Origin of the sequence: Gemmobacter aquarius, from assembly GCF_003060865.1 — a bacterium.
Classification (GTDB): domain Bacteria; phylum Pseudomonadota; class Alphaproteobacteria; order Rhodobacterales; family Rhodobacteraceae; genus Paragemmobacter; species Paragemmobacter aquarius.
In genome coordinates, this window is sequence record NZ_CP028918.1 from 1,964,033 (window position 1) to 2,020,184 (window position 56,152).

Annotated in this window: 55 protein-coding genes and 1 pseudogene (2 of these 56 cut by a window edge); 36 read left to right on the forward strand and 20 right to left on the reverse strand. The window is 64.6% G+C overall.

Features of this window, described 5'->3' with window-relative positions:
• The 9 genes from HYN69_RS09430 to pyrH form a co-directional block, all read right to left on the reverse strand.
• Window positions 1-461, reverse strand: partial view of an OmpH family outer membrane protein gene (locus tag HYN69_RS09430; RefSeq protein ID WP_108435521.1) — the 5' portion only. It extends 136 nt beyond the left edge of the window; the window shows 461 of its 597 coding nt (coding positions 1-461); the start codon lies at window positions 459-461; the stop codon falls past the left edge of the window.
• A complete protein-coding gene (gene bamA / locus HYN69_RS09435; protein ID WP_108437128.1) occupies window positions 461-2,770 on the reverse strand; it encodes an outer membrane protein assembly factor BamA in 2,310 nt (769 codons plus the stop codon). Before bamA ends, HYN69_RS09430 begins: the two co-directional genes overlap by 1 nt.
• 156 nt (window positions 2,771-2,926) lie before the next feature.
• The gene (locus HYN69_RS20990) at window positions 2,927-3,070 is read right to left on the reverse strand and encodes a hypothetical protein (RefSeq protein ID WP_174213614.1); all 144 of its coding nucleotides are present in this window, start codon (window positions 3,068-3,070) and stop codon (window positions 2,927-2,929) included.
• Window positions 3,071-3,150: 80 nt separating this feature from the next.
• Entirely contained in the window at window positions 3,151-4,488 is a 1,338-nt protein-coding gene (rseP, locus tag HYN69_RS09440) for an RIP metalloprotease RseP (RefSeq protein WP_108435522.1), read from the reverse strand.
• A 5-nt stretch (window positions 4,489-4,493) separates the two neighbouring features.
• Entirely contained in the window at window positions 4,494-5,678 is a 1,185-nt protein-coding gene (dxr, locus tag HYN69_RS09445) for a 1-deoxy-D-xylulose-5-phosphate reductoisomerase (RefSeq protein ID WP_108435523.1), read from the reverse strand.
• Window positions 5,679-5,682: 4 nt separating this feature from the next.
• A complete protein-coding gene (locus HYN69_RS09450; protein ID WP_108435524.1) occupies window positions 5,683-6,489 on the reverse strand; it encodes a phosphatidate cytidylyltransferase in 807 nt (268 codons plus the stop codon).
• Entirely contained in the window at window positions 6,486-7,163 is a 678-nt protein-coding gene (gene uppS, locus HYN69_RS09455; RefSeq protein WP_108437129.1) for a polyprenyl diphosphate synthase, read from the reverse strand. The genes HYN69_RS09450 and uppS overlap by 4 nt, the downstream gene beginning before the upstream one ends.
• Window positions 7,164-7,320: 157 nt before the next feature.
• On the reverse strand, window positions 7,321-7,887 hold the full coding sequence (gene frr, locus HYN69_RS09460; RefSeq protein ID WP_108435525.1) for a ribosome recycling factor: 567 nt from the start codon (window positions 7,885-7,887) through the stop codon (window positions 7,321-7,323).
• A gap of 154 nt (window positions 7,888-8,041) precedes the next feature.
• Window positions 8,042-8,776 (reverse strand): UMP kinase, encoded by a 735-nt coding sequence (gene pyrH / locus HYN69_RS09465; RefSeq protein ID WP_108435526.1) that lies wholly within the window; start codon window positions 8,774-8,776, stop codon window positions 8,042-8,044.
• A 182-nt stretch (window positions 8,777-8,958) separates the two neighbouring features.
• On the opposite strand from pyrH, the gene miaA reads away from it, so the two are divergent.
• The 6 genes from miaA to HYN69_RS09495 all read left to right on the forward strand — a co-directional run bounded on the left by miaA (window position 8,959) and on the right by HYN69_RS09495 (window position 17,280).
• The gene (miaA, locus tag HYN69_RS09470; protein WP_230426362.1) at window positions 8,959-9,828 is read left to right on the forward strand and encodes a tRNA (adenosine(37)-N6)-dimethylallyltransferase MiaA; all 870 of its coding nucleotides are present in this window, start codon (window positions 8,959-8,961) and stop codon (window positions 9,826-9,828) included.
• 159 nt (window positions 9,829-9,987) lie between these two features.
• On the forward strand, window positions 9,988-10,806 hold the full coding sequence (locus HYN69_RS09475) for an AraC family transcriptional regulator (RefSeq protein ID WP_108437130.1): 819 nt from the start codon (window positions 9,988-9,990) through the stop codon (window positions 10,804-10,806).
• 231 nt (window positions 10,807-11,037) lie between these two features.
• Window positions 11,038-12,684 (forward strand): ABC transporter substrate-binding protein, encoded by a 1,647-nt coding sequence (locus HYN69_RS09480; RefSeq protein WP_230426363.1) that lies wholly within the window; start codon window positions 11,038-11,040, stop codon window positions 12,682-12,684.
• Window positions 12,685-12,834: 150 nt separating this feature from the next.
• A complete protein-coding gene (locus HYN69_RS09485; protein ID WP_108435528.1) occupies window positions 12,835-13,920 on the forward strand; it encodes an ABC transporter permease in 1,086 nt (361 codons plus the stop codon).
• 13 nt (window positions 13,921-13,933) lie between these two features.
• Complete coding sequence (locus tag HYN69_RS09490; protein WP_108435529.1) at window positions 13,934-15,091, forward strand: ABC transporter permease; 1,158 nt, start codon at window positions 13,934-13,936, stop codon at window positions 15,089-15,091.
• Window positions 15,092-15,192: 101 nt separating this feature from the next.
• A complete protein-coding gene (locus HYN69_RS09495) occupies window positions 15,193-17,280 on the forward strand; it encodes a dipeptide ABC transporter ATP-binding protein (protein ID WP_108435530.1) in 2,088 nt (695 codons plus the stop codon).
• A gap of 109 nt (window positions 17,281-17,389) precedes the next feature.
• On the opposite strand, the gene HYN69_RS09500 is transcribed toward HYN69_RS09495, so the two are convergent.
• Complete coding sequence (locus HYN69_RS09500; protein WP_108435531.1) at window positions 17,390-17,995, reverse strand: lytic transglycosylase domain-containing protein; 606 nt, start codon at window positions 17,993-17,995, stop codon at window positions 17,390-17,392.
• Window positions 17,996-18,183: 188 nt separating this feature from the next.
• On the opposite strand from HYN69_RS09500, the gene ssb reads away from it, so the two are divergent.
• The 10 genes from ssb (at window position 18,184) to HYN69_RS09550 (ending at window position 27,073) form a co-directional block, all read left to right on the forward strand.
• Window positions 18,184-18,732: a single-stranded DNA-binding protein gene (ssb, locus tag HYN69_RS09505; protein ID WP_108435532.1), complete on the forward strand. Its 549-nt coding sequence runs from the start codon at window positions 18,184-18,186 to the stop codon at window positions 18,730-18,732.
• A 98-nt stretch (window positions 18,733-18,830) separates the two neighbouring features.
• On the forward strand, window positions 18,831-20,144 hold the full coding sequence (locus HYN69_RS09510) for a vanadium-dependent haloperoxidase (protein WP_108435533.1): 1,314 nt from the start codon (window positions 18,831-18,833) through the stop codon (window positions 20,142-20,144).
• On the forward strand, window positions 20,141-21,718 hold the full coding sequence (locus HYN69_RS09515; RefSeq protein WP_108435534.1) for a CRTAC1 family protein: 1,578 nt from the start codon (window positions 20,141-20,143) through the stop codon (window positions 21,716-21,718). The genes HYN69_RS09510 and HYN69_RS09515 overlap by 4 nt, the downstream gene beginning before the upstream one ends.
• 72 nt (window positions 21,719-21,790) lie before the next feature.
• Window positions 21,791-22,150, forward strand: coding sequence for an SUF system Fe-S cluster assembly protein (locus HYN69_RS09520; protein ID WP_108435535.1), 360 nt, complete (start codon window positions 21,791-21,793; stop codon window positions 22,148-22,150).
• Between the two features lie 124 nt (window positions 22,151-22,274).
• Window positions 22,275-22,883, forward strand: a complete 609-nt coding sequence (locus HYN69_RS09525) for a hypothetical protein (protein WP_108435536.1) — start codon at window positions 22,275-22,277, stop codon at window positions 22,881-22,883.
• Window positions 22,844-23,596, forward strand: a complete 753-nt coding sequence (locus tag HYN69_RS09530; RefSeq protein ID WP_159082414.1) for a DUF3307 domain-containing protein — start codon at window positions 22,844-22,846, stop codon at window positions 23,594-23,596. The genes HYN69_RS09525 and HYN69_RS09530 overlap by 40 nt, the downstream gene beginning before the upstream one ends.
• A gap of 33 nt (window positions 23,597-23,629) precedes the next feature.
• Complete coding sequence (locus HYN69_RS09535) at window positions 23,630-23,989, forward strand: HesB/IscA family protein (protein ID WP_108435538.1); 360 nt, start codon at window positions 23,630-23,632, stop codon at window positions 23,987-23,989.
• Between the two features lie 157 nt (window positions 23,990-24,146).
• Window positions 24,147-24,890: a triose-phosphate isomerase gene (gene tpiA, locus HYN69_RS09540; protein WP_108435539.1), complete on the forward strand. Its 744-nt coding sequence runs from the start codon at window positions 24,147-24,149 to the stop codon at window positions 24,888-24,890.
• Window positions 24,891-24,971: 81 nt separating this feature from the next.
• Complete coding sequence (locus HYN69_RS09545; RefSeq protein ID WP_108435540.1) at window positions 24,972-25,892, forward strand: DMT family transporter; 921 nt, start codon at window positions 24,972-24,974, stop codon at window positions 25,890-25,892.
• Entirely contained in the window at window positions 25,892-27,073 is a 1,182-nt protein-coding gene (locus HYN69_RS09550; protein WP_108435541.1) for a cytochrome P450, read from the forward strand. Before HYN69_RS09545 ends, HYN69_RS09550 begins: the two co-directional genes overlap by 1 nt.
• A 76-nt stretch (window positions 27,074-27,149) precedes the next feature.
• On the opposite strand, the gene HYN69_RS09555 is transcribed toward HYN69_RS09550, so the two are convergent.
• A complete protein-coding gene (locus HYN69_RS09555; RefSeq protein ID WP_108435542.1) occupies window positions 27,150-27,611 on the reverse strand; it encodes an Lrp/AsnC family transcriptional regulator in 462 nt (153 codons plus the stop codon).
• Between the two features lie 138 nt (window positions 27,612-27,749).
• Here HYN69_RS09555 and cobA point away from each other — a divergent pair, with 138 nt between their 5' ends.
• From cobA to HYN69_RS09585, 6 genes are all read left to right on the forward strand, one after another.
• A complete protein-coding gene (gene cobA / locus HYN69_RS09560) occupies window positions 27,750-28,520 on the forward strand; it encodes a uroporphyrinogen-III C-methyltransferase (RefSeq protein ID WP_108435543.1) in 771 nt (256 codons plus the stop codon).
• The gene (locus HYN69_RS09565) at window positions 28,517-28,819 is read left to right on the forward strand and encodes a DUF2849 domain-containing protein (RefSeq protein ID WP_108435544.1); all 303 of its coding nucleotides are present in this window, start codon (window positions 28,517-28,519) and stop codon (window positions 28,817-28,819) included. Before cobA ends, HYN69_RS09565 begins: the two co-directional genes overlap by 4 nt.
• Before the next feature lie 27 nt (window positions 28,820-28,846).
• Window positions 28,847-30,517: a nitrite/sulfite reductase gene (locus HYN69_RS09570; RefSeq protein ID WP_108435545.1), complete on the forward strand. Its 1,671-nt coding sequence runs from the start codon at window positions 28,847-28,849 to the stop codon at window positions 30,515-30,517.
• Between the two features lies 1 nt (window position 30,518).
• The gene (locus HYN69_RS09575) at window positions 30,519-31,265 is read left to right on the forward strand and encodes a phosphoadenylyl-sulfate reductase (RefSeq protein ID WP_108435546.1); all 747 of its coding nucleotides are present in this window, start codon (window positions 30,519-30,521) and stop codon (window positions 31,263-31,265) included.
• The gene (locus HYN69_RS09580; protein ID WP_108435547.1) at window positions 31,262-31,669 is read left to right on the forward strand and encodes a DUF934 domain-containing protein; all 408 of its coding nucleotides are present in this window, start codon (window positions 31,262-31,264) and stop codon (window positions 31,667-31,669) included. Before HYN69_RS09575 ends, HYN69_RS09580 begins: the two co-directional genes overlap by 4 nt.
• Window positions 31,670-31,747: 78 nt before the next feature.
• The gene (locus HYN69_RS09585) at window positions 31,748-32,581 is read left to right on the forward strand and encodes a ferredoxin--NADP reductase (protein ID WP_108435548.1); all 834 of its coding nucleotides are present in this window, start codon (window positions 31,748-31,750) and stop codon (window positions 32,579-32,581) included.
• A gap of 112 nt (window positions 32,582-32,693) precedes the next feature.
• Here HYN69_RS09585 and HYN69_RS09590 read toward each other — a convergent pair whose 3' ends face one another.
• Window positions 32,694-33,122: a hypothetical protein gene (locus HYN69_RS09590; protein ID WP_108435549.1), complete on the reverse strand. Its 429-nt coding sequence runs from the start codon at window positions 33,120-33,122 to the stop codon at window positions 32,694-32,696.
• Window positions 33,123-33,407: 285 nt separating this feature from the next.
• Between HYN69_RS09590 and infC the strand changes: the two genes are divergently transcribed.
• Window positions 33,408-33,896: a translation initiation factor IF-3 gene (infC, locus tag HYN69_RS09595; protein ID WP_230426364.1), complete on the forward strand. Its 489-nt coding sequence runs from the start codon at window positions 33,408-33,410 to the stop codon at window positions 33,894-33,896.
• A gap of 231 nt (window positions 33,897-34,127) precedes the next feature.
• On the opposite strand, the gene HYN69_RS09600 is transcribed toward infC, so the two are convergent.
• The 6 genes and pseudogenes from HYN69_RS09600 to HYN69_RS09625 form a co-directional block, all read right to left on the reverse strand.
• A complete protein-coding gene (locus tag HYN69_RS09600) occupies window positions 34,128-35,129 on the reverse strand; it encodes a molybdopterin-binding protein (RefSeq protein ID WP_108435551.1) in 1,002 nt (333 codons plus the stop codon).
• A complete protein-coding gene (locus HYN69_RS09605; RefSeq protein WP_108435552.1) occupies window positions 35,129-36,109 on the reverse strand; it encodes an XdhC family protein in 981 nt (326 codons plus the stop codon). The genes HYN69_RS09600 and HYN69_RS09605 overlap by 1 nt, the downstream gene beginning before the upstream one ends.
• Before the next feature lie 128 nt (window positions 36,110-36,237).
• Window positions 36,238-38,487, reverse strand: coding sequence for an OmpA family protein (locus HYN69_RS09610; protein WP_108435553.1), 2,250 nt, complete (start codon window positions 38,485-38,487; stop codon window positions 36,238-36,240).
• Between the two features lie 156 nt (window positions 38,488-38,643).
• A pseudogene (locus tag HYN69_RS09615) lies at window positions 38,644-39,911 on the reverse strand (vWA domain-containing protein).
• Window positions 39,904-40,815 (reverse strand): MBL fold metallo-hydrolase, encoded by a 912-nt coding sequence (locus tag HYN69_RS09620; protein WP_108435554.1) that lies wholly within the window; start codon window positions 40,813-40,815, stop codon window positions 39,904-39,906. The pseudogene HYN69_RS09615 and the gene HYN69_RS09620 overlap by 8 nt, the downstream one beginning before the upstream one ends.
• Window positions 40,812-41,732: an AAA family ATPase gene (locus tag HYN69_RS09625; RefSeq protein ID WP_108435555.1), complete on the reverse strand. Its 921-nt coding sequence runs from the start codon at window positions 41,730-41,732 to the stop codon at window positions 40,812-40,814. Before HYN69_RS09625 ends, HYN69_RS09620 begins: the two co-directional genes overlap by 4 nt.
• A gap of 127 nt (window positions 41,733-41,859) precedes the next feature.
• Here HYN69_RS09625 and HYN69_RS09630 point away from each other — a divergent pair, with 127 nt between their 5' ends.
• Window positions 41,860-42,852 (forward strand): glycosyltransferase family 2 protein, encoded by a 993-nt coding sequence (locus tag HYN69_RS09630; protein WP_108435556.1) that lies wholly within the window; start codon window positions 41,860-41,862, stop codon window positions 42,850-42,852.
• Window positions 42,853-42,984: 132 nt separating this feature from the next.
• A complete protein-coding gene (locus HYN69_RS09635; protein ID WP_108435557.1) occupies window positions 42,985-43,950 on the forward strand; it encodes a phosphoadenosine phosphosulfate reductase in 966 nt (321 codons plus the stop codon).
• A 5-nt stretch (window positions 43,951-43,955) separates the two neighbouring features.
• On the opposite strand, the gene HYN69_RS09640 is transcribed toward HYN69_RS09635, so the two are convergent.
• Entirely contained in the window at window positions 43,956-44,321 is a 366-nt protein-coding gene (locus HYN69_RS09640; RefSeq protein ID WP_159082415.1) for a lysozyme inhibitor LprI family protein, read from the reverse strand.
• Window positions 44,322-44,416: 95 nt separating this feature from the next.
• Here HYN69_RS09640 and pyrC point away from each other — a divergent pair, with 95 nt between their 5' ends.
• From pyrC to HYN69_RS09690, 10 genes are all read left to right on the forward strand, one after another.
• On the forward strand, window positions 44,417-45,457 hold the full coding sequence (pyrC, locus tag HYN69_RS09645; RefSeq protein ID WP_108435559.1) for a dihydroorotase: 1,041 nt from the start codon (window positions 44,417-44,419) through the stop codon (window positions 45,455-45,457).
• A gap of 131 nt (window positions 45,458-45,588) precedes the next feature.
• Entirely contained in the window at window positions 45,589-46,266 is a 678-nt protein-coding gene (locus HYN69_RS09650) for an orotate phosphoribosyltransferase (protein WP_108435560.1), read from the forward strand.
• A 355-nt stretch (window positions 46,267-46,621) separates the two neighbouring features.
• A complete protein-coding gene (locus HYN69_RS09655; RefSeq protein WP_230426365.1) occupies window positions 46,622-48,121 on the forward strand; it encodes a replicative DNA helicase in 1,500 nt (499 codons plus the stop codon).
• 73 nt (window positions 48,122-48,194) lie between these two features.
• Window positions 48,195-48,983 carry an L-fucose dehydrogenase gene (locus HYN69_RS09660; protein ID WP_108435561.1) on the forward strand — a complete coding sequence of 263 codons (789 nt, stop codon included), beginning with the start codon at window positions 48,195-48,197 and terminating at the stop codon, window positions 48,981-48,983.
• 481 nt (window positions 48,984-49,464) lie between these two features.
• Complete coding sequence (alr, locus tag HYN69_RS09665; RefSeq protein ID WP_108435562.1) at window positions 49,465-50,511, forward strand: alanine racemase; 1,047 nt, start codon at window positions 49,465-49,467, stop codon at window positions 50,509-50,511.
• Entirely contained in the window at window positions 50,511-51,290 is a 780-nt protein-coding gene (locus HYN69_RS09670; RefSeq protein WP_407925224.1) for an MlaE family ABC transporter permease, read from the forward strand. Before alr ends, HYN69_RS09670 begins: the two co-directional genes overlap by 1 nt.
• On the forward strand, window positions 51,287-52,033 hold the full coding sequence (locus HYN69_RS09675; protein WP_108435564.1) for an ABC transporter ATP-binding protein: 747 nt from the start codon (window positions 51,287-51,289) through the stop codon (window positions 52,031-52,033). Before HYN69_RS09670 ends, HYN69_RS09675 begins: the two co-directional genes overlap by 4 nt.
• Window positions 52,034-52,405 carry a hypothetical protein gene (locus HYN69_RS09680; protein ID WP_108435565.1) on the forward strand — a complete coding sequence of 124 codons (372 nt, stop codon included), beginning with the start codon at window positions 52,034-52,036 and terminating at the stop codon, window positions 52,403-52,405.
• A 31-nt stretch (window positions 52,406-52,436) separates the two neighbouring features.
• Window positions 52,437-53,795 carry a DNA repair protein RadA gene (gene radA / locus HYN69_RS09685; RefSeq protein ID WP_108435566.1) on the forward strand — a complete coding sequence of 453 codons (1,359 nt, stop codon included), beginning with the start codon at window positions 52,437-52,439 and terminating at the stop codon, window positions 53,793-53,795.
• 19 nt (window positions 53,796-53,814) lie between these two features.
• Window positions 53,815-54,414 carry a CvpA family protein gene (locus HYN69_RS09690; RefSeq protein ID WP_108435567.1) on the forward strand — a complete coding sequence of 200 codons (600 nt, stop codon included), beginning with the start codon at window positions 53,815-53,817 and terminating at the stop codon, window positions 54,412-54,414.
• 4 nt (window positions 54,415-54,418) lie between these two features.
• Here the strand turns inward: HYN69_RS09690 and HYN69_RS20995 are convergent, their stop codons facing one another.
• Entirely contained in the window at window positions 54,419-54,841 is a 423-nt protein-coding gene (locus HYN69_RS20995; RefSeq protein WP_174213585.1) for a hypothetical protein, read from the reverse strand.
• A 199-nt stretch (window positions 54,842-55,040) separates the two neighbouring features.
• Between HYN69_RS20995 and purF the strand changes: the two genes are divergently transcribed.
• A protein-coding gene (gene purF, locus HYN69_RS09700; RefSeq protein ID WP_108437133.1) for an amidophosphoribosyltransferase crosses the window boundary here: on the forward strand, window positions 55,041-56,152 show its 5' portion. It continues 352 nt past the right edge of the window; the window shows 1,112 of its 1,464 coding nt (coding positions 1-1,112); the start codon lies at window positions 55,041-55,043; the stop codon falls past the right edge of the window.

Genomic DNA, 56,152 nt, shown 5'->3' on the forward strand with positions numbered 1-56,152 from the left:
TCGAAGATCGCGACCGCGCCGCTGTCGCGCATCAGATCGCCAAGCACCGGAATCGCGGCTTCGAGGAAGCGTTGCTGTTCGGCCTCGCGCTTGGCGGCGATGGTGCGGGATTTGGCTTCCTGGGCGGAACGGATCCCTTCTGCCTTGGTGTCGAAATCCCTGGCAAGGATCTGGAACCTGTCGGCGGGCAGCGTGGCGCGGCGGTCGGTCAGGTCGCGTTCTTCGGCTTCGAGCGCCTTTTCCAGCCGCAGGTTTTCGGCAATCAACGCGTCGCTATCGGCCTTGAAGCGCGCATCGACCGCCTTGCCGAACAGGGTTTCGGCAAACAGCCGGTCGCGGTCGAGGGTCAAAATCGGTGATGGAATTTTCGTCAAAGGAGCGGGGGGCGCATCCTGCGCCCCTGCCCCGAGTGTGGTTGCCGCGATAAGAAGCGCGGCCAGACGCAACGCCGCGCCGCGCATCAGAACTTGGTCGAAATGGTCAGGTCGAACGCCTGTTCCTTGTCGTAATCCTGCTTGACCAGCGCCTTGGAGAAGTTAAAGCGCAACGGCCCGAGCGGCGTGTCCCAGAACACCGAAAAGCCGAGCGACGAGCGCAGATGCAAGCCGTCATCCACAGCGCCCGGCCCATTTGCGGTGGTGCCACCATCGAGGTCATCGAGGCTCCAGACCGAACCGATGTCGAGAAACAGACCGCCGCCGATCCCGTATTCTTCGGGCAGGCCAAGCGGGAAGTCGGCTTCGAAACGGGCCACGGCAAAGAGGTTGCCACCGAGCGCATCCTGATTCTCGGCCACGAGGTCGCGCGGGCCGATACCGTTCGATTCGAAGCCGCGGATCTTGCCGTTGCCGAAGAAGCGGTCGGTCACACGGCTGGGATTGTCGCCCAGCATGGCGAGTGCACCGCCTTCGAAGATGGCACGGACGGTGACTTCTTCCTTGAATATCTTGTTTTCCGCCAGCGCCAGGCCGCTGGTCAGGATATAGCTTTCATCCCCGCCGAGGCCCGCGAAATCCTGACTGAAGCGCAGCAGTACGCCGCCCTTGGGGTTCACGCCGCTCACGCGGGTGTCGTAGCTGAAGGTGTAGCCGATCGAGCTGGTGGTGATACCCTCGCGGGCGGCATCGCGTTGCAGGATGAACGAGCTTGTGGGTTCAACACCGCTGAGCGTGGTCTGGCCGATGGTAAAGCGGGTTTCCAGACGGCCGAGTTCGCTGACCGGGAATTCGAGCGAGGGCGAGAGCGAGAATGACTGCGTGTCGTAGGCGGCGTTCTGGCTGCTCGTCTCGCGGTAGGCGGTCGAGAATTTCAGCGTGACGTCGCGGCCAAGGAACGCCGGCTCGGCGAACGAGAAGCTCGCGGCGTTCGAATCGGTGCCGCTGGTGACGTTGGCCGAAACTGCCTGCCCGCGTCCGAGGAAGTTCGGTTCGGAAAAGCCGATGTTCAGGCCGACACCGTCGGACACCGAATAGCTGGCACCGAGCGACAATGAGCCCGTCGGCTGTTCGACGACATCGACGTTGACCACGACCTGATCGGCGCTGCTGCCCGGTTCGGCATTGACCTGCGCGTCGCTGAAATATCCGAGCGCGCGGATGCGTTCGGCCGATTGGCGGATTTCGCGCGGGTTGAAGGGGTCGCCTTCGACGGTGCGGAACTGGCGGCGGATGACCTGATCGACGGTGGTGGTGTTGCCTTCGATGTCGATGCGTTCGACGAAGACCTTTTCCCCCCGCACGAGGGCGAATTGCACGTTCAGGATGCCGCCCCGTTCGTCACGGATGATGCGGGGTTCGACGCGCACGAAGTTCAGCCCCTTGCGAAGTGCAAGGTTTTCCATGCGGGTCACGTTGTTGTCGATCAGCGCAGGCGACCATGTTTCGCCGCTGCGGATGCGTTGAACGGCCTCGAATTCGGCGGTCTCGACGTTCGGGATTTCCGAAACGGTGCTGACGGTGCCGATGTTGAAGGACTGTCCTTCGCGGATGCTGAAGGTCACGAAATAGGCGTCACGTTCGCGGGCGATGTCGCTGGATGCGTCAAGCACCTGCACGTCGGCATAGCCGCGCGACAGGTAGAAATCGCGCAAAAGCTGCTTGTCGACATCGATGCGTTCGGCAACGAAAGTGTCGCGCTTGATGATGGCGCGCAACAGACCGGCCTGTTTGGTGGAAAGCACCTGACGCAGGCGGCGGTCGGAAAAGGCGCGGTTGCCGTTGAAGGAAAGGCGCTCGATCTCGACGACCTTGCCTTCGGTGATCTCGAACACCAGATCGACGCGGTTGCCATCGCGGCGGATGATGCGCGGATCGACCGTGGCCGCGATGCGCCCGCCCTGACGGTAGGCCTCGGCAATGGCGGCGGCGTCGGCTTCGGCCTGGCTGGGCGAATAGACGCGGCGTGATTGCGATTTGGCGATGGTGGCGAGTTCTTCGTCCTTGAGGCGTTTGTTGCCCTCGAAGTTGACGATGTTGATCTGCGGGTATTCGACGACTTTGATGACCAGCGTGTTGCCCGAAGGGACGAGTTCGACGGATTCGAACAGGCCCGAGTTGACGATGCGCTGATACGCGTCGTTCAGCGCCGCGCCCGAGATTTCCTGACCGCGCCCGATCTTGGCGTAGGACAGTACGGTGGCGGTTTCGATCGTCGCGTTGCCTTCGACCTGAACCGACGAGAAGCTGTAGCTTTGCGCGAAGGCGGGCGAGACGACCGGAGCGGTCAGCGCCGATGAGGCAAGCATCGCGGCGACGAGCGCCGGACGCAGCATGCCGCGTTTGGACGCTTTGCGAACCCCATTGATCGTCTGCATGTCCCGGCCCCGCATTTCATACAAGTTGTTGTGTCTCTCACTAGCGGGAAGCGCGAGAGATGTCAAAAGGGCCAAGCCGGCTTTATGCCGCAAACACCCTTTTGCTGGCCGGATTTATGGCGCGACGCCAAGGATCATCGTGCCGATGAACGCACCGGCCAGCAACCCCGCGACCATGACGGCGGCAGAAAACATGCGGTCGGAGTTCAGGCCGACCATGAGAGACAAGCCACGGTATCCGCGTGCCAAGGTTTGCATTTCAGAAAACCCCCGATCTGACTATTCGACAGATCGGGTATGGGCAAAGATTGTGGCTGTATTTTGACCGCAGCGCGCAATCAGGGGCAGAAGATGTCGTTGCCGAGGGCAAAGACCATCAAACCGAGAATCACCGCCAGCCCGACCGACATCATCACATGCAGCACGCGCTGGGTCGGGGGTTTGCCCGCAACCGCCTCGTAGGCGAAAAACACCAGATGGCCACCATCAAGCACGGGGACGGGAAACAGGTTCATCAGTCCCACAGCGGTAGAAAGCATCGCGACGAACCAGATGAAGCTGGAAAACCCCATGCTTGCAGCCTGACCCGAGGTTTCGGCGATACCGAGCGGACCTTGCAGGTTGCACGACGATATCGCGCCCGTGATCATGTGCCAAAGGCCCGAGACCGAGGTATAGGCGATGGTCCAGCTTTGCTGCGCGCCGAGTTTGACCGCCTCGAACGGGCCGGGGGTGCGGGTTTCGGGGTCGAAGAACAACCCGCCCGACACGCCGATCAGCCAGCGGGTTTCAAAGCCGCCCTCGGCCAGTGGCAGGTCCATCCGGCGCGGTTGCAGTTCGGCGTCAAAGGTTGTTCCGGCGCGCCAGACCTGCAGTTGCAGCGGCTTGCCGTCAGAGGCACCGACCATGTCGCGCAACTGCGAAAAGGCGGTGATCGGGGTGCCGTTGACAGAAAGCACCACATCGCCCCGCTCCAGACCCGCTTCCTGTGCTGCGGAATTTCCGGCAACCGCATCGGCGAGCGGCGGCAAGGGGAAGGGCCCCGTCACGGTCTGTTCGCTGCCGTCGCGGCGGATGGTGTAATCGACCGTGGCCGAAGGCGGCAGGCCGGCGATCTGGTCCATGAAGCCGGAAAAGCCGGTGACGGGCTGGCCATCGAGGCCGATGATCGCATCGCCCGGTTTGACGCTGCGGGTTTCGGAGGGCATGGGTTTGAGCGTGCCGATCACCGGCATGTCGGTGGCGACGCCCTTGACCATGAAGAGTGCCGCGAAAATAGTGATGGAGAGCACGAAGTTGAACAGCGGCCCTGCCGCGACGGTAGAGGCGCGCGCCCAGAGCGGTGCGCCATGCATGGTGGCGCGACGGTCCTGGGCGGACATGGCGCCCAGATCGTCGGCATGACCCGCCGAGGCGGCGTTCGTGTCGCCAAGGAATTTGACGTAGCCGCCAAAGGGCAGTGCGGCCAGTTGCCAGCGCGTGCCACGCTTGTCGGTGCGTGCCCAGATCACCGGGCCGAAGCCGAGCGAGAACACCTCGGCATGGATGCCCGACCAGCGGCCGACGATGTAATGGCCGTATTCATGCACGAAAACGATGATCAAAAGCGCCAGAACGAAAGCCGCCACCGTGAAACCGAGGCCGCCGAAGCTGGGAATAAGGGTCGAAATATCCAAAAGCTCTACCTGTCCGTTTGCAATGTCTTGGCCAGTTCGTTGGCCCGCACCCTTGCCAGATGGTCCATGCCTAACACGTCCTCAAGGGTGGTGGCGGCATTTCCAAGGCCTGTCTCGGACGAAAGACGGGCAAGCGTGGCCTCGACAAGGCCGGCCATGTCGAGAAAACCCAGACGCCCCTCCATGAAATGGTCGAGAGCGATCTCCTTGGCAGCGTTGAAGGCCGCCCCCGACAGGCCGCGGATACGCATCACTTCGCGCGACAGGCGCAGCGCAGGAAAGCGTTCCGGATCAGGTGCTTGGAAGGTCAGGCTGCCAAGTTTGGCAAGATCGAGCCGCGCGACCGGCAGCGCCGCGCGGTCGGGAAAGTTCAGCGCGAAGCCGATGGCGTGGCGCATGTCGGGCGGGCCGAGATGCGCCATCACGGCCCCGTCGCGGAAACCGACAAGTGCGTGAACGATGCTTTGCGGATGGACCACGGCCTCGATCATGTCGGGGTCGAAGCCGAAATACTCGCGCGTTTCGATCAGTTCGAGCGCCTTGTTGAACATCGAAGCCGAATCGATGCTGATGCGGTTGCCCATCGACCAGTTCGGGTGCGCCTTGGCTTCGGCCACGGTCGCAGCTTTCAGCCGTTCCAGCGGCCAGTCGCGGAACGGCCCGCCCGAGGCGGTGATTATGACACGCTCGACCGCGGCGGTATCTTCGCCGGTCAGGGCCTGGAAGACGGCGGAATGTTCGCTGTCGACCGGCAGGATCGTTGCGCCGTGCTGACGGGCGGTGCCCAGAAGCAGCGCCCCTGCGGTGACAAGGCTTTCCTTGTTGGCCAGCGCCAATGTGCGCCCGTGGCGCAGCGCACGAAGACCCGGCACAAGGCCCGCCGCCCCCACGATGGCCGACATGGTCCAATCGGCGGGGCGGTCGGCGGCATCGGCGATGGCGTCGGGTCCGGCGGCGGCCTGAACACCGCTGCCCGCCAGCGCCTCGCGCAGCTCGGAGAGGCGCGCGGGGTCGGCGGTCACGGCGATTTCGGCGCGCAGGGTGCGGGCCATTTCGGCAAGGCGGGCGATATTGGCCGATCCGGTCAGCGCCACGGTGCGGAAGGCATCGGCCCCCCCTGCCCTGACGATCAGATCGAAGGTGCTTTCGCCGATGGAGCCTGTGGCCCCGAAGATGGAAATTGAACGCATGATGTCAGTGTATCGGCAAGGGCAGGATCAGCCCGATGAGCATAAGCGCGACGGTGGCCCCGATCAGCGCATCGAACCGGTCGAGCAGCCCGCCATGGCCGGGGATCAGGGCGGACGAGTCCTTGATGCCCGCACGGCGTTTCAGCCAGCTTTCGACGATGTCGCCAAGCTGGCCGGAAAAGGCGATGACAGGCGACAGCAGCAACACACCCGCGTTGCCATAGCCGCCAAGGTAGAACAAAAACCCCACCACCACCGACCCGATCCAGCCCGCAATGGTGCCCGACCATGTTTTCTTGGGGCTTACGGCGGGCCAGAATTTCGGACCGCCAAGGATGCGACCGGCGAAATAGCCCGCCACATCCGACACGACCACGACCGAGATCAGCCACAGGATCGCGCTTTGCCCGTTGGAAAAGCGCAACTCGACCAGCCCGTAGCCCGCGATCATGATGGCGGCGGCATAGGTGGCGGCAATGCGGCGGTCGCGGCGCGGCGTCAGCGCCAGCGCGAGGGACGGGATCAGCAAGGCGGCGGTGGCCAGATCACCGCGCAGCAGGATCGCCCCCAGAAGGGCAAAGCCGCCCACCAGCGCCATCGCAAGCGGCGTTTTGCGGCGGGCGGGCGAGGTGATACGGGCAAGTTCCCAGATCATCCCGCCGGTCAGAAGGATCGCAAGCGCCGCGAACGAGCGGCCACCAAGCCAGATTTCGGCAGCACCAACCGCCACCATGACTATGGCAGACAGCACGCGGGGGCGCAGGTCGGCCCATCTGTTCGGATCGGGCGGGGCTTGTGTCGGGGGGATCATGCCTGCTTCACGCCTCCGAAACGGCGGTCGCGCGCGCCGAAGCGGGCGACGATCTCGGCCAGTTCATGCGCGGTGAAATCGGGCCAGAGCGTGGGGGTGAATTCGTATTCGGCGTAAGCCGTCTGCCAAGGCAGGAAGTTCGAGGTCCGCGTCTCGCCGCTGGTGCGGATCACCAGATCGGGATCGGGCAGGCCCGCGGTGTCGAGGCGCGCGGTGATCGCGGCATCGGTCACTTCGGCAGCGGTAAGGCGGCCTTGGGCGACATCGAGCGCAAGGGCACGCATGGCGCGGGTGATCTCGTCGCGGCCGCCGTAGTTGATCGCCACGGTAAAGGTCAGGCGGGTGCCGTTTGCGGTGCGCTCTTCGATCCCTGCCATCATGCGCTGCAATTTGGGGTCAAGCCGCGAGCGGTCGCCGATGAAGCGCAGGCGCACGCCTTCGGCCAGCAGACGGTCGGCCTCGCGGTCGATGTAGCGGGCAAAGATCGCCATGAGGCCAAGAACTTCTTCGGTCGAGCGTTTCCAGTTCTCGGTCGAAAAAGCGTAGACGGTCAGATAGCGGATGCCGAGGTTCGGGCAGGCGCGGACGATCTCGCGCACGCGCTCGGCCCCGCGACGGTGGCCGACAAGGCGCGGCCAGCCGCGCGAGGTGGCCCAGCGGCCATTGCCGTCCATGATGATCGCCACATGCGCCGCGGGGCGAGGCTGGTGGTCCGGTTCTGTGCTTTTGGCCTTTGCCAAACCTGCTCTCCCGCCGCGCTTTACCTTGGGGCGACGAATTTTCTGCGAAAATTCCCGCCCTGCCCTAACGTCGCCCTGCTGCGCCGGGGCGTCAGACCTGCATGATCTCGGCCTGCTTCTGCTCCAGCTGTTTGTCGACGGCGGCGATGGCCTTGTCGGTCAGCTCCTGCACCTCGTCGGCGTACATCTTCTGGTCATCCTCGCCCAGGCCGGCGGTCTTGGCCTTCTTGATCTGGTCCATTCCGTCGCGGCGCACGTTGCGGATCGCGACCTTGGCGCTTTCGGCGTATTGCGCCGCGACCTTGGTCAACTCTTTGCGGCGCTGCTCGTTCAATTCGGGGATCGGCAGGCGGATCAGCGGGCCGTCGGTGACGGGGTTGATGCCCAGACCCGACTCGCGGATCGCCTTTTCGACCTTGGAGATCATGCCCTTGTCCCAGACGTTGATCACCACCATGCGGGGTTCGGGGACGTTCACGGTGCCCATCTGGTTGATCGGCGTCATCTGGCCGTAGGCATCGACCTGGATGTTGTCGAGCATCTGTGCCGAGGCGCGCCCCGTGCGGAGCGAGGCGAATTCAACCTTGAGCGCCGTCATCGCGCCATCCATGCGGCGCTGGATCGCGTCGAGGTCAATTTCGAGATCGTCTTGCGACATGTCGGTCTTCCTTCATCCGGTCCGCGGCGCGACAAAGACGTCGGGCCGCAGTAGTTTCCTTGCTCTATAGCAGAGCGAAGCCCGCGCGGAACAGGTTTCCTGACGCTTGGCGCAACTTGCCCGTAGGGTGGGTCATTGACCCACCCACCCCGCTTTAGCCCTGCACACGGGTATAGGTGCCCTCGCCGCGCAGGATGCCGCGAAAACCGCCGGGTTCGTCGAGCGAGAAGACGATGATGGGCAGGCTGTTGTCACGCGCCAGCGCGATGGCCGAGGCATCCATGACGCCGAGGTGCTTGGCAAGGCATTCGTCGTAGCTGACGGTGTCGTAGCGCTTGGCGTCGGTGAATTTCTTGGGGTCTTTATCATAGACACCGTCGACCTTGGTGCCCTTGAAGATCGCCTGACAGGCCATTTCGTTGGCGCGCAGGGTGGCAGCGGTGTCGGTGGTGAAATAGGGGTTGCCGGTGCCTGCGGCAAAGATCACCACGCGCTTCTTTTCCAGGTGGCGCACGGCGCGGCGGCGGATGTAGGGCTCGCAGACCTGATCCATCGGGATGGCGCTGATGACACGGGTAAAGACGCCAAGGCCTTCGAGTGCGGATTGCATGGCCAGAGCGTTCATTACGGTGGCGAGCATGCCCATGTAATCGGCGGTGGTCCGCTCCATCCCCTGCGCCGAGCCTGCGAGACCGCGGAAGATGTTGCCGCCGCCGATCACCATGCAGATCTCGACGCCCATTTCCTGCACCGATTTCACTTCGGAGGCGATGCGCTGCACGGTCGGGGGGTGCAGGCCGAAACCTTGGTCACCCATAAGCGCCTCGCCCGATATCTTGAGCATGACGCGGCTGTATTTGGCCGATGGCTCAAGGACCGGTTTCGACATGGGAGACCCCGCTTTATGCAATATGGTTTGACTGGGCCGCAAAATGTATGAAAACGCGGGCGGGTTCAACCTGTGAACGGCGGTTCGGTGGCAAAGACCGGGGAGGCCGCGTGCCCTCCCCGGACCCCACCCTTGGACAAGCACCTGCTGAATTCGGGGCAAGACGAAAGGGGCGCGAGGGTTTGATACCGATCGAGAGCATATCGCGGGAAGCCCCCGTGCTGGTCGCGGGGCCGACGGCGAGCGGCAAGTCGGCGCTGGCGCTGGAGCTTGCGGCGCGGGACGGGCGGGTCGTGGTCAATGCCGATGCCTTGCAGGTCTATGGCTGTTGGCGGGTGCTGACGGCGCGGCCGCCGGTCGAAGACGAGACGGCGGTGCCGCATGCGCTTTACGGCCATGTGGGGCGGGCCCAGCCTTATTCCGTGGGACATTGGCTGCGCGAGGTGGCGGGGCTGCTTGATCGGCCCGTCGTGATCGTGGGCGGGACGGGACTTTATTTTTCGGCCCTTACAGAAGGTCTGGCCGACATTCCGCCAGTGCCTGCGACAGTTCGGGCCGAGGCTGACGAAAGGCGCAAGGCCGAGGGGTTCGCTGCCCTGCGCGACGAGCTCGATGCTGCGACGGCGGGGCGGATCGACCTGTTGAACCCTGCGCGGGTGCAGCGGGCCTGGGAGGTGTTGCGCGCCACGGGGCGCGGGCTTGCCGCCTGGCAGGAGGGTACCGCGCCGCCGCTGATGCCGCTGTCGCGTGTCGAGGCGCTGGTGCTGCGGCCCGAAGTCGATTGGCTGAACGCGCGCATCGACCGCCGGTTCGATGCGATGATCGCGACGGGCGCTTTGGACGAGGTTGCGGCAGAGCGGATGTTCTGGAAACCCTCGGAGCCCTATGCCCGCGCCATCGGGGCGCCGGAAATGATGGCCTTTCTGCAAGGAAATATGGCGTTGGAAGACGCCGTGGCTGCGGCCAAGATCGCCTCGCGGCAATATGCCAAGCGGCAGCGCACCTGGTTCCGGTCGCGGATGGGGTCTTGGCGGACTGTTGATTTGCCATGACTGCACATCTGGCCTGACCTCGCATCTTGCACGATTTTCCGCCGTGCCGCTTTGGCCAGTTCCGACGATCCCGCGTGCATTGCTGCGCTGCATTTTCCGCTTGGGTTGTGTCGCGCCACGTGATTAAAATTCGCTAACATGACGGGGCAGCCTTTTGCGATGACGCGCAGTATCGACACCGAAATTCCCGCCTCCCTCCCGTCGGAGCCGAGGCTGGTGGCCATTCCCCGGCTGGCGGCCGGCGGGCGCTGGCGGGTCGAGGCGATGCGATCGGTATCGGAACCGCTGTTGCTGTGGTTCACCAAGGGTCAGGGCCGGATCACAATTGCCGGATCGACGCGCGGCTATACTGCGAACAACGCGATCTTCATTCCGGCAGGGGTCATGCACGGCTTCGAGGTCGGCCCGCAAGTCTTTGGCACAGCCGTGTTTTTCGGGCGCGGGGGTGGCATTCCCCTGCCCGCCACCCCGCACTTGCTGCGGATCAGGGAAGTTCACGCCCAGCAAGAGTTGAACGTGTTGATCGACACCGTCCTGCGCGAGATCAATTCCGGCCAGCCGGCCCATGAACGGGCGGCAAAGCTGCATCTGGGGTTGCTCGGCGTCTGGCTGGAACGGCAGGTGGCAAAGGCCGCACCCGAACAGACCAAGCCCGACGCCGCCAAGCGGCTGGTGTCGCGCTACACCGCCCTTCTCGAGCGCGAATTCCGTAGCGGATCGGGCGTGGGCGACATGGCGGCGGCACTGGGTGTTACGGCCACGCATCTGACGCGCTGCTGCCGGATCGCCTGCGGACGCTCTGCCATCGATCTGTTGCAGGATCGCCGAATCTTCGAGGCGCGACGTCTGCTTGCCGAGACGAAGATGCCCGTCGGCGCGATCGGCGAAAGTCTCGGCTTTACATCGGCGGCCTATTTCACCCGCGCCTTCCAGCATCTGACCGGAAAATCCCCAAGCGCCTTTCGCCGCGCAGGGTGATCAGCGCTGTCAATGTGATATTCGCGCCCGAACCTGTCGCTAACGTGACATGAAGGGGCGAAACCAAGCGTTGACGGACGCGGGAAAAAGATGCGCTATGGGGGCTGCGAGGTTCGTTCCTGACTGGCACACGCCCGCCTTTGGCCTACCATTCCGGCCGACGGCGCGCGTTCAACCGCAGGGCGAAACCGCCACAACAAAAATAAGCCATTGCCTGACAGGGAGATCCAGATGCTAGACAATACCACCGGGGCCAAGGTCCATCCGGCGGCACGGATGTATGCCGAAGAAACCCGCGCCGGACAGATGTCGCGCCGCGAATTCCTCGCCCGCAGCACCGCGCTGGGCGTTTCTGCCGCTGCGGCCTATGGCCTTTTGGGCCTGCCCGCTCCGGTCATGGCGCAAGACACGCCTGCCATGGGCGGCACGCTGCGCATGTCGATGGAGATCAAGGCGCTGAAAGACCCGCGCACCGCCGACTGGTCGCAGCTTGGCAACATCACCCGCGGCTGGCTGGAATATCTGACCGAATACAACAACGACGGCTCGATCCGCGGCATGCTGCTCGACTCGTGGGAAGCCAATGCCGACGCCACCGAATACACGCTGAAAGTGCGTCCGGGCGTCAAGTGGAGCAATGGCGACGACTTCACCGCCGATGACGTGGCCAACAACCTGACCCGCTGGTGCGATGGCAACGTCGAAGGCAACTCGATGGCCGGTCGCTGCACCGCGCTGATGAATGCCGAAGCCAAGACCGCCGCCGAAGGCGCGATCACAGTTGTCGATCCGCTGACCGTCAAGCTGAAGCTGAACGGGCCGGACATCACCCTGATCGCCGGCTTTGCCGATTATCCGGCTGGCGTGGTCCACAAATCCTATGACAATGGCGATCCGACCACCTCGCCCGGCACCGGCCCGTACAAGCCCGAAGTCGTCGAAGTGGGCGTCAAGGCTACTCTGGTCAAATCCGATCAGCCGTGGTGGGGCACCGCAGTCTATGGCGGCCCCTACCTCGACCGGATCGAGTATATCGACCTCGGCACCGATCCGTCGGCGGAAGTCAACGCCGCAGCTTCGGGCGAACTCGATGCGACCTATCAGTCGACCGGCGAGTTCATCGAGCAGTTCGATGCGTTGGGCTGGACCAAGTCGGAAGCCGTGACGGCTGCGACGCTGGCCGTGCGCTTCAACCAGATGGCCGAAGAGTACAAGGACGTGAACGTCCGCACCGGTCTGGTGCAGTGCGTCGACAACAAGGTCGTGCTGGAACTCGGCTACTCGAACCTCGGCACCGTGGCCGAAAACCACCACGTCTGCCCGATCCATCCGGAATATTTCGCCCTGCCCCCGCTGACCGTCGATCCGGCGGCTGGCGCGCAGAAGGTGAAAGACGCCGGCAAGGGCGACTTCGAGTTCGAGCTGATCTCGCTCGACGACAGCTGGCAGGCTGCGACCTGTGATGCCGTCGCCGCCCAGATCCGCGATGCGGGCCTGAAGATCAAGCGCACGGTCCTGCCGGGATCGACCTTCTGGAACGACTGGCTGAAATACCCGTTCTCGGCAACCGAATGGAACATGCGTCCGCTCGGCGTGCAGATCCTCGCGCTGGCCTACCGTTCGGGCGAAGCATGGAACGAAGCGGCCTTCTCGAACGCCGAATTCGACGAGAATCTGGCCAAGGCGCTGTCGATCTCGGACGCCAAGGAGCGTTCCGCGGTCATGAAGCGTCTGGAAGAGATCATGCAAGAGCAGGGCGTCATGGTTCAGCCCTACTGGCGCTCGATCTACCGCCACTTCGACCCGCGGGTGAAGGGTGCCGACATGCACGCCACCTTCGAGCATCACCACTACAAGTGGTCGATCGCTGCGGCCTAAGCCTGTGATGCGGCGCCGGGGGGATCCCCTGCGCCGCACCTTCTCTGGCCGGTGGTGCGCCCGTATGGCGCGGACCGGTCGGATCCCATTTGAAATACCGCACCAAAGTGCCTGACACCCAGTGCCTGTCCCCTCGGGAAAGGATGAGCCATGCTCTTCTTCGTCCTGCGCCGCCTTGGCGTGATGCTGCTGACTGCCTTTGCCCTGACGTTCATCGTGTTTTACATGACGAACCTGCCGCCGAACCTTGAAAAGCTTGCGAAATCGGAAGCATCGGTCCGGATGGAAGATGACGCGGTGACAAGCTGGCTGGAACGCAACGGCCATAGCGGGCCGGTGCTTATGCGCTATGCGCAATGGATCGGCGTGGCGCCGGGCTGGACGCGGACGGAAGACGACGGAACGTTCCACGGCCGCTGCGTCAAGCGTGGCGTGGCGCAGGAAGACACGCCGAAGTATTGCGGGGTCTTGCAGGGCGACTGGGGTTTCTCGACCGTCTTCAAGCAGCCGGTGTCGGAAGTTCTGGGCAGATCGCTCGGCGCGACGGGCTGGCTGATGCTTTGGGTGATGATCGTGATGGTCCCCACATCCTTGCTGCTCGGCGTGCTGTCGGGGATGCGCGAAGGCTCGCGCACCGACCGTGTGCTGTCGACCTTTGCCATCGCCACCACGGCGACGCCGGAATATGTCTCGGGGGTCATCCTCATCGCGGTTCTGGCATCGGCGACGGCGGGCGTGTCACCGATCCTTGCCGACTGGGGCTGGATTTCCGGCAAGACGCTGTTTCCCGGGACCGCGACCAGCGCGATGGACAATATCACCTTCTGGAACTTTGCCCTGCCGGTCGCCACGATCGCGCTTTACGGCATCGGCTACATCGCCCGCATGACGCGGGCTTCGATGACAGAGGTGATGACCCAGCAATATATCCGCACTGCGCGGCTCAAGGGCGTGTCCTTCAGACAGGTCGTCATGCGCCATGCGCTCAGGAACGCGCTGATCGCGCCGTTTACGGTCATCATGCTGCAATTCCCGTGGCTTCTGAACGGGGTGGTGATTTCAGAAACATTGTTCAATTACAAAGGCTTCGGCTGGACTTTGGTGCAAGCCGCAGGCAATAACGACATCAACACCCTTCTGGGGTGTTCGGTCGTCGCCGTCTTCGTCGTTCTGGTGACCCAGCTGATATCCGACATCGGCTATGTCTTCCTCAACCCGCGCATCCGACTGGCCTGAGGGGGGAATGACCATGCAGGACGCACTTTCTTGGGGGCAGATCATCCTTGGCATCGCAGCGCGGCTGGTGCCGGTCTGGATCGGGCTGATCGCGGTCTTCGCCCTTTCCTTTACCTTTAAGCGCCGCCTCGGCCTTTACGGTCGCATCTTCGACAGCCCGGTGGGGATGATCGGTTTCGCGATGGTGATGTTCTGGGTCTTCGTGGCCTGCTTCGCAGACATCATCATCACGCATGATCCGCTGGTGCAGTTGTCGGGCATGAAGAACATCGTGCCCGGCAGCCCGGTCAAGGGTATGGAGGGCGCCTATTACCTGCTCGGCGGCGACCATCTGGCGCGTGACGTGTTCAGCCGCGTGATCATGGGCGCGCGCGAGGTGCTGAAGATCGCACCCGCCGCGACCGTGGTGGCCTTCATGGTAGGCATCACGCTCGGCCTGCCTGCGGGTTATATCGGTGGCAAGCTCGACACGGCGATCAGCTTCGGCTCGAACCTCGTGCTGGCCTTTCCGGTGATCCTGCTGTTCTACCTGCTCGTCACGCCGGAAATCCGTGACACGGGGATACCGATCGTGCTCGCCGCGATCCTGTTCATCTTTCCGGTCATCTTCCTGACCATCCTGTTCAACTCGCGCTTCTTCACCAACCCCAAGCAGCGCAACATCTATGTCGGCGTGGTGCTGGTGATCGGGCTTTGGGCCTATTCAGGCCTTGCTTTCAATGCCGATCCGCTTGGTGTGTGGTCGATGGACCCGAACGTGCTGAACGTCTTTGTTTCGGTTGTCTTCGTCAATTCGCCCGGCGTGTTCCGCATCGTGCGCGGCATGGTGATGGACATCAAGACGCGCGACTACGTGGCAGCGGGCCAGACCCGTGGCGAGGGGCCGTGGTATATCATGCTGTGGGAAATCCTGCCCAACGCACGCGGTCCGCTGATCGTCGATTTCTGCCTGCGGATCGGCTACACCACCATCCTTCTCGGGACGCTCGGCTTCTTCGGTCTCGGCGTCAGCCCCGAAAGCCCCGACTGGGGGTCGACCATCAACTACGGCCGCCGCCTTCTGGCCATCGCACCGCATCCGGCGGTTGTCCCCGCGCTTGCCCTGATGAGCCTCGTCCTCGGTCTGAACCTCTTGGCCGACGGTTTGCGCGAAGAAAGCATGAAAGACTGATGCGCCGCACGTCGCCCCGCATTTTCTGTCCTTAAATATCCCACGGGGGTGCGGGGGTGTGAAACCCCCGCTCCCGCACCCACCACCCGCGCGAGGCTGCCATGTCTGACATCACCTGGGACCCGTCCAAACCCATTCTCGAGATCGAGAACCTGTCGATCAGCTTCTTCACGCGCCTGCGCGAGATACCGGCCGTGATGGATTTTTCCTGCACGGTGATGGCGGGCGAGGCGATGGGGCTTGTGGGTGAATCGGGCTGCGGCAAGTCGACCGTGGCACTGGCGGTGATGCGCGACCTTGGCAAAAACGGCAAGATCGTGGGCGGCTCGATCAAGTTCAAGGGCCGTGACCTGACCCATATGACCGAGGAAGAGCTGCGCCACATCCGCGGGTCGGAAATCGCGATGATCTATCAGGAACCGATGGCCTCGCTCAACCCGGCGATGAAGATCGGCGCGCAGCTTGCCGAAGTGCCGATGATCCATCAGGGCATGGCGCAGGCCGAGGCGTGGAAGCTGGCGCGCCAGATCGTTGCCGATGTGCGCCTGCCCGACCCTGACCGTATCCTGAACAGCTATCCGCACCAGCTTTCGGGCGGACAGCAGCAGCGCATCGTCATCGCCATGGCGCTGATGTCGAAGCCCGCGCTTCTGATCCTCGACGAACCCACCACCGCGCTCGACGTGACGGTGGAGGCGGGGGTGATCGATCTGGTCAAGGACCTTGGCCGCAAATACGGCACCTCGATGCTGTTCATCAGCCATAACCTTGGCCTTGTGCTCGATGTCTGCAACCGGCTCTGCGTGATGTATTCGGGCGAGGCGGTGGAAACCGGCAACGTCAAGGATGTCTTCGACCTGATGCGCCACCCCTATACGCAGGCGCTGTTCCGGTCGATTCCGCTGCCGGGGGCGGACAAGAACTCGCGCCCCTTGGTGGCCATTCCGGGCAACTTTCCCCTGCCCCATGAACGGCCCAAAGGGTGCAATTTCGGCCCGCGCTGCGATTACTTCGTCGAGGGGCGCTGCAATGCGGGCGACATTCCGATGGTGGATGTGGCCGACAGCAACCGCCACGAAAGCCGCTGCATCAGGATCGACCAGATCGACTGGGACGCGCCGCTGAAAGCCGCCGTGCAGCACGAGAAAACGCCGGTCGGGCGTGTCGTGTTGAAGCTGGAGGATCTGAAAAAGTACTACTCGGTCTCGACCGGTGCCTTTGGCGGCGGGATGAAGAAGGTCGTCAAAGCCAACGAGACGCTCAGCTTCGAAGCGCATGAGGGCGAGACGCTGGCCATCGTGGGCGAATCGGGCTGCGGCAAGTCGACCTTTGCCAAGGTCTTGATGGGGCTGGAAACCGCGACCAGCGGACAGATCATGCTGTTTGACGAGAATATCCAGTCAACCCCGATCCAACAACGCAACACCGACACGATTTCGCAAGTGCAGATGGTGTTCCAGAACCCGTTCGACACATTGAACCCGTCGATGAACGTGGGCCGCCAGATCATCCGTGCGCTCGAGATCTTCAACCAGGGAACGTCGGACGAGGAACGCCGCGACCGGATGCTGGAGTTGCTCGATCTGGTCAAGCTGCCCCGCGCCTTTGCCGAACGGATGCCGCGCCAATTGTCGGGCGGGCAGAAGCAGCGCGTCGGCATCGCGCGGGCCTTTGCGGGCGGGGCCAAGGTGGTGGTGGCCGATGAACCGGTCTCGGCGCTCGATGTGTCGGTGCAGGCGGCGGTGACCGATCTGTTGATGGATATCCAGCGCAAGAATGCGACGACGCTGCTGTTCATCAGCCATGACCTGTCGATCGTGCGTTACCTCGCAGACCGGGTCATGGTGATGTATCTGGGCCATGTGGTCGAAATGGGCAGCACGGATCAGGTGTTCCAGCCGCCCTATCACCCCTATACCGAGGCGCTTTTGTCGGCCGTTCCCATCGCCGACACCCGCGTGATCAAGCAGCGCATCGTGCTGGAAGGCGATATCCCATCGGCCATGAACCCGCCGCCCGGTTGCCCGTTCCAGACGCGCTGCCGCTGGAAGGGCAAGGTTGCGGGCAACCTGTGCGAGACCGAGATGCCGCCGGTGCGGATGCTGGAGGGCGCGCACCAGATCAAATGCCACCTGCCCGATGACGTGCTGGCAGCGATGGAGCCGGTGATCAAGATGGCGGCCGAGTGAGCGAAATCTGACGCAGATTTCGCGCCGTTTTTTGACGCAAAAAACGGTGTCCGACGTCGGGAGCCGGAATTTGCGTCAAATTCCGCCGCGTTTTCTGCGTCAGAAAACGCTAGCCGAGGATCGCCTTGACGTAGTTCTGCGTCTCGTCGAAGTCGGGCACGCCGCCGGCCGCCTCTACCGCTTTCGGCCCCGCGTTATAGGCGGCGAGCGCCAGCTTCCAGCTGCCGAATTTGTCATACATCATGCGAAGATAGCGCGCCCCGCCCCGCAGGTTTTCTTCGGGATCGTCGATGTCGACACCCAGAAGATCGGCCGTGCCGGGCATGAGTTGCGCCAGCCCCGTTGCCCCCTTGGGAGAAACGGCGCCGGGGTTCCAGCCGCTTTCCTGCTGCACGAGCCGCAGGAACAGGTCTTCGGGAACGTCATGGGCGCGGGCGGCGGCCTTTGCGGTTTCGAGATATTCACCACGATAGTTGCCGCGATAGGCCGGCAAGGGGATATCATCTTGCAATCCATCGAAGTCGGGGCGCAGCTTGGCGGAACCCGAGTATTGCTTGGCCAGTTTGCGGTCCATCAGACGGGTCTGCGAGGCGAAAATTTCCGCACGCGATTTCGGTGCTCCGGTCGACAGGATGAACCCTTCGGCAAAGACCGGCAGTGCCGCAAAGATTGCGACCCCCGCGACGACCCCCGCCCGCACCCGTTTGATCACCATTCACCGTCCCTGCACTGGTTTCTTGCGGCGGGACTATCGATCAAAAGATCGCATTTTGCCAGCGCTTTTGCCCGCTTCGGCGCAAAGCCGCAGCCCGCCGATTGCGGCAGGTGCCGAGGCCCGTTATAGCAGTTTGTTAACCAAGCGGCGGATAGGGTCGGTCGCAGGATCTGGATCAGGAGGGACGAATGGCAGGCTCTGTCAACAAGGTGATCATCGTCGGCAACCTCGGGCGCGACCCCGAGGTGCGGAGTTTCCCGAATGGCGGCAAGGTGGTGAACCTGCGCATCGCCACGTCGGAAAACTGGCGCGACAAGGCGACGGGCGAGCGCAAGGAACGGACCGAATGGCATTCGGTGGCGATCTTCAACGAAAACCTCGCCAAGATTGCCGAGCAATATCTTCGCAAGGGATCGACTGTCTATATCGAGGGGCAGCTCGAGACCCGTAAATGGCAGGACCAGTCGGGGGCCGACCGCTATACGACCGAAGTGGTGCTGCGGGCGTTCCGCGGCGAGTTGACGCTGCTTGGCGGTCGCGGTGAGGGCGGCGGCGGTGGCGGCGGCGGTGGCGATGACCGCGGCGGCTATGACGACTATCAGGGCGGCGGCAGCGCATCGGGTGGCGGCGGTGCCCGCAGCGGTGGCGGTGGCGGCTATGGCGGCGGATCGTCGGGCGGTGGCGGTGGTGGTGGCGGTGGTCGCGCCAATGACATGGACGACGAAATCCCGTTCTGATTGCAAAGCCCGGCCCGCAAGGTCCGGGCTTTTCTTTGGGCTTGCCGCTTGGCTTGGCGCCGTGCTTTCTGTCGCCACGGTTAGGGAGGAACGGCGGAATGGTGCGGACGGGTTTGGGACAGATAGCCGCAGGCGTGGTGCTGGCGATGGCGATGGCTTTCGCTGCGCCGGTCCGGGCGGATGACGGGGCACGCGTGATCGCCAACTGGTACCGGCTTGTGCTCGAACTGGTGCGCCACACGCCGACCTATTCGCCGCCCGTCGCGTCGCGGGCGTTTTCCTACCTGGGAGTGATCGCCTATGAGGCCGTCGCTACGGGCAAGCCGGACATGGTGTCCTTTGCCGGACAACTGACCGATCTGACGCCAGTTCCCCCGCGCGAGGCTGGCCTGGCCTATGACGAGGCCGTGGTGGTCAATGCCGCGATGACCGATGCGGTGAAGGTGTTCTTTTCCAACACCGGCCCCACAGGGCAGCGTGCCAAGGCCGCTATGGAGAAGAGCCTGACCGCGCAGGTGGTCGAGGGTGTCGCCCCCGATGTGGTGGAGCGGAGCAAGGCTTACGGGAAAGTCGTTGCGGACCATATCATCGCCTGGTCTTCGACCGATGGCGGCGCCGTGGTCGAGAACATGGGCTTTCCCTATGAATCCGCCCTTGCCAAAGGCCCCGGCGACTGGGTGCCCACCAGCCTGATCGTGCAGCAGCAAAAACCACTGTTGCCCGATTGGGGCAATGTGCGCCCCTTTGCGATGCCTGCGGGCGATGCCTGCGCCCTGCCCCCGCCGCCCGCTTATTCCGAAGACCCCTCGTCGGCCTTTTATGCCGAGGCAAAAGAGGTCTATGACGTGACGACCAACCTGACTCCCGAGCAGAAGCTGATCGCGCGGTTCTGGTCGGACGATCCGATGCTGTCGCCCACGCCCCCCGGCCATTGGACGGCGATCGCGATGGATATCCTCGACGCGCAGGACGCCGACGCCGCACGGCGGGCCGAGGTGCTGGCGCGGCTCGGGATCGCGGTGGCCGATGCCTTCATCGGCTGCTGGCAGAGCAAATACGAATACAATCTACTGCGGCCCGTGACCTATATCCGCCGCGTGATCGACCCGAAATGGGAGGCGCTGCTGATCACCCCGCCCTTTCCGGAATACCCGTCGGGCCATTCCACCCAGTCGGGGGCGGCGGCGGCGGTCTTGACCGACCTGTTCGGCGAGAACTTCGCCTTCGACGACGCCACGCATGAGGATGAGGGGATGGCAGCGCGGCATTATCCCAGCTTTGCGACGGCGGCCGAGGAAGCGGCGCTGTCGCGACTTTATGGCGGCATCCATTTCCGCTCGGCCATCGAGCGCGGGTTGGAACAGGGGCGCTGCATCGGGGCGCATGTGAATGCATTGAGGACGCGGAAATGAAGGCTTTTGCGCTGGTTTTGTTGCTGCTGCCTGCGGTGGCACGGGCCGAAGACCCCGCCATTCCGGCTTTCGCCGACGAAACGCTGTCTTCAGGGTTGGAGCACAGTTTCACCGGCGAATGGACCTTCATGGTGGGCGGCGGGGCTGCGGCCTTCGATTGCAACGGCGACAGGAAGCCCGAATTGTTCATGGCCGGCGGCACGGCCATGGCGCAATTGTTCCGCAATGACTCGGCCATTGGCGGGGCGCTGAAATTCGTCGCCGTCGAAAGCGGGCTGGAGCAGGACGAGGTGGCAGGCGGCTACCCGATCGACATCGACAGCGACGGGATCACCGATCTGGTGCTGCTGCGCGTCGGGCCAGACCGCGTGATGCGGGGTCTGGGCGATTGCCGCTTCGAAGAGGCGACGGATTGGGGTTTTGACGGGCTTGACCTGTGGTCGACCGCCTTTGCCGCGACATGGGAGCGGGGCGCAGATTGGCCGACACTGGCGGTGGGCACCTATATCGACCGCACGCAAGAGGCCTTTCCCTGGGGGTCTTGTACGCCGAATTACCTGTACCGGCCCAAGGGCAAGGGGTTCGATTCGCCCCTGCCGCTGACGCCCGGGTTTTGTGCGCTGTCGATCCTGTTCACCGACTGGAACCGGTCGGGCACCCCTGCCCTGCGGGTGTCGAACGACCGCGAGTATTACAAGGGCGGGCAGGAACAGATGTGGCGCATCGACCCCGATGCCGCGCCTGTGCTTTATGGCGAAAAGGATGGTTGGGCGCGGCTGCGGATATGGGGGATGGGGATCGCCAGCACGGACCTTAACCTCGACGGCTATCCCGATTACTATCTGACCAGCATGGCCGACAACAAGTTGCAGACGCTGGCAGCCCCCCCGATCGACGGCAAGGTGGTGCCGAAGTTCTCGGATGTGGCCTTTGCCAAGGGAGCAATTGCGCAGCGGCCCTATACGGGGGACGACTTGCGCCCGTCGACCGCATGGCATGCCGATTTTCAGGATGTGAACAATGACGGGCGGGCCGATCTGTGGGTCGCCAAGGGCAATGTCTGGGAAATGCCGGATTTCGCGCAGAAAGACCCCAACAACCTGATGCTGCAACGCGCCGACGGCACGTTTTTCGAGGCGGGCGACAAGGCCGGTGTCGCCAGTTTCCGGCAGGCGCGTGGCGGGGCCTTGGCCGATTTCAACCTTGACGGGCTGATCGACATCGCCGCTGTAAACCGCAACGAACCCGCCGAAATCTGGCGCAATACGGGGGGCGAAACGGGGCATTGGGTGCAGTTCCTGCCAATGCAGCCCGCGCCGAACCAGCATGGCACCGGCGGCTGGATCGAGGTCAAGCGCGACGACGGTCAGGTCTTGCGGCGCGAGATGACCATCGGCGGCGGTCATGCAGGCGGCAGCCTTGGCTGGTGGCATTTCGGGCTGGGCGCGGTGGACCGGACCGAGGTGCGGGTGATCTGGCCGGACGGGACCGAGGGGCCTTGGCAGGCCGTGGCGGCAGACGGGTTCTATACGCTCGAACGTGGAAAAGAGCCGCAGGCATGGGTGCCCGAGTAAAGCCGCTCGGGCACTGGACCTGGGCCGCGGCATTCCCTATATATTCAGTCAACAACTGAAGACGGACACGCCATGAGCCAAGCGGAAAAGATCGAGGGTGCCCCCCTGATCGAACCATCGACCACGGACCACCCGCTTTACGACAGCGTGGTCGAAGCCTGTCGCACGGTTTATGACCCCGAGATTCCGGTGAATATCTTCGATCTGGGGCTGGTTTACACCATCCGGATCGGGGCCGAGAACGATGTGGGCATCATGATGACCCTGACCGCGCCGGGCTGCCCCGTGGCGGGCGAGATGCCCGGATGGGTTGCCGATGCGGTCGAGCCTTTGGCCGGCGTAAAGTCGGTCGATGTGAAGATGACCTTCGATCCGCCTTGGGGCATGGAGATGATGTCCGACGAGGCGCGGTTGGAACTGGGTTTCATGTAATCTGTGACGGGTAGACGCGCAGGCCAAAAGGCCTGCATGTGCCGTAAGCAAGCTAAAAGAGTTGCTTACATGTAAAGCAAGCTAAAAGGCTTGCGTTACAGCTTGGGGCTGGTAGACTGGCACCATGACCCACAGCGCCATTCTGACCGGAGATCTGATCGGCTCGACCGCGCGGCCCGAAGGGGTGGCGCCGGCCATGGCGCTGCTTGGCAGCGTGGCCGCCGAGGCGGGGCGCTGGACCGGAACCGCATCGAAGTTCACGCGCTTTCGGGGCGACGGCTGGCAATTCCTTGTGCCGGCCGGACAGGCGCTAAGGGCCGCCCTGCTGGTAGCGGCGCGGTTGCGCGGCGCGGGCGCGCTTGCCACGCGCATTGCCATCGGCATCGGACCGCTTCAAACCGACGGCACGCGCGATCTGTCGGATGCGGCGGGCGAGGCCTTTACCGCATCGGGCCGCGCGCTTGACCACATGGCACGCGGGCAGGTCTGGGCGCTTGCGGGCGCGGCACCCGCTTGGGCCGTGGCACTGGTTGCGCTGGCCGAGTGGCATTCGTCGCGCTGGACGCGCGAACAGGCCGAGGCGATGGGGGTGATGTTGGCAGAACCGGAGCTTACCCACCTTGCGGCGGCGGCGCGGCTCGGGATCACACGGCAGGCTTGGCAAGCGCGGCTTTCGGGGGCAGGATTTGCCGCGTGGCATCCGGCGCTGCGGGCTTTCGAAAGTGGTTTTTGATGTGGGAAACCTTTGCCGCGTTGCTGTTGGCCCATGCGCTGGCCGATTTCGTGCTGCAACCGGCAGGCATGGCGAGGGGCAACCGTCGCCCGACGATCTTGCTGGCCCATGGCGGCGTGGTGCTGGCGACGGCGATTGCCGCGACGGGCAGTTTGCACCCTGCCCTTTTCGCGCTGGCTGGCGCGCATATGGCGACCGATTACGCCAAGGCGCGGTTCGGGCAGGGTTTCGCGGGCTTTCTGGCCGATCAGGCGGTGCATGTGCTGACGCTGGCCGTGGTGGCGGTGCTTGCGCCTACGATCTTTGCGGAGGGCCTCTGGGCGGGCGAAGCGCGGCTGTCTGCGCTGTTTGTGCTGGCGGCGGGGGCGATCCTTGCCGTCCGCGCGGGCGGCTTTGCCATCGGGCAGTTGATGCAGCCCTGGGCCGAGGCGGTCACGCTTGACGGGTTGCCCGGTGGCGGGCGGGCGATCGGCCATCTGGAGCGCGGGCTGATCTTTCTGATGGTGCTGGGCGGCATGGCGGAAGGCATCGGTTTTCTGATCGCCGCAAAATCGGTGCTGCGTTTCGGCACCGTACGCGAAGAGGCCAAACTGTCGGAATATGTGATCATCGGCACGCTGGCGTCCTTTGCCTGGGCGCTGGTTGCGGCTTTCGGCACGCTGGCGCTGTTATCGCACCTGCCGCCGCTTGGAATTCCTGACTTTACGCCTTAAGTTAACGGCCAAGGACCAAGGAGCCTTTCACAGATGTTCGGCATTCCCGGAAAACAGGCCGTCACGCTGACCCCCGCTGCGGTGCGTCAGATCGTGCGGTTGATGGATAAAGACCACAGCGCGGGTCTTCGGATCGGCGTCAAGAAGGGCGGCTGCGCGGGCATGGAATACACCATGGATTACGTGGCCGACGTGAACCCGATGGACGAGGTGATCGAGCAGGACGGCGCGCGGGTGATGATCGCCCCCATGGCGCAGATGTTCCTCTTTGGCACCGAGATCGATTACGAAACCTCGCTGCTGGAATCGACGTTCCGGTTCAACAACCCCAACGTGGCCGAAGCCTGCGGCTGTGGCGAATCGATCAAGTTCAAGGACCAGCCCGCCGCCTGACGCGCGGTTCGGCGGACCCCGCCGGGGCGCTGCCCCGGACCCCGGAGTATTTTCGGCAAGGATGAACGGGCGAAGATTAATGTTTTTCTTGCAAAGCGCAGCCTTCCCATTTTGATGGCAAGGCCGTAACCCTGTGTGCGTGTTTCAGGAGGCAAGAATGAAAAAGCTCGCGGCAGGCAATTGGAAGATGAACGGCGTGGCGGCCAGCCTGTCCGAGGTCGCGGCCCTGTTGCAGGCCCACCCTGCCCCCGCCTGCGAGATGCTGTTGTGCCCGCCTGCCACGCTGGTTGCACAGATGGTGGCCATGGCTGCGGGAACCGCCCTGCGGGTGGGCGGGCAGGATTGCCATGCCAAGGCCTCGGGGGCGCATACCGGTGATGTGTCGGCCAGCATGCTGCGCGACGCGGGGGCGGCTTACGTGATCGTCGGCCATTCCGAGCGGCGCACCGATCATGCAGAGACGGACGCAGCGGTTGCGGCCAAGGCCCTCGCGGCGCAGGCGGCGGGTCTGGTGCCCGTGGTCTGCATCGGCGAGACGGAAGCCGAACGCGATGCAGGCGCGACGCTGGATGTGATCGGCACGCAATTGCACGCATCGGTGCCCGACGGGTCGACTGCTGCCACGCTGGTCGTGGCCTACGAGCCGGTCTGGGCCATCGGCACGGGCCGCACGCCGAGCCTCGAGCAGATTGCCGAAGTGCACGCCTTTTTGCGCGCCCGCCTGACCGCAAGGCTGGGGGCCGAGGCGGCGGGCGTGCGGATCCTTTACGGCGGATCGGTCAAGCCGTCGAACGCGACCGAGATCTTCGCCATTCCCCATGTGGATGGCGCTCTCGTCGGCGGGGCGAGCCTGAAGGCCGCCGATTTCGGGGCCATCGTCGCCGCCCTTTCCGCAGCCTGATCGCGCCCTTTCGGGTCGGTCGCAGGACAGCTTTGCACCGGTCTGCCGGGGAATGATCATTTTGACAACACCGGATTTTTCATGACCGTCCTTGCTCCAACCCGTTCCGTCCTGTCGGCCAATCTGATCTGCATGGCCTCGATGCTGATCTGGGCGGCGGCGCTGCCCGCGGCCGAGGTCTTGATCCGGCCCGTGCCGCCGGTGATGCCGCCCCTGTCGCTGACCGCCGCGCGGATGGCGATGGCGGCGGCTTTCCTCGTGCCGCTCTGGGCGATGGTCGAGGGGGTGGATGCGCTGCGCCGCGCGCGCTGGGTGCCCGGGATGATGGTCGGCTCGATGATCGGGCTTGGTGCGCTGTTTCTGGTGATGGGCCAGACGCGGACCACGGCGGTGATGGCGGCGGTGGTCTCATCGGCCATGCCGCTTGTCGGGATCACCATCGAGATCGTGCTCGACGGGCGCAAGCTGAACCGTGGAATCGTGATCGGGCTGATCCTGTCGATTTTGGGCGGGATACTGGCCGCGGGCAAGTTCGACGGCGGTCTTGGCTTTGGCATCGGGGCGCTTTTGTGCCTTGCGTCGGTCATCGTCTTCACGCTGGCGTCGCGGCTTACGGTCACGTCGCTGCCGGGGCTGACGCCGCTCGGGTCGACCACGGTGACGGTGGTGGGCGCGGCGGTGGCGGCTTGTGTCTTTGCCGCCGTGGGGATGGTCGCGGGGATGCCGGGGCCGGATTGGCCGGCCTTTGGCTGGACCGAGTTCGGGGCGCTGGCGCTGTTCGGGATCGGCGGGCTTGCGATAAGCCAGGTCTTGTGGATCATGTCGGTCGGGCAACTTGGCATCGCAATGTCGTCGCTGCACATCAACATGACGCCGTTTTACGTGATGGTGATCCTGCTCGCGCTGGGGGGCACGTGGAACTGGCTGCAGGCGGGCGGGGCGGCGCTGGTCGCGGTGGGCGTTCTGGTGGCGCAGGGCTTCATCCGGCTGGGGCGGGTGTGATGGAACGCCTGTCGCAATCGCCCACCGATCCGGCCTTTGTTCAGAACCCCTATCCGTTTTACGAACGCGCCCGCGCGCTTGGCCCGTTCTTTCACTGGTCCGAATACGGGCTTGCCTGCACCGGCAACGCGGCGGCGGTCAACGCCATCTTCCGCGACCGCCGCTTCGGGCGCGAGGTACCGCCCGAATGTGCCCCTGCGATTGCCGAACACACCCGCGCCTTTTACGCCGTCGAGGCGCATTCGATGCTGGAACTGGAACCGCCGCGCCACACCCGCCTGCGCGGGCTGGTGCTGCGTGCCTTTACCTCGCGCCGGATCGCCGCATTGGAAGCCGAGATCGCGGCGCTGAGCCATGCGCTGATCGATGCCTTTCCGGCGGGCGAGTGCGATCTTCTGCGCGCCTTTGGCCAGAAGCTGCCCGTCGTCATCATCGCGCGGCTGCTCGGGGTGCCCGAAGCCATGTCAGACCAGTTGCTGGCCTGGTCGAACGCGATGGTCGGCATGTATATGGCGGGCCGCACGCGCGGGGCCGAGGAACGGGCGAACCGCGCGGCGCAAGAGTTTTACGATTTTCTGCGCTCTTACGTCGGGGCCCGCCGCGCCGATCCGCGCGATGACCTGATCACCCATCTCATCGCGGCGACAAGCGAGGGCGAACGGCTTTCTACCGACGAGTTGATCACCACCTGCATCCTTTTGCTGAACGCGGGCCACGAGGCGACGGTGCACAGTATCGGCAACGGGGTGAAGACGCTTTTGGAGACGCGCACCCCGCCTGCCGCGCTTGCCCCCGATGCGGTCGAGGCAACGGTCGAGGAAATCCTGCGCTATGACCCGCCGCTGCACATGTTCACCCGCTGGGCTTACGAAGACATCGAGGTGATGGGCCATACCTTCCGCCGTGGCGCGCAGGTGGCGCTGCTGCTGGCGGCGGCGAACCGCGATCCGGGGGTATGGGAAAAGCCTGCCCGCTTCGACCCCGCCCGCCCCGTCCGCGCCAATGCGAGCTTCGGCGCTGGCCTGCATTTCTGCGTGGGTGCCCCCTTGGCGCGGCTGGAGTTGCAGGTGGCGCTGCCGATCCTTTTCGAACGCCTGCCAAAGCTGCGCTTGGCCCAAGCACCGCTCTACGGCAATGTATACCACTTCCACGGGCTGACGGCCCTGCCCGTTTCCTACTGACCCCCCGTTCATCCTTGCGATAAATACTCCGGGGGTGCGGGGGCTGGCCCCCGCTCGGGCAGGTCACACGGGCAGGTCACACGGGCAGAACCGTTGTCGACTTGATCTCTTCCATGCTCAGCAAAGCTGTGACGTTGTAGATCTTCACCTCGGAAATCAGTGCCTGATAGAACGTGTCGTAGGCCCGCGCGTTCTTGACCCGCACCTTCAGGATATAGTCGATATCGCCTGCCAGTCGGTGCGCTTCCAGCACCTCGGGGCGCTCCTTTAGCGTCTTTAGGAACTTGCGCTGCCACTCGGCCTCATGCTCGCTGGTTCGGATCAGGACAAAGAAACAGGCCTCCAGCCCCAACGCCTCGGGGTCGAGGATCGCTGTCTGGCGCGTGATCACCCCCGCCTCTTTCATCCGGCGGATGCGGTTCCAGACGGGCGTCTTCGACGACCCTACCTTGCGGGCGATTTCATCAAGGCTTTGCTCGGCATCGGCTTGCAACTCGGCAAGGATTTTCCGGTCCATATCGTCCATGCGGACTGCCATTCGCGCTTTCCTTCGTTTGGCGGAACTGCGTTCCAGACTGGCGCAGTATCGGAACAGATTTCCTTATCTGCAAGGGGCACTGTCATAAATCAGGGAAAATATCCTATATTGCAGGCAAGCCAATACTGTGGATACGCCATGACCGACCTGCCCGCCCCCGCAGATCTTGCCCCCGTCACCTTTGCCGGTGCAGGGCCGGGTGCGGCCGCGCATCTGACGCTGGGCGTGCTGCGCGCCTTGCAGCAGGCCGATGTGGTGATCCATGATCGTCTGGTCGGCAACGAGGTTCTGGCGCTGATCCCCGCGCATGTGCAGCGCATCGACATGGGCAAGGAAGGTTTCGGCCCCTCGGCCGCGCAGGCCGACATCAACGCCACGCTGGTGGCGCAGGCGCTGACGGGTCGCCGCGTGGTGCGGCTGAAAGGCGGCGATTGCGGCATCTTCGGGCGGCTGGACGAGGAGATCGAGGCGCTTGAGGCGGCGGGTCTGGGTTTCACGATCCTGCCCGGCCTGACCTCGGCTGCCGCTGCCGCCGCAAGCATCGGGCAAAGCCTGACCAAACGCGGCCGCAACCGCGCGCTGCGGATCGTGACAGGCCATGACATGGCCGGTTTCGCCGATCAGGACTGGCGCGGCATGGCGCAACCCGGTGAAGTGACCGCGATCTACATGGGCAAGAAATCGGCCCGCTTCATCCAAGGGCGCCTGATGATGCATGGCGCCGATGCCGCGACCCCCGTCACCGTGGTCGAAAACGTCTCGCGCCCCGACCAACGCATCCTTGCCGCGACGCTTGCTACCCTGCCCGATGCGGTGGCGGCGCTTGACGGTCCTGCCGTGCTTCTTTACGGCCTCGCCCAAAGGCAGGCCGCCACGGCCCTTGTCCAACTGAAAGAGGCCAGCGCATGAGCCGCCGTTTCATTCCCAAAGTCGTGACCGCAAACCGCCTGCGCGAAGGCGACGTGGTTTACCTGACCGCCGACGACCGCTGGTCGCTGCTGCACCACGAAGCCGAGCTGATCGAGGACGAGGCACAGGCAAACCTGCGCCTGTTGTTTGCCGCAGCGCAAAAGCTATATGTCGTCGGGGCCTATCTCGCCGATGCCAAGGCAGGCCCGAACGGACCCGAGCCTGTGCATTTCCGCGAAGCCTTCCGCACCCGTGGGCCATCGAACTATGCCCATGGCAAGCAAGCCGATCTCGTCTGATAGTCCCGCCAAGAAGGCCACCGCCCGATGTATTCCTATTCCGAATTCGACGAAGCCTTTGTCCGCGCGCGCGTGGCGCAGTTCAGCCAGCAGGTCGAACGCCGCCTTGACGGGTCGCTGACCGAGGAAGAATTTCGCCCGCTGCGGCTGATGAACGGGCTTTATCTGCAATTGCACGCCTATATGCTGCGGGTGGCGATCCCTTATGGCACGATCAATCCGCGCCAGATGCGGCAGCTCGCGCATATCGCGCAGACGTGGGACAAGGGCTATGGCCACTTCACCACGCGCCAGAACATCCAGTTCAACTGGCCCAAGCTAGAGGACGTGCCTGCGATCCTGCAAGCCTTGGCCGATGTCGGGATGCATGCCATCCAGACCTCGGGCAACTGCGTGCGGAACGTCACCGCTGACCATTTCGCAGGTGCTGCAGCGGACGAGATCGAAGACCCCCGCCCCGTGGCCGAATTGCTGCGCCAGTGGTCCACCGACCATCCCGAATTCCAGTTTCTGCCGCGCAAGTTCAAGATCGCCATCACAGGCAGCCCGAACGACCGCGCCGTGACCCGCGCCCATGACATCGGGCTGCGGATGGTCCGCAACGCGGCGGGCGAACCGGGGTTCGAGGTGATGGTGGGCGGTGGCCTTGGCCGCACGCCGATGATCGCCCATACGGTGCGCGACTTCCTGCCCAAGGCAGACCTGCTGCCCTATGTCGAAGCCGTGCTTTCCGTCTACAACACGCTGGGACGGCGCGACAACAAGTACAAGGCGCGGATCAAGATCACCGTGCACGAGACGGGCAAGCCCGAGATCACCCGCATGATCGAAGAGCGCTTCGCCGAGTTGCGCCCGCTGTTCGGCGGCAACGACCAGAAACTGCTGGCCGAAATCGAAGAGGCCTTTGCCCCGCCCGCCTTCCGCGTGGCCCCGACAGATGCCTATGACGCCTTCTACAAGGCCGACCCCGCCTTCCGCGCTTGGGCCGACACCAATCTGCACGACCACAAGGCATCGGGTTACGCCATCGTCACCATCAGCCTGAAGGCCCATGGCGAAACCCCCGGTGATGCCACCGCCGACCAGATGCGCGAAATCGCGGCACTGGCCGAGGAATACGGCCATTCCGAACTGCGTATCAGCCACGAGCAGAACGTGATCCTGCCGCATGTCCACAAATCCGACCTGCCCGCGCTGCATGCCCGTCTGGCAAAGGCGGGGCTGGCCACGGCCAATGTCGGGCTGATCTCCGACATCATCGCCTGCCCCGGCATGGATTACTGCGCGCTCGCGACGGCGCGTTCGATCCCGATCGCGCAGGAAATTGCCACGCGCTTCGACGCGCTGGACCTCGAACATGAAATCGGGCCGCTCAAGATCAAGATTTCCGGCTGCATCAATGCCTGCGGGCATCACCATGTCGGCCATATCGGGATTCTCGGTCTCGACCGTGCAGGGGTGGAAAACTACCAGATCACGCTGGGCGGCGACGGCACCGAAACCGCGACCATCGGCGAAAAGACCGGACCGGGCTTTGCCTATGACGAAATCGTGCCTGCGGTCGAACGGCTGGTGCGCGCCTACCTGTCGGTGCGGACATCGCAGGAAGAAACCTTCCTGCAAACCTATCGCCGCACCGGGATCGATCCGTTCAAGGCCGCGCTTTACGACGGCGAGGACAGCAAGGATGCCGCGTGACATGAGCCGATTTCCCGAAGGGTCCGTGGCGGAACGGGTGGCTGCGCTGAATGCGCGCTACAAGCACCATGCCGCGACGACCGTTCTGGAACATGCGTTGAAGGACGCCGATCTGGGCCGCGTGGCGCTGGTGTCGTCTTTTGGCGCGGAGTCGGTGGTGCTGCTGCACCTCGTGTCGGTGATCGCGCCCGAAACGCCGGTGCTGTTTGTCGACACGCGGATGCTCTTTGCCGAAACGCTCGACTACCAGCGCGAATTGGCGGAAAAGCTGCATCTCTGCGACGTCCGCACCATCCGCGCCGCACAACCGCGCGTGGCGTTCGAAGACCCCGACAACACGTTGCACCAGTTCAACACCGATGCTTGCTGCGCGGTCCGCAAGGTGGAACCGCTGGAGCGGGCGCTTGCCACCTTTGACGGCTGGATCACCGGGCGCAAACGCTATCAGGCAAGCACCCGCCAAGCGGTCGAGTTCTTCGAGGCCGAGGGCGACACGCGTATCAAGGTCAACCCGCTGGCCCATTGGGGCCGCGATGACCTTGAAGAATACATGGTAGAAAACCGGCTGCCCCGCCATCCCTTGGTGGCCCAAGGCTACCCGTCGATCGGATGCGCCCCATGCACAAGCAAGGTCGCACCGGGAGAAGACCCCCGTTCGGGCCGCTGGCGCGGTCAGGACAAGACCGAATGCGGCATCCATTTCATCGACGGCAAGCCCGTGAGAATAACCAAGGAGAACGCGGCATGAGCGTGATCGTCACCGATACCGGATTTCACGGCGAGGACTGGAACGCCCCCATCGTGGCGCTTGCAGACCTTGCCGACCACAAGGGCGCGGTCGATCTGGCCCATACCGATGATCCGACCGTGCTGAAAGACCTGCTCGACGAGTTGCACCTGATCCGCGTGGCCTTTCCCGCCTTCAACGATGGCCGCGCCTTTACCATCGCGCGCCGTCTGCGGATGATGGGCTACACGGGCCGTCTGCGTGCCAATGGTCCGGTGATCGCCGACCAATACACCATGGCCCGCCGCGTCGGTTTCGACGAGGTGGAAATCCCCGCCGAACTCGCCCTGCGCCAGCCTGCCGAGCAATGGGCCTTCCGCGCCGATTGGCGGGCACATGATTATCAGGCGAAACTGCGCGCCTGACCTGCCGCAAATCGCTCCATACGCCGCGCGGGGGCTTTCCCCGGCGCGGCGTTCCATCTAATGCCGAAAGCGAACACCATGACCGAAGCGAGCCTGACCATGGACGCAAAAGCCCAGACCGCCGCCAAGCCCCACCTGCCCGACGCGCAAACCGTCACGCAGGTGACGCATTGGACTGACCGGCTGTTTTCCTTCCGCGTGACGCGGCCGCAGTCGTTGCGGTTCCGCTCGGGCGAATTCGTGATGATCGGGCTGATGGGCGAAAACGGAAAACCACTCTTGCGCGCCTATTCCATCGCCTCGCCCGCCTGGGACGAAGAGCTGGAGTTCTACTCGATCAAAGTTCCGGATGGCCCGCTGACCTCGAAGCTCCAACATATCAAGGTCGGTGACGAGATCATCCTGCGCCCCAAACCCGTGGGCACGCTGGTGCATGACGCGCTGCTTCCGGGCAAGCGGCTGTGGTTCCTTGCCACCGGCACCGGGCTTGCGCCCTTCGCCTCGCTGATGCGCGAGCCGGAAACCTATGAAAAATACGACCAGGTCATCATGATGCACACCTGCCGCGAGGTGGCGGAACTGGAATACGGCCGCCAGCTGGTCGAAAGCCTGAAGGATGACCCGCTGATCGGCGAGATGGTGGGCGACAAGCTGCGCTACTATCCCACCACCACGCGCGAAAACTTTCCCCACATGGGGCGCGTCACCGACAACCTGACATCGGGCAAGGTCTTTGCCGACCTCGGCCTGCCCGCGATGAACCCGGCCGAGGACCGCGCCATGGTCTGCGGCTCGCTCGCCTTCAACGTCGATGTAAAGAAGATCCTCGAAGACTTCGGCCTGACCGAGGGCGCCAATTCGGACCCGCAGCAGTTCGTGGTCGAAAAGGCCTTCGTCGGCGACGGCATCTGATACCCGCAGGTTCGAAACGAAAAGGCCGCGCAGAAATAACCGCGCGGCCTTTCCCATTTTCTGCCCGAAGATATCCTCGGGGGTGCGGGGAGCGAGCCCCCCGCCTTTTGCCTTACATGCCCAAAGCGGCCTTGACCTGATCCAGCGCGCCCTGCACCAGCGCCGGATTGGCGGCGGCGGCGGTGACTGCGGTCTTCAGCGTGGTTTTGGTGGCATCGTCGAGCGTCGAGGCGTCGATCATCGCGGTCAGCTTGGTTGCGTCGAAAGCAGCCGGATCGAAGGCTGCGGCAGCATCGGTAGCAGCTTTGGCGGCAGCCTCTTCGGCGGCTTTGGCAGCGGCGGCTGCCTCTTCAGCGGCTTTCGCGGCGGCGTCTTCCGCAGCTTTCGCCGCAGCGGCAGCGGCTTCTTCGGCGGCTTTCACTTCGGCTTCGGCGGCGGCAGCGGCTTCTGCAGCGGCTTGCTGGGCGGGCAGGTACGAGAACTGGTAGTAGCCGCCGGCGGCAGCGATGGCGACGATGGCCGCAATGACAAGGTTGCGCATGTTTCACATACTCCATGACCGGCAGATCACCCGCCGGAATGGCGCCGCTATGCCAGAAAACGGACGGTAATCAAAGCCCGTCGCAGCACAGCGGTCGGGAAAAGCGCATCTGTTCGGGGGGGCGCGGAGAAGATAACGCCCTGCCCCCTTGCACTTTTCCCGATTCCCGTTGAAAGCCGTGACCAGCGCGGTTAAATTGCACGCTGCACGCCGAACCACAAAAGGACGACCACCATAGCCCGCAGACCCCACAATGCCCCTCCGCAGCGCGAGACGGGCCCCCGTGTGAATGATCGCATCCGCTCGCCGGAAATCCGCCTGATCGGGGCCGAGGGCGAAAACATCGGTGTCGTCACCCCGGCCCGCGCCATGCAGATGGCCGAGGAAGCCGGTCTCGATCTGGTCGAGATCAGCCCGAACGCGGAACCGCCGGTCTGCAAGATCATGGACTTCGGCAAGTTCAAATACGAGACGCAGAAGCGCGAGGCCGAAGCCCGCAAGAAGCAGAAGATCATCGAGATCAAGGAAATCAAGTTCCGTCCGGGAACCGATACCCATGATTACGACGTCAAGATGCGCTCGGTGCTGAAGTTTCTCGACGAAGGCGACAAGGTCAAGGTGACGCTGCGCTTCCGTGGCCGCGAGATGGCGCACCAGGATCTGGGTCTCGAACTGCTTAACCGTGTTGCCGCCGATGTGGGCGACAATGGCAAGGTCGAATCGATGCCGCGCCTCGAAGGGCGCCAGATGGTGATGATGATCGGCCCCAAGTAAGGCTGATCGCTCGAAGACAAAGGCGCGCTCCGGCGCGCCTTTTGCATTTTTCCGTTACCCCGATTTTTCTGCGAAAAATCCCGCCCTTCACACGGCGTTGCAAAAGCACCGGTCGGCCAAGGTGACGCACGGCCTGTTTCACCTTTGCCCAAATACTCTCTTTCCGCCCGCGGGATCACGCGCCACGCCGGGCAGGTTGCGCTGATTTTTCGCAGAAAAATCGTGCCGGGATCAGGCTTTGGGTTCGCGCAGCTGCGGGCGCTGCGCGATTTCCTTGAGCAGGCCGCCCACGCCCATCGCGGCGATGTCGTCGTCGGTTACCTTTTGCCCGCAGGCATAACGTTCCAGCACCCAATCCGCACCGTTCAGCGCCGGAGAGCGGGCGCAGCCGGGCAGGCCGATGACCGGACGGGTGCCGAGTCGGCCATGAAACAGCAGGTTGCCGGGATCGACCGGCATGCCGAAGCGGTGGACAATGCCCCCTGCCCTTCGCAAGGCGGCGGGGGCGGTGTCCAGCAGATCCGACGTGGCCGAACCGGTCAGGATCATCAGCAAGTCCCCCCCGAGCCCCGCGAAGGCCTTGGCGATTGCCGTTTCGTCATGGGCAACGGTGACAGTCTGGGTCAGCCCCATGCCAAGCGCGCGCAACCGCGCCTCTATCGCGCGGCGGCCCTTGGCGGCGAGCTTCGGGTCCTGCCCCTGCACCTCGGTCATCAGCAGCCCCGCTGTCCGCAGGGTGACCGGCAACACGCGCAGGCCTGCCGTTTGCGCCATGTCGCACGCGCGCGAGAGTGCGTCGCCCGCCACGCCATAGGTGATGATCTTGACCGTCCCGACCAGCGTACCCGCCGTGACGCGCTGATAGGGCGCGAGGGTCGCAAGCGTGATCGCAGGATCGATCAGGTTCAGCGCATGGACCGCTTGCGCGTCAAGCGCCACGATGCCCGGCGCCGTGGCGTTCAGGTTCACGCGGCCGGTAAAGGCCTTACTGGCGGTCAGCCCTGCACCATCCGACCAAAGTGCTGCGGCAAGGCGGGCGGCGGCCGCGTCTTCGGCCACGTCGCCCGACTCGAGCTGCGCTACCGTGACGCGCGCAAAGCCTGCAGCTTTCAGAGTGGCGATGTCGGTCTCGGTCAGGATTGCACCCTTGCGCAGGCGGCCCTGCGGCAGCGCCTCGGAATGGGCAAGGATCGCGCCCTTGGCCTGATCCACTGCCACCTCGCCGAAGTGCATCAGCCTTTCCTCAGCGCTTGGGTGATCTGGGCCATGACTGAAACGGCGATTTCGGCTGGGGTCTTTGCGCCGATGTCAAGCCCGACAGGGGCGTGGATGCGGGCGATGTCGTCGGGCGAAAAGCCGGCCGCCTGCAAGCGTTCGACCCGCTTGGCATGGGTGCGTGTGCTGCCGAGGCAACCAAGGTAGAACACCGGCGCGCGCAGGGCGTAGCTGATCGCCGGATCGTCGAGCTTGGCGTCATGCGTCAGGGTGACGATCGCCGTGCGGGCATCGGGGGCGAGCGAGGCAAGCGCTTCGTCCGGCCAGTCTTCGACGATGGTTTCACCCGGAAAGCGGGCAGCCGAGCCAAAGGCCGAACGCGGATCGATCAGGGTGCAATCATAGCCGCAGCTGCGCGCAACGGTGACCAGTGCTTGGGCGATATGGACCGCCCCGACGATCACCAGTCGCAGCGGCGGGTTGTGGATGGCGATGAAGCGGCCATCTTCGTCCAAGCCCGACCGGTCCGAGCGGAAGCGGGCGTCCACGGCGGGGTCGTCGCCGGCGTAAAGGATGTGGCGGGTCCAGTCGGTCAGGTTTACGGCAAGTGCCACCGCCTTGCGGGCGGCGCGGGCCGCTACCAGCCGTTCCAGCACCTCGACGCGTAGGCCCTGCCCCACGGGTTCGACCAGCACGCGAATCGTGCCGCCGCAGGCAAGACCGACTGCAAAGGCGGTATCATCGCTGACGCCAAAGGTCAGCACGCGCGACTGGCCGTCCTGCAAAGCGGCAAGCGCCTCGGTCACTACGGCGCCCTCGACGCAGCCGCCCGAAACCGACCCCATCATCTCGCCACTGCCCGAAATCGCAAGCTGGCTGCCCGCCTGTCGCGGGGCCGACCCCCATGTCTCGATCACCGTGGCGATCGCCGCACCGGCGCCGCTGCGGTGCCAATCCAGCGCATGTTCGGGAATGCTGTCGTGTTCGGCGCGGTCCATCCTGCCCCCCTTGGTCATCGCATCATGCTGCGGCAGCGCGCCGAGTGCCACTGGCAAAAGGTCGGGGGGAATAGAAAGCGCCGCGAGGTTTCCCCCGCGGCGCGATGCCGTTTTTCCGTAGCGCGGCGTTATTGCAGCGAGGCCGAAGCCTGCGACAACAAGGGGGTGACGATCCGCACGGCCACGCGGCGGTTCTGGCGCTCGTCTCCTTCGGACTGCACGCGCAGGTCCGATTCGCCGTAGCCCTGCACCACCATGTTTTCCGGCGGCACGTCGAAGTATTCGGTCAACGCAAGCGCCACCGATTCCGCGCGACGGTCAGACAGCGCAAGGTTCGAAGCCGCAGAGCCCACCGCATCGGTGTGGCCTTCGATCAGGAAGACCTCGTTGGGGTTGTCCTTGACCATCTGGGCAAGGAAGCGGCCCAGCGAAGCAAGCGATTCTGCCTGCGTCGGATTGATCGCCGAAGACCCGGTGTCGAAGGTGATGTTGTTCACATCGACTGTTGCGGCAAGATTGCGGACCTCGCGGATATCGCGGATCTGGCGCAGGCTGAAGCTGCGGCCGATTTCCTGCGCGTCGAGTGCGGCCATGCGGGCTTTGAGCAGGGCATCCTCTTCCGAGGTGGACATGCTGATCACACGCGCCCGGGGCTTGGGCAGGGTGGTCACGTCGATCACCTCTTCCGGGGCCAGGTCGTCGATCAGAATGACCTCGCGGCCAAGCCCGTCATAGGTGGCGCGGCGCAGCACGCGGCCCGTGACGTCGCGGATGGTGACAACCTGCGTGCCGTCGCCGCGTTCCACGATGGTGCGGGTTGACCCGTCGCGGAAGGTTTCGGTCCGCACGGTCGATCCGGGGCGGCGCAGCAGGGCGTCATCATCCTTGTAGACCACATAATCGCCCGAGCCACGGCGCACCACGACGCGGTCGCCGCTGTTCGAGACGACTTCATCCTGTGTATTGGCGCGCGAATTGTTGATGATCGCGCCGACGACGAGTGCGCCCAGTGCCACGAGGCCGACCTTTTCAAGATCGGTCATGCCGCTGCGCTTCTTGCCCGAGCCAGAGGCGACCGCCGTGGGGGCTGCGGCGAATTCTTCCGAGGAAGAGCGCGCCGTGGCTTCGGTGATCTGTTGGACGACGACAGCTTCGGCATCCTGCGATTCAGGGATGACCGTCGGTTCGCCTTCGACCGTTTCGATCGGCACGAGATTGGCGGCGGCTTCCAGAGCGGCAGGTTCCACCGCCTCGGGGGCCGACATCAGGGTGGTCAACTGCTCGACGGCCTGTTCGGTCGGCGCGGGCGGATCAACGGGTTCGACGACGGCGGCAGGGTCGGTCACCGCGTCGGCGGCAGGGTCGGTCACCGCGTCGGCGGCAGGGTCGGTCGCCACGTCTGCGGCAGGGTCGGTCGCCACGTCGGCGGCGGGATCGGTCGCCGCGTCGGCGGCGGGATCGGTCGCCGCGTCGGCGGCGGGATCGGTTGCCACGTCGGCGGCGGGATCGGTCGCCACGTCGGCGGCGGGATCGGTTGCCACGTCGGCGGCGGGATCGGTCGCCGCGTCGGCGGCGGGATCGGTCGCCGCGTCGGCGGCAGCTTCGTCGGCCTGACGCTGGGCGTCTGCGGCGGCGGCCTCGTCGGCCTGACGCTGGGCGTCGGCGGCAGCGGCTTCGTCGGCCTGACGCTGGGCGTCTGCGGCGGCGGCCTCGTCGGCCTGACGCTGGGCGTCTGCGGCGGCGGCTTCGTCAGCCTGACGCTGGGCTTCCTCGGCTGCGGCGGCCTCATCTGCCTGACGCTGGGCGTCTGCGGCGGCGGCCTCGTCGGCCTGACGCTGGGCGTCGGCGGCGGCGGCTTCGTCAGCCTGACGCTGGGCGTCTGCGGCGGCGGCTTCGTCAGCCTGACGCTGGGCGTCTGCGGCGGCGGCTTCGTCAGCCTGACGCTGGGCGTCTGCGGCGGCGGCTTCGTCGGCCTGACGCTGGGCGTCTGCGGCGGCGGCTTCGTCGGCCTGACGCTGGGCGTCTGCGGCGGCGGCTTCGTCAGCCTGACGCTGGGCCTCTGCCTGTGCAGCGGCGTCAGCCTCTGCCTGTGCAGCGGCGTCAGCCTCTGCCTGTGCAGCGGCGTCAGCCGCTGCCTGTGCGGCGGCTTCGGCTTCCGCCTGTGCGGCGGCTTCGGCGGCGGCGGCTTCCTGGGCTTTCAGCTGGTCCATCACCGCGTTCAGGTCGCAGGGCTGGTCCTGCGTGCCAAGGCACAGCACCGAACCGTCGTCGGCGATGATGCTGCCGTCTTCGGTCACGGTTTGCGCCATCAGCGCGGCGGGGTTGATCTGCATCAGCGCCACAGAAAGCGCCGTCGTCGAGATCAGTAGCCGTTTCATGCGAAATCCTTTCAATGTCATCCGGCATAGGCCCGAGTTTGCGAATCCATCCGTTCGTCGGGTCATGCCATCGCAAAGGACTGTGACTGGTATCAGCCCTGTTATGCGATATCACTCTCTATAACGCGAGGCCAAGCAGCAGGTTCCAGCGAAACGCTACGCACTGTTATCCGATAGCAGACGCATCAGCCTTGTTTTCTCGCCCGTGTCACCGGGGTCTGAAATCGCACGGGCCAGTGCCTCGAGCGAGGCGATGGAATGCCCCGCGCGAAAGGCATCGACATGGGGCAGCATCGCGCGGATGCCGGTGGCCTTGGGCGCGAACCCCTCCCAGCGCAACAGCGGGTTCAGCCAGATCAGGCGGCGGGTCGACAGGTGCAGACGCTCCATCTCGGCCGACAGCGCGCCTGCGTCATCGCGGTCGAGGCCATCGGTGATTAGCAAAACCACCGCCCCCTGCCCCAGCACGCGGCGCGACCAATCGCGGTTGAAGGCGCGAAGGGTGGCCCCGATACGGGTGCCGCCCGACCAGTCCTGCGCCTCGGCCCCCGCCGCTTTCAGCGCGGCATCCACGTCGCGCGACCGCAGGTGGCGGGTGATGTTGGTAAGCCGCGTGCCAAAGGTGAAGGCATGGACCCGCGCCCAGCCCTGCCCTTTGCGGTTGGCGACCGCATGGACGAAATGCAGGATCAGGCGGGAATACTGGCTCATGCTGCCCGAGATGTCGCACAGCACGATAAGGTTTGGCCAGCGCGTGCCGGGCGATTTCATCGCAAGCCGCGTGATCTCGCCGCCTTGACGCAGGGCTGCACGCAGGGTGCGGCGGGCATCGATGCTGTCGCTGCCGCCTGCCGTCATGCGGCGGGTGCGCAGCGGTTTGACGGGCAGCGACAGGCGCGACAACATGCGCTTGGCCTCGGCCACCTCGGCCACCGACATCTGTTCGAAGTCCAGCGTTTTAAGCCGTTCCTCATGGCTTTGCGTGGTCGATGCGTCGATCTCGACCTGCCCGCCTTCGTCGTCATCTTCGTCCGGTGGCGGGGGATGTCACGGTCGACCCCGTCAAGCAGAGCTTCGGCGGCGCGTTTCTCGGCGGCATCAGCGATGCGGTCTTCCTGCGCGCCACGCAATGCGGGCAGCATCAGGCTCATCATATGCTCAAGGTAGCGCGGGTCGCGCCAATACAGGCGAAAGACCTGCGCGAACACCGCGCGATGTTCGGGGCGGCTGACGAAACAGGCGTGCAGCGTCCAGTAGAAATCGGTGCGCCGGGTAAATCCCGCCGCTTCGACCGCGCGGATCGCGTCGATCACCCGACCTGGGCCGATGGGCAGCCCCGCCTTTCGCAAAGCGCGGGCGAAATGGGCGATGTTATGCGACAGCTTGCCATCGAGCGGCAGGTCGAGCGCGGCATATTCAGCCATGCGCCCCGCCCCCGTGATACTGGGCCAGCGTGCGGGCGATGTTCTGGGCGTGAACGGCCTCGTAGGGCGCGAACCACGTCAGCGCGCCGGATGAGAGTTGCGCGCCAATCGCTTGGTGCAACGGGATGTTCCGGTTTTCGGGACTGTCTTTCAACGTCATCAGCCAGCGGATGTAATCGGCGGTGGCGGGGATGATGTCGGGCGCGTAGCCCCCCGCAGAAATGATCGCCTCGGCCCCGTGATTGGGCAGGATCGACCGTGCATCCAGCGCGGCAAGGCGGGCAAGATCGGCAAGGTGGATGTCAAAGGCGGCGGGGTCGCCGACGTATGTCACAGTATCCTCAACCGTATCACCCGCGAGGAGGAGGCCGCTTTCGGGCAGGTAAAGCACGGTCGCATCGTCGCTGTGGATATTGGCCTCGATCAGCCGCACCTCGGTTTGGTCGACATGCAGGGTCATCTCGCCCGAAAAGCTGCGCGTGGGCAGGATCAAGGGCGCAATGGCGGGGCCGCCTTGCAAGGTGCCCGCTTCGATCGCCGCCTTGTCGCGGGCCATGTGGGCGGCGGTGCGGGCGTTGGCGATAACCTCGCATCCGGCGAATTCGGCGGTGCCTGCGATGTGGTCGAGGTGGCGGTGCGACAGAACGACGGTAAAGCGGGCCACGCCTTCGGCTTCCAGCCAGCGCCGGATCAGCGCCGCATGGGGGCGCGACACATGGGTGTCATAGACCAGCGCCTGATCGCCGCTGACGATGGCATAGGACGCGATGCCCAAGGACAGCGCCCCGTCATCGACCCAGTTGGGACCATCCGCGAAGCGATGGCCTTCCACCCTCCCGTCGTAGAACGCGAGCACCCCCGGCGCGGGCCGCAAAAGCCGCAGATGGCGGGTCAGGTCGGTCACGCGACCAGACCCTTGCGCACCTCGTCGAGGATCTTCTTGGCCTCGGAACCCTGGATTTTCTGGATATCGTCCTGATATTTCAGGATCGCGCCCAGCGTATCGGAAATCACCTCGGGCGAAAGCTGCACCACGTCAAGCGCCAGCAGGCATTTGGCCCAGTCGATGGTTTCGGCCACACCGGGCTTTTTGAACAGATCCGCATCGCGCAGGCGCTGGACAAAGGCCACCACCTCGCGGCTGAGCGCGTCTTGCGCCTCGGGGGCGCGGGCGCGCAGGATTTCAAGCTCGCGGTCGAAGGTGGGGTAGTCGACCCAATGATACAGGCAGCGGCGTTTCAGCGCGTCATGCACTTCGCGCGTGCGGTTCGAGGTCAAAATCACGATGGGCGCTTCGGGGGCCTTGATGGTGCCAAGTTCCGGGATCGTCACCTGAAAGTCGGATAGCGCTTCCAGAAGGAAGGCTTCGAACGGTTCGTCGGTGCGGTCCAGCTCGTCGATCAGCAGCACGGGCGCACCACCGGCCTGCGGGCGCATGGCTTGCAACAGCGGGCGTTCGATCAGGTAATCCTCGGTGAACAGTTCCGCTTTCAGCGCATCGCGGTCGGCTCCTCCGCCCGATTTGGCCCCCGCCTCGGCGGTGCGGATGGCGATCATCTGCGCGGCGAAATTCCATTCGTAGACGGCGGATGACGCATCAAGCCCTTCGTAGCATTGCAGCCGGATCAGGCGTCGGCCAAGGGCGGAGGCGATGGCCTTGGCGATCTCGGTCTTGCCCACGCCGGCCTCGCCTTCCAGAAACAGCGGCCGGCCGAGTTTCAGCGACAGAAACACCACCGTCGAAAGCGCGCGGCTGCTGACATAGCCCTGCCCCGCCAGAAGCGATGCCACCGCGTCGATGGACCCTGTTTGCCCTGTCATGCCTTGCCCCCCAAACCTTGCGCCATGCTTGGCTGCGGCGCGGCGCGCGGTCAAGCGATCAGGCCCGGCTTGCGACCAATGGACGATCCCGCTTTACCCTTGCGCCCCGCTTGCTTAGGTTGGCACCATGCGGATCTTGGGTATTCTGACGGTCAAGGACGAGGCGAGCTTCCTGCTCGAATGGCTGGCCCATCACCGAAAGGCGGGCTTCACCGATTTTCTGGTGTTTTCCAACGATTGCACCGATGGCACCGATGCGATGCTCGACCGGCTGCAAGCCTTGGGCTGGCTGACCCATGTGCGGAACGACGGCCACGCCAAAGGGCCGCAATGGGCCGCGCTGAAACAGGCAGCAGGGCATCCGCTGGTGGCACAGGCCGACTGGATCATGGTGCTCGATGTCGACGAATTCGTGAACATTCATGTGGGCGACCGCACGATCCCCGCGCTGCTGGCGGCCCTGCCGCAGGCGACTGCCATCACGCTGACATGGCGCATGTTCGGCAATGGGGGCGTCGTCAGCCTGCCCGACACGCCTGTGACGGAAACATTCATCCATGCCGCGGGCGACCCGATCCACTGGCCGTGGCGGGCGGTGATGTACAAGACGCTCTTTGCCAATACGGGCCGCGTGACGCCGGGAGTGCACCGGCCCAAGGGCGATTTCCACTGGTTCGATTCGGCGGGGCGGCGGCTGGACGGCGGGCCGCAGCGCATCTTCTCGGCCTTGGGCGCGCAGAACCATACGCTGGCGCAGTTGAACCATTACGCGCTCGGCTCGATGGAGGGCTATCTGGTCAAGGCCGCGCGCGGGCGGGCGAACCGCGACGCGTCAGCCTTCGATCTGGGCTATTGGGTCGAGCGCAACCTGAACCATGCCGAAGACCGCTCGATCCTGTCGCTGCGCTCGGGCGACCTGCGGGCCGGATTGCTGGCCGACCCCGTGCTTGGCCCGCTGCACCGCGCGGGGCAGGCATGGCGCAAGGCGCGGTTCCTTGCGCTGATGCAAGACGAGGCGTGGCGCGCGCTGTTCGGCCGGCTGTTGATGGCAACACCCAGCCGTGCGCTGACGGCGGCGCAGGCGCGGCTGGTCTGGAGCCACGCCGTGCAGAACGGGTAACAGGGCGGAAACAATCGACCTCCGCTGTTCACGAAACGGGGTACTTTCCGGCTTGCAGGCGCGGGGAAGCATCTGCGAATGTAAGGGCTTGGAACCGTGAAGTTCCAGACGACCGCAAGGGGGCACCCGCCCATGTCCGATACGCTGTCCCCACCCGCCGCCGAGGCCGCGGGTCAAGCTCCGGTGCATCGCGACCGGAACGAATGGTTTGCGTTTATGGACGAAACCAGCGCCGAGGAAGGCTATTTTCTGACAGTGGGTGACCGTCACTGGGCGTTTTTCCACGATGATGGCCCTGTGCTTCTGGTCACCTTTGAACAGATCGACACGGTGCGCGAACGCGTCACCGCCCTGCCCTATGGCCATGATGTCGCCCGCCTGAACGGCTGGTCGCACCTGTGCCTGATCTCGGAAGGCGAGACATGGTACCGCGATCCGGCGGTCTATGCCTATATCGACCGCTTGGTGGACGAAGCGTTTTTCGAGGATTTCGACAAGGTCGTCTTCTACGGCGCGGGACCGGCGGGCTATGCCGCCTGCGCCTTCAGCGTCGCGGCCCCCGGCTCGACCGTGGTGGCGATCAGCCCGCGCGCCACGCTTTCGGCTGGCGTTGCAGGGTGGGAAAGGCGGCATCTTGCGAAGCGCAAGCTCGATTTCACCTCGCGCTACGGCTATGCGCCCGACATGACCGAAGGTGCTGCGCGGGTGCATATCTTCCACGACCCCCGCAACGCGCCCGATGCGATGCATGCGGCGCTTTTCCGCGAGTCATGGGTGCGGCACTACGCGACCCCCTTTCTGGGCGAAGCGATCGAAGCCTCGATGCTGCTTTTGTCGATCCTGCCCGTCCTCTTGAAAGAGGCGGCAGACGACACGCTGGACGCTGCGCGCTTCGCAAGGCTCTGGCGGGCGCGCCGCAGTTTCGGCCCCTATCTGCGCGCCATCCTGCGCGAGAACGACAGCCGCCCGCGCCGCGCGCTGGGGATTTGCCGGTCGGTGGTTGCGCGGCTTGGCGCCCCCCGCTTCCGGCGCCGGATGCTTGACCTCGAAGCAGCCTTGGGATTGCCCTCGCAACGGTCCGACGCCGCAGACGACTGACGCCGTCAGTTCGGCAGGAATTCCGACAGGCCCGTCACCCGCTCGGTCGTCAGGCGCAGCAGGCAGCCGGTGCGGGCAATGCCAGCCATCGACCCGCCCGCATAAAGCGCGCGTTCCGAGGCGCAGGCCAGATCGCGATATGTGATCCACGCCCGCTGCGCCTGCTTGAGCGAGGTCGCAACGGCTGGAAGCTCGTTTTCGCCAAGCTGCTCCATCGCAAGACGGTAGGTCAGGTTCAACTCGGCATCGGCGGCGGCAAGCGCGTCTTGCAGGCAGACGCCCATGGCAAGCGTGGTCTCGGCCTCGTCACAGTCCTGCGCCCCAGCAGGCACCGGCAGGGCCACCAGAAGTATCACAAAAAGCCACCGCATCACAGCCTCCACACCACACACGCAAACGACACTAGCGAGGCCATGCGCCAATTCCTACTGGAAACGAAGCGCATATTGGGCTAGGCGCGGGGATCATGACCCAGACCCTGACGCTTCGCCGCCCCGATGACTGGCACCTGCACCTGCGCGATGGCGCGATGTTGCAGGGCGTGCTGCCCGAATCTGCCCGGCATTTCGCCCGCGCGATCATCATGCCCAACCTCGTGCCGCCGGTGGTGACAGGCGATCAGGCCCGCGCCTACCGCGACCGCATCCTTGCCGCCCTGCCCGAAGGCATGGCTTTTGAGCCTTTGATGACGCTTTACCTGACCGAAGGCACCGATGCGGACGATGTCGCCGCCGCCCATGCCTCGGGTCTGGTCAAGGCGGTCAAGCTTTACCCCGCAGGGGCGACCACAAACTCCCACGGCGGCGTGCGCAACATCGACGCGGTGATGCCGGTGCTGGAACGGATGGCCGAAATCGGCCTGCCTTTGTGCGTGCATGGCGAGGTGACCGATCCGCAGGTCGATATCTTCGACCGCGAGGCCGTGTTCATCGACAGCGTGCTCGACCCGCTGCGCAGCCGCCTTCCGGGTCTGCGGGTGGTGATGGAACATATCACCACCGAGGAAGGTGTGGCTTATGCCAAGGCTGGCGGCGAGACGCTGGGTGCGACGATCACCACGCATCACCTGATCATCAACCGCAACCATATCCTCGTTGGCGGGATCAAGCCGCATTACTATTGTCTGCCGGTCGCAAAACGCGAAAAGCATCGACTGGCGCTACGGGCAGCGGCGACGGGCGGAGAGGGACGGTTCTTTCTCGGCACCGACTCTGCCCCGCATGTGGACGCGCTGAAAGAACACGCCTGCGGCTGCGCCGGATGTTTCACCGCGACGAACACGATGCAGCTTCTGGCCCATGTCTTCGAAGAAGAAGGCGCGCTCGACCGGTTGCAGCATTTCGCGTCGCTGAACGGTCCGCGATTTTACGGGCTGGCCCCGAACGAGGCGACGATCACCCTGGCCAAGGGCGGGCCTGCCCAATGGCCTGCCAAGATCTTCACCGAAGCGGGCCCCGTGACCGTTTTTGACCCCGGCTTTGCTGTGCACTGGCACGTCGAGGCCTGACCCCGCGAAAAATCTTCCAGAAGATTTTTCGCCCCGCCGCCGCGCCGAAGAATTTTCGCCGAAAATTCTTCGCACCCGCCCCGGGAATTTTCGTCGAAAATTCCCGGGCCGTCCCGATAGGAGCCTGCCAGATGATTCCCGCCGCTTTCCCTCCCCGTGAAGAGATCGCCCGCCTGACCGCCCGCGCCCTGCTGGAAATCAAAGCCGTGCATTTCAACGCCGAAACGCCCTTTACACTGGCGAGCGGTCTGCCCAGCCCGACCTACATAGATTGCCGCAAGCTGATCTCTTATCCGCGCATCCGGTCGGTCTTGATGGATTTTCTGGTCGTCACGGTGATGCGCGACGCAGGCTTCGAAGCCTTCGACAACATCGCGGGTGGCGAGACGGCGGGCATACCCTTTGCCGCGCTGGTGGCCGAACGCATGGCCCTGCCAATGACCTATGTGCGCAAAAAGCCTAAAGGCTATGGCCGCAACGCCCGCATCGAAGGGGCGATGACCGAAGGCCAGCGTGTGTTGCTGGTCGAGGATCTGACGACCGATGGCGGGTCGAAACTGTCTTTCGTCGATGCCATCCGCGAGACGGGGGCAAGCTGTGCCCATACCGCCGTCATCTTCTATTACGGAATCTTCCCCGAAACCACGCAGCGTCTGGCCGATCACGGGGTCACGCTGCACCATCTGTGCACCTGGTGGGATGTGCTGACCGAGGCCCGTGCAAGCGCGGCCTTCGATTCTGCCACCCTGACAGAAGTCGAAAGCTTCCTGACCGACCCCCGCGCCTGGCAGGCCGCCCGCGCAAAGTAACCACCCGGTCGGGGAACCGGCGAAGGGGCGCCGAAAGCGCCGCTTCGCTTCGTTGCCGATCGGCAACGTTAACCAATCTAAAAGGATGGGTGCCTGTGGACAGGCAGTGGATAACCGCGGGCCGGTTATGACCTGCGCCACAACTTATCGCGGCGGGGTGGTTCCGGAGTGCTGCATCTTGTGGCATAGTCGTTCGTGCCAAGCCGCCCCCAGTGCTCGGGTCAAGTTTTCCACAGACTTACCCAGATTGCACCGCGACCGGCTTTGGCTATGACAGAGCCGGAGACACTGCCAGTGTCAGTTTGCCGACGGCTTGCGACCCGAGCGGCATCGGGGCTTTTGACGGGGAACGACCATGACAGATATTGCCACGCTGCGCCCATTGTCCCCCGCCCTCCAACCCGTTCCCGAAGGTGATTTCCTGCCCCATAACATCGAGGCCGAGCAGCAGCTTCTCGGCGCGATCCTGACCAACAACGATGTCTATGACCGCATCGCGATTCTGGTAAAGGCCGAGCATTTCTACGACCCGGTCCACCAGCGTATCTTCGAAAAGGCCGCAGCCCGCATCCAGAAGAACGCGCTGGCCAGTCCCGTCACGCTGAAACCCTTTTTCGAGGATGACGAGGGGCTCAAGGAACTTGGCGGGCCTGCCTATCTTGTGCGCCTTGCAGGGGCCGCGATCTCGGCCTTTGCCGCCCGCGATTATGCCCAGATGATCTATGATCTTGCCGTCCGGCGCGAACTCATCGCGCTGGGGCGCGACATTTCGGCCAAGGCTGCAAAGGTCGATATCGTCTCGGAACCGCGCGAGCAGATCATCGAGGCCGAACAGAAGCTTTACAAGCTGGGCGAACAGGGTGTGGCCGAGCGGGGCTTCGTGTCCTTCCTCAAGGCCGTGACCGAAGCGGTCAACGTGGCCAACGCCGCCTACCAGCGCGACGGTGGGCTTGCGGGCATCTCGACAGGTCTGGTCGATCTCGACAAGAAGCTGGGCGGGCTGCACCCTTCGGACCTTCTGATCCTCGCCGGTCGTCCGTCGATGGGGAAAACCTCGCTGGCCACCAACATCGCCTTCAACGTGGCGAAAGCCTACAAGCGCGGGCGGATGCCCGACGGCAGCGAAGGCGCGGTCGAGGGCGGCGTGGTCGGGTTCTTCAGCCTCGAGATGTCGTCCGAACAGCTTGCCGCCCGTATCCTGTCCGAAGCCTCGGAAGTGCCGTCCGAACAGATCCGCCGCGGCGACATGACCGAACAGGAATTCCGCCGCTTCGTCGAGGCGGCAAAGGCGCTGGAAAGCTGCCCGCTTTACATCGACGACACGCCTGCCCTGCCGATTTCACAGGTCGCCGCCCGTGCGCGCCGCCTGAAGCGGACGCATGGGCTGGATGTGCTGATGGTCGACTATCTGCAACTGCTGAAAGGCTCGTCGAAAGACAACCGCGTACAGGAAGTGTCGGAAATCACCCAAGGCTTGAAGGCGATCGCCAAGGAATTGAACATTCCGGTCGTCGCCCTGTCACAGCTGTCGCGCGCGGTCGAAAGCCGCGATGACAAGCGCCCGCAACTGTCCGACCTGCGGGAATCGGGGTCGATCGAGCAGGACGCCGATGTGGTCATGTTCGTGTTCCGCGAGGAATACTACAAAGAGCGTGAAAAGCCCGCCGATCACGAGCTTGAAAAGATGGCGCAGTGGCAATCGGTCATGGAAAACGTGCATGGCAAGGCCGAGGTCATCATCGGCAAGCAGCGCCACGGCCCCATCGGCACGGTGGAACTGTCCTTCGAGGGCCGATTCACACGCTTTGGCAATCTGGTGAAACCCTGGCAGAGCGACAGCCGTATCGAATATTAGGAACTAACATGTTAGCCCTTTCCTTTGCCCGCGCCTTCGCTAAAGTCGCGCCGGAAATGAACCGGAGGGCAAGATGGATCTGGGGCTCAAGGACAAGGTCGTTATCGTCACCGGCGGCGGGGCGGGTATCGGCGGGGCGATAACGCGCTGTCTGGCGGCCGAGGGGGCAATTCCGGTCATCTTCGCCCGTCGCGCCCCGCCCGAGGCGTTTCTGGCGGAAATCGCCGCTGTGCAACCCAAAGCGGGCTGGGTGAAGGTCGATCTTGCGAAGGATGCCGAAGTGCGCGCCGCCGTGGCCGAGGCGCAGGCCCGCTGGGGGCGTGTCTACGGTCTGGTGAACAATGCAGGCACCAATGACGGGATTGACCTGACCGCGGGGCCCGAGGCGTTCCGCGCCTCGCTCGACCAGAATCTGATCCATTATTACACGCTGGTGCATCTTTTGGCCGATGATCTGAAAGCGGCGAAAGGGGCCGTGGTCAATGTCTCGTCCAAGACCGCCGTGACGGGGCAAGGCTCGACCTCGGCCTATGTCGCGGCCAAGGCTGCGCAACTGGGGCTGACCCGCGAATGGGCCGCAGCCTTCGCCCCGCACGGGGTGCGCGTAAACGCGGTGCTGCCCGCCGAGGTGATGACGCCGATGTATGACGCATGGCTCGACACCTTTCCCGACCGTGCCGAAAAACTGGCCGAGATCACCCGCCGCATACCGCTTGGTCAGCGCATGACGCTGGACAGCGAGATGGCCGACACCGTGGTCTTCACGCTCTCGCCCCGTGCGGGCCATACCACGGGGCAATGGCTTTACGTCGATGGAGGGTACGTCCATCTCGACCGGGCCATGGCGGGCGTGCGCGACTGACGCTTATCAAGCGGAGCGGCGTTCCGCCGCACGCCTTTCCTCTCGCTGACGCTCGGGCGTAAAGGGGGGCTCGCCCCCCTCTGGGCCGTGCCGGCCCATTCACCCCGAGGATATTTGACCCGAGAAGAAGCGGGCAAAGATCCAGCACCCCGCGGGCGCTTTCGTCCAGCGCGGGGTGCCTTCTCCTCGGGCGGTCATCGGGATCCCTCCCTGTACCGCAAAGCCGATCCTGGCCCGCAGTCGTTAAGAAACCGTCAACGGCTTCTTCTCGGCCCAAATATCCTGCAGGGGGAGGAGCGGTACGCGACGGGGGGGCGCACAGCCCCCCCACTTCGCGCTTTGACCGGCGCGGCACGCGACGGGCAAAGCTTGTGGCTTGCGGCGCTTTGCGCCGCACCTTCGGATCACGGCTGCAAGACGAGTGCCCGGCTCGGGCAGAATTGACTTGACCGCGACGCACCGCCTGCGGAAAACCCCCCGCATGGCTACAGCGACACTTTCCATCGACCTCGACGCAATCGCCGCGAACTGGCGTGCCCTCGACCGCGCTTCGGCGGCGGGGGTGCAGACGGCTGCGGTGGTCAAGGCCGATGCCTACGGGCTTGGCGCTGCCCGCGTGGCGCGGGCTTTGGCGCAGGCGGGGGCGCGGCGGTTTTTCGTGGCGGTCGCGGAAGAAGGCGCGAGCTTGCGCCAGTCGCTGGGACCGGGGCCACAGATCAACATCCTTGGCGGGCACATGGCGGGTGACACCGACATGATCCATGACCTCGACCTGACGCCGATGCTGAATTCCCTGCCGCAGGTGACGCGCCATCTCGAGGCGCTGCCGGGCCACCCCTTCGGCATCCAGCTTGACACCGGCATGAACCGGCTTGGCATCGAACCCGCCGAATGGGCGGCCATTGCGCCCCTCGTGCTGGCGGCAAAGCCCGAGATGCTGATGTCGCATCTGGCCTGCGCCGACGAACCGGACCATCCGATGAACCCGCACCAGTTGGCGAATTTCCATGCCATGACCGACGGGCTTGGCATTCCGCGCTCTTTCGCGGCGACGGGGGGCATCCTGCTGGGAGACGCCTATCACTTCGACCTGACGCGCCCCGGTATCGGGCTTTACGGCGGGCAGCCGTATCAGGGGCACGCCGTGGTCCGCCTGTCCTTGCCGGTGATCCAGACGCGCGAGGTCGCGACAGGAGAAACGGTCGGCTATGCCTGCGGCTGGACCGCGACGCGGCCTTCGGTCATCGCCACGCTGTCGGCGGGCTATGCCGATGGCTTGCTGCGCGCGCTTTCGGGGCGGGCCACGCTGTGGGACGGCGCGGTGCCGGTGCCCTTGGTGGGCCGCGTGTCGATGGACCTGATCACCGCCGATGTGACCGGTCTGGCCGAGGTGCCGGCCCATCTCGACATTCTGTGCCCGCACCAAGGGGTGGATGATCTGGCCGCCATCGCCGGAACCATCGGCTACGAGATCCTCACCTCGCTCGGGCCGCGCTATGCGCGGCGCTATGTCGGGGGGGCGGCGTGATGCTGACCGCGCCCTTGGCCGCACTCGGACGGCCGGTGCTGGCATTCCTCGCCTATGTCGGGCGGATCGCGCTGTTCGCCGCTTCGGTGGTCAGCCACTTGTTCCGCCCGCCCTTCTACCCGCGCGAATTCTTCACCGCAGTGATGCAGATCGGCTGGTTCTCGCTTCCGGTCGTCGGGCTGACGGCGGTGTTCACCGGCGGGGCGCTGGCCTTGCAGATCTATTCCGGCGGGTCGCGCTTCAACGCCGAGGCCGCGGTGCCCTCGATCGTCGCCATCGGCATGGTGCGCGAGCTTGGCCCCGTGCTGGGCGGGCTGATGGTGGCCGCGCGTGTGGCCAGTTCCATCGCTGCCGAGATCGGCACGATGAAGGTGACCGAGCAGATCGACGCGCTGGTGACACTTTCGACCAACCCGCTGAAATATCTTGCCCTGCCCCGCGTGCTGGCCGCCACCCTGGCCGTGCCGGTGCTGGTGGCGGTGGGCGATGCCATCGGCATTGCCGGCGGCTGGATCGTCGGCGTGCAGCGTCTGGGCTTCAACCCTGCGACCTATCTGCAAAACACCGCCGATTTTCTGGAAACGTGGGATATCGTGTCAGGCCTGTGGAAAGGTGCCGCCTTCGGCTTCATCGTTGCCGTCATGGGCTGTTACCACGGCATGAATTCGGGCCGTGGCGCGCAGGGCGTGGGGGCCGCGACCAAGGCCGCCGTGGTGGGGGCCTCGGTGCTGATATTGGCCAGCAACTACCTGCTGACCGAGGTGTTCTTCACCTCATGATAACCCTGTCTGCGGTTCACAAATCCTTCGGGGCCAACCGTGTCTTGCGCGGGGTGGATCTGACCATCCCCAAGGGCGAGAGCATGGTGATAATCGGCGGGTCGGGGACCGGCAAGTCGGTGCTTCTGAAATGCGTGCTCGGCCTCGTGGTGCCGGATACGGGCACGATCAGCCTCGACGGGCAAGATGTGGCGCGGGCCGACCGTGATGCTTTCCTCGCGCGGTTCGGGATGCTGTTTCAGGGCGGGGCGCTGTTTGATTCGCTCAAGGTCTGGGAGAATGTCGCCTTTCGCCTGCTGCGCGGCCATCTCAAGCGGCCCAAGGACGAGGCGCGGGCGATTGCCATCGAAAAACTGCGCCGTGTGGGGCTGAAGCCCGAAACCGCCGACATGTTTCCGGCAGAGCTTTCCGGTGGCATGCAAAAGCGCGTGGGCCTTGCGCGGGCGATTGCGGCGAACCCCGAGATCATCTTCTTCGACGAGCCGACCACGGGCCTTGATCCGATCATGTCGGGCGTGATCAACGCGCTGATCCGCGAGATCGTGACCGAGATGGGGGCAACAGCGATGACGATCACGCATGACATGTCATCAGTCCGCGCCATCGCCGACCGCGTGGCCATGCTGCACGACGGGTTGATCCGCTGGACGGGGCCGGTGGCGGAAATGGACGCCGCACCCGACGCTTACCTGCAACAGTTCATCCATGGGCGCGCCGACGGCCCCATAGCTTCGGTGCGCTAGGTGGAGGCGGTTCTGGCACGCCTCGATCTTGCCGGCCAGTCGCTTGCCGTGATGTTCCTGCTTTATCTTGCGCCTGTCGCAATCACGGTTGCTGCCATCGCAAGTTGGCGCAGCGCGGTGCGCGGAGCCTCGATGATCGTGGCGGGAGGGATCGCCTATTGCCTGTGGCTTATGGTCCCCCTCGGCTTTGCCCTGCCCGAACTGCGGCAATTGTCGCAATTCGCCTCGATCCTCGGCTGGGTCTGGCTGATGCTGGCCTGGGGCAGGCTTGTGCTGACGGAGTGGCCGGTGCCGATGTGGGGCCATTGGATCGCGGGAACCGTGCTCTTGGCGCTGCCCGTGGTGGCGCTGGTTGCGGTCTTGACCCCTTGAAGCGGCCTGCCCTTTCTGGTCAGGCTGCGGCATGAGCAAACAGACTGCGCAATTCACCTGCACCGCCTGCGGCGAGAAGCATCGCAAATGGGCGGGCAAATGCGATGCCTGCGGCGGCTGGAACACGATCATCGAGGAAGCGCCGCTGTCATCGGGACCGAAATCGATGGGCGCCAAGGGGCGCACCATTCCCCTCACCGACCTTGCGACCGAAGAAGCGCCCCCTCCCCGCGCCGGTTCGGGGCTTGAAGAGCTTGACCGCGTTCTGGGCGGCGGGCTTGTCCCTGCATCGGCCATCCTTGTGGGCGGCGATCCGGGAATCGGGAAATCGACGCTGCTGTTGCAGGCCACCGCAGCCTTTGCGCGGCGCGGGTTGAAATGCCTTTACATCTCGGGCGAAGAGGCATCGGCACAGGTGCGGATGCGGGCGCAGCGGCTGGGGCTTGCCGATGCACCCGTGCAACTGGGCGCGGAAACCTCGCTTCGCGATATCCTGACCACGCTCGATGCCGAACGCCCCGATCTTGCGGTGATCGATTCGATCCAGACCATGTGGCTTGATACGGTCGATGCCGCCCCCGGTTCGGTAAGTCAGGTGCGGGCGGCCGCGCATGAGCTGGTAACCTTTGCCAAGCGGCGCGGCGTGGCCGTCATCCTCGTCGGGCATGTGACCAAGGAAGGCCAGATCGCCGGCCCCCGCGTGGTCGAACACATGGTCGACACCGTGCTTTATTTCGAGGGCGAGCGTGGCCACCAGTTCCGCATATTGCGGGCCGTGAAGAACCGCTTCGGCCCCGCCGACGAAATCGGCGTCTTCGAGATGACCGGAAATGGCCTCGCCCAGGTGACGAACCCTTCGGCGCTGTTCCTTTCGGATCGCGGCACCGCCACGCCCGGATCGGCGGTTTTTGCAGGGATCGAAGGCACCCGCCCGGTGCTGACCGAAATTCAGGCACTGGTCGCCCCCAGCAACCTCGGCACACCGCGGCGCACTGTGGTGGGGCTCGACTCGGGGCGGCTGTCGACGATTCTGGCCGTGCTCGAAGCGCGCTGCGGCATTCCCTTTGCGGGGCTGGATGTGTTCCTGAACGTGGCGGGCGGCATGCGCGTCAGCGAGCCTGCCGCCGATCTGGCAGTGGCTGCGGCGCTTTTATCGGCGCGCGAGGATGTGGCGCTGCCGCCCGACATGGTGCTTTTCGGTGAAATCTCGCTCTCGGGGGCCTTGCGTCCCGTCGGGCAAACCGAAAACAGGTTGAAAGAGGCGTCGAAACTTGGTTTCTCACAGGCGATTGCGCCGGAGCGGTCAAAACTCGGGGCCGACACGGGCATGAAACTGCGGCAGATGCCGGATTTGACAGCCTTTGTAGGTGAAATGTTCGGGGCGGGTTAAGCCCCTACGGGAGAGTTCGATGGAAGGCTTTACCTTGGTCGATGCGGTCGTGGCGGGTGTGATCATCCTGTCGGCCATCCTCGCCTATGCCCGCGGGCTGGTGCGCGAGGGCATGGCAATCGTCGGCTGGATCGGGGCCGCGGTTGTGGCCTTTATCTTCGCAGCCTCGGTGCAGCCCTTGGTCAAGGAATTGCCGATGGTGGGCAAGTTTCTGGCCGACAGTTGCGAGCTTTCCATCGTGGCGGCCTTTGCGCTGGTCTTTGCGGTGGCGTTGATCGTGGCCTCGCTCTTCACGCCGCTTCTGTCTTCGGCCATCCACCGCACGGTTCTGGGCGGCATCGATCAGGGGCTAGGCTTTCTGTTCGGCGCGGTGCGCGGCGTGCTTCTGGTAGCGGTCGCCTTCATCGTCTACGATCGCGCGCTGACCTCCGAGGCGATACCGATGGTCGACGATAGCCGTTCGGCCAAGATCTTTGCCAGCATGCAAGATCAGGTGAATGCCCAGATCCCGACCGACGCGCCGGGCTGGATCGTCGAGCGTTACAATGAATTGACCCAAGTCTGCGTGGGCACGGCAACCGAAGCCGAACCTGCCCCCGCAGCCGCCCCCGCCAACTGACGCATCAGAATCGCCAAAGCGCGGCAAGCTGCAGCATGGCTTGCAGCCGTTCGGCTTTGGTGCCCGGATTGCCCCACGCCTCGCCCTCACCGCCTGCGTGACCATTGTCTGCAGCGTCGGTCTGGTTTGTGTCGAAAGGCCAGTTCTGGCCTGTAACGAAAGCACTGTCCTGCGCTGATGGCGCAAGCGCACCTTCGGCGGGACGCGCTGTGATCGGAGCAAAGGCAAAACGGGCCGACAGATCATCGGCCAATGCGGCGGGGGCCAGTGCGGCGGGGGCCAGTGCGGCGGGGGCCAGTGCGGCGGGGGCCAGTGCGGCGGGGGCCAGTGCGGCGGGGGCCAGTGCGGCGGGGGCCAGTGCGGCGGGGGCAAGCAGACAGACAAGAACGGCAGCGGCAGAAGAAAACCGCGCAAGACATGCGGACATGACAGACCTTCAAGGGTGGTGGCAACGGCGGGGGCAGACCCGTGCATTGCGCTTTGCAACTTCTGCGCCACCTTGTGTTGTGCGGCCTTGCACGCTTCCTTCGCAAGTCGGCCCTGCCGCGCTGCGGCAACGGGGGGGTGACAGGGGCGTGACAAAGTCTTACATGGAGGCCATGCCTTTTCTCGGATTCGGAGGCCACATGCGCCCCTTCCTCTCGCACCCATTTGACGACGACAAGCTCAAGGAGGAGTGTGGCGTTTTCGGCGTGGTCGGCGTTTCAGATGCCGCAAACTTTGTCGCGCTCGGGTTGCACGCCTTGCAGCATCGCGGACAGGAAGCGGGCGGCATCGTCGCGTATGACCCGGATCAAGGCTTCAACTCGGCCCGCCGCTTCGGCTATGTGCGCGACAACTTCACCAAGCCCGATGTGATGGATACGCTGCCGGGCCAGCTTGCCATCGGCCATGTGCGCTATTCCACCGCCGGATCAAAGGGGTCGACCGCGATCCGCGACGTGCAGCCTTTCTTCGGTGAATTTTCCATGGGCGGGGCGGCCATCGCCCATAACGGCAACCTGACCAATGCCGCAGCCCTGCGTCGCGAGCTGATCGAACGCGGCTCGATCTTCCAGTCCTCGTCCGACAGCGAATGCATCATCCACCTGATGGCGCGGTCGATCCAGAAAAACATCCCCGAACGCATCAAAGACGCGCTGCGCCGTGTCGAAGGTGCGTTCTCGGTCGTCGCCATGACCCGGACCAAGCTGATCGGCGTGCGCGACCCCTTGGGCGTGCGCCCGCTGGTGCTGGGCCGCGTGGGCGATTCAGGCTGGGCGCTGTCGTCCGAAACCTGCGGGCTCGACATCATCGGGGCCGAGTTCATCCGCGAGATCGACCCCGGCGAGATGGTGGTGATCGAAGGCAACAAGGTGGAAAGCTTCCGCCCCTTCGCCCCCGCCAAATCGCGCTTCTGCATCTTCGAACACGTCTATTTCAGCCGCCCCGACAGCATCCTCGGCGGCCGCTCGGTCTATGAAACCCGCCGCCAGATCGGTGTCGAACTGGCCCGCGAAGCCCCGGTCGACGCCGACCTCGTCTGCCCCGTCCCCGACAGCGGCACGCCTGCGGCCATCGGCTATTCGCAGGAATCGGGCATTCCCTATGCCATGGGCATCATCCGCAACCAGTACATGGGCCGGACCTTCATCGAACCGACCGAACAAATCCGCAACATGGGCGTGCGGCTCAAGCTGAACGTCAACCGCGCGCTGATCAAGGGCAAGCGGGTGATCCTGGTCGACGACTCGGTCGT

Excerpts from the sequence above, each read along its gene's own strand:
- bamA (WP_108437128.1), bottom strand. The coding sequence starts at position 2,770 with ATGCTGCGTCCGGCGCTCGTCGCCGCGATGCTTGCCTCATCGGCGCTG.
- HYN69_RS09490 (WP_108435529.1), top strand. The coding sequence starts at position 13,934 with ATGCAGGACGCACTTTCTTGGGGGCAGATCATCCTTGGCATCGCAGCG.
- HYN69_RS09475 (WP_108437130.1), top strand. The coding sequence starts at position 9,988 with ATGACGCGCAGTATCGACACCGAAATTCCCGCCTCCCTCCCGTCGGAG.
- HYN69_RS09575 (WP_108435546.1), top strand. The coding sequence starts at position 30,519 with ATGAGCCGATTTCCCGAAGGGTCCGTGGCGGAACGGGTGGCTGCGCTG.
- HYN69_RS09500 (WP_108435531.1), bottom strand. The coding sequence starts at position 17,995 with ATGGTGATCAAACGGGTGCGGGCGGGGGTCGTCGCGGGGGTCGCAATC.
- HYN69_RS09450 (WP_108435524.1), bottom strand. The coding sequence starts at position 6,489 with ATGATCCCCCCGACACAAGCCCCGCCCGATCCGAACAGATGGGCCGAC.
- cobA (WP_108435543.1), top strand. The coding sequence starts at position 27,750 with ATGACCGACCTGCCCGCCCCCGCAGATCTTGCCCCCGTCACCTTTGCC.
- tpiA (WP_108435539.1), top strand. The coding sequence starts at position 24,147 with ATGAAAAAGCTCGCGGCAGGCAATTGGAAGATGAACGGCGTGGCGGCC.
- HYN69_RS09535 (WP_108435538.1), top strand. The coding sequence starts at position 23,630 with ATGTTCGGCATTCCCGGAAAACAGGCCGTCACGCTGACCCCCGCTGCG.
- radA (WP_108435566.1), top strand. The coding sequence starts at position 52,437 with ATGAGCAAACAGACTGCGCAATTCACCTGCACCGCCTGCGGCGAGAAG.
- pyrH (WP_108435526.1), bottom strand. The coding sequence starts at position 8,776 with ATGTCGAAACCGGTCCTTGAGCCATCGGCCAAATACAGCCGCGTCATG.
- HYN69_RS09525 (WP_108435536.1), top strand. The coding sequence starts at position 22,275 with ATGACCCACAGCGCCATTCTGACCGGAGATCTGATCGGCTCGACCGCG.
- HYN69_RS09550 (WP_108435541.1), top strand. The coding sequence starts at position 25,892 with ATGGAACGCCTGTCGCAATCGCCCACCGATCCGGCCTTTGTTCAGAAC.
- dxr (WP_108435523.1), bottom strand. The coding sequence starts at position 5,678 with ATGCGTTCAATTTCCATCTTCGGGGCCACAGGCTCCATCGGCGAAAGC.
- HYN69_RS09495 (WP_108435530.1), top strand. The coding sequence starts at position 15,193 with ATGTCTGACATCACCTGGGACCCGTCCAAACCCATTCTCGAGATCGAG.
- HYN69_RS09690 (WP_108435567.1), top strand. The coding sequence starts at position 53,815 with ATGGAAGGCTTTACCTTGGTCGATGCGGTCGTGGCGGGTGTGATCATC.
- HYN69_RS20990 (WP_174213614.1), bottom strand. The coding sequence starts at position 3,070 with ATGCAAACCTTGGCACGCGGATACCGTGGCTTGTCTCTCATGGTCGGC.
- HYN69_RS09590 (WP_108435549.1), bottom strand. The coding sequence starts at position 33,122 with ATGCGCAACCTTGTCATTGCGGCCATCGTCGCCATCGCTGCCGCCGGC.
- HYN69_RS09625 (WP_108435555.1), bottom strand. The coding sequence starts at position 41,732 with ATGACAGGGCAAACAGGGTCCATCGACGCGGTGGCATCGCTTCTGGCG.
- HYN69_RS09650 (WP_108435560.1), top strand. The coding sequence starts at position 45,589 with ATGATTCCCGCCGCTTTCCCTCCCCGTGAAGAGATCGCCCGCCTGACC.
- pyrC (WP_108435559.1), top strand. The coding sequence starts at position 44,417 with ATGACCCAGACCCTGACGCTTCGCCGCCCCGATGACTGGCACCTGCAC.
- HYN69_RS09675 (WP_108435564.1), top strand. The coding sequence starts at position 51,287 with ATGATAACCCTGTCTGCGGTTCACAAATCCTTCGGGGCCAACCGTGTC.
- HYN69_RS09610 (WP_108435553.1), bottom strand. The coding sequence starts at position 38,487 with ATGAAACGGCTACTGATCTCGACGACGGCGCTTTCTGTGGCGCTGATG.
- HYN69_RS09655 (WP_230426365.1), top strand. The coding sequence starts at position 46,622 with ATGACAGATATTGCCACGCTGCGCCCATTGTCCCCCGCCCTCCAACCC.
- HYN69_RS09515 (WP_108435534.1), top strand. The coding sequence starts at position 20,141 with ATGAAGGCTTTTGCGCTGGTTTTGTTGCTGCTGCCTGCGGTGGCACGG.
- HYN69_RS09585 (WP_108435548.1), top strand. The coding sequence starts at position 31,748 with ATGACCGAAGCGAGCCTGACCATGGACGCAAAAGCCCAGACCGCCGCC.
- ssb (WP_108435532.1), top strand. The coding sequence starts at position 18,184 with ATGGCAGGCTCTGTCAACAAGGTGATCATCGTCGGCAACCTCGGGCGC.
- HYN69_RS09555 (WP_108435542.1), bottom strand. The coding sequence starts at position 27,611 with ATGGCAGTCCGCATGGACGATATGGACCGGAAAATCCTTGCCGAGTTG.
- HYN69_RS09640 (WP_159082415.1), bottom strand. The coding sequence starts at position 44,321 with ATGCGGTGGCTTTTTGTGATACTTCTGGTGGCCCTGCCGGTGCCTGCT.
- HYN69_RS09600 (WP_108435551.1), bottom strand. The coding sequence starts at position 35,129 with ATGCACTTCGGCGAGGTGGCAGTGGATCAGGCCAAGGGCGCGATCCTT.
- HYN69_RS09580 (WP_108435547.1), top strand. The coding sequence starts at position 31,262 with ATGAGCGTGATCGTCACCGATACCGGATTTCACGGCGAGGACTGGAAC.
- frr (WP_108435525.1), bottom strand. The coding sequence starts at position 7,887 with ATGTCGCAAGACGATCTCGAAATTGACCTCGACGCGATCCAGCGCCGC.
- HYN69_RS09635 (WP_108435557.1), top strand. The coding sequence starts at position 42,985 with ATGTCCGATACGCTGTCCCCACCCGCCGCCGAGGCCGCGGGTCAAGCT.
- HYN69_RS09545 (WP_108435540.1), top strand. The coding sequence starts at position 24,972 with ATGACCGTCCTTGCTCCAACCCGTTCCGTCCTGTCGGCCAATCTGATC.
- uppS (WP_108437129.1), bottom strand. The coding sequence starts at position 7,163 with ATGGACGGCAATGGCCGCTGGGCCACCTCGCGCGGCTGGCCGCGCCTT.
- HYN69_RS09670 (WP_407925224.1), top strand. The coding sequence starts at position 50,511 with ATGCTGACCGCGCCCTTGGCCGCACTCGGACGGCCGGTGCTGGCATTC.
- HYN69_RS09480 (WP_230426363.1), top strand. The coding sequence starts at position 11,038 with ATGCTAGACAATACCACCGGGGCCAAGGTCCATCCGGCGGCACGGATG.
- HYN69_RS09570 (WP_108435545.1), top strand. The coding sequence starts at position 28,847 with ATGTATTCCTATTCCGAATTCGACGAAGCCTTTGTCCGCGCGCGCGTG.
- HYN69_RS09660 (WP_108435561.1), top strand. The coding sequence starts at position 48,195 with ATGGATCTGGGGCTCAAGGACAAGGTCGTTATCGTCACCGGCGGCGGG.
- HYN69_RS09605 (WP_108435552.1), bottom strand. The coding sequence starts at position 36,109 with ATGGACCGCGCCGAACACGACAGCATTCCCGAACATGCGCTGGATTGG.
- HYN69_RS20995 (WP_174213585.1), bottom strand. The coding sequence starts at position 54,841 with ATGTCCGCATGTCTTGCGCGGTTTTCTTCTGCCGCTGCCGTTCTTGTC.
- HYN69_RS09485 (WP_108435528.1), top strand. The coding sequence starts at position 12,835 with ATGCTCTTCTTCGTCCTGCGCCGCCTTGGCGTGATGCTGCTGACTGCC.
- HYN69_RS09510 (WP_108435533.1), top strand. The coding sequence starts at position 18,831 with ATGGTGCGGACGGGTTTGGGACAGATAGCCGCAGGCGTGGTGCTGGCG.
- HYN69_RS09630 (WP_108435556.1), top strand. The coding sequence starts at position 41,860 with ATGCGGATCTTGGGTATTCTGACGGTCAAGGACGAGGCGAGCTTCCTG.
- HYN69_RS09565 (WP_108435544.1), top strand. The coding sequence starts at position 28,517 with ATGAGCCGCCGTTTCATTCCCAAAGTCGTGACCGCAAACCGCCTGCGC.
- alr (WP_108435562.1), top strand. The coding sequence starts at position 49,465 with ATGGCTACAGCGACACTTTCCATCGACCTCGACGCAATCGCCGCGAAC.
- HYN69_RS09520 (WP_108435535.1), top strand. The coding sequence starts at position 21,791 with ATGAGCCAAGCGGAAAAGATCGAGGGTGCCCCCCTGATCGAACCATCG.